The following is a 57671-nucleotide window of genomic DNA, read 5'->3' as shown; positions in this document are numbered from 1 at the left end:
TTAAACCAGATATCAGCGCCCGAAGTTAAAAAGGAGATAGCTGTATAAAAAACTTAATCGCCCTGTTATCTGAAAAACAGCGGGAACCCTTCAACCCCGTCGAAATTCAATCTAAGCTATAAAGGAATTTCATTATTTACGGTCACTTAGGCCAACTGGATCTGTTAATGCTTAAAATATAAAACTTTTCATCAGTTTGTTGATTATAGTATTACGACTCAATAGTCTAAATTTCCTTTATGACCCAATCAGCAGTAGTATTTACCGTTTTAAGCGATGGCCTGTTAGCTGGCCGCGAACTCGGACAAAAAATAATTGATAAATTAGCTGACAATAAACCGCATGTGGTAATAGTTTTTGCTTCATCTGTATATGATTATAGCTTGCTTTTAAAAGCGTTAAAAGAAACCTGCAACCCGGAAATACTGATAGGAAGCTCTTCCGCCGGCGAGTTTACATCCGGCGATTTTGGCACAGACTCTGCATGTGCTGTGGCTATATATTCTGACGAGCTCAAATTTACTGCAGGAGTTGCAGAAGGGATACAGGGAAACCGGGAAAAGGTGGCCGAGAATTTATTTAATGTGCTGTCACCTGTTCATGAGTATCAATACCAATATTATTCGGCAATGATATTTGCTGATGCCCTGTCGGGTTACACCGACGAAATGATTGAACTGCTTACCGAAAAAACGATGGGTAAATACCAGTTTTTTGGCGGAGGTGCCGGCGATAACGCCAATTTTCAAAAAACGCATGTTTTTTTTGGCACTGAAACATATACAGATGCTGTTGTATTGTTAGAAATTTTGTCAAATAAACCTATTGGAGTGGGTGCTGCACATGGCTGGAAACCTGTGGGCGCACGGATGCGCGTAACAGAAACCGATGGCATGAAACTGGTGAGCTTAAATGCACGGCCCGCTGTCGAATTATTTATTGAGCACGCAGCCACTACCGGGCAAACATTTATTCCTGAAGATCCAATTCCTTTTTTCCTTCACAATATATTGGGAATAGAAATAGGTAACGATTATAAATTAAGGGTTCCGCTTAGCGTTTTGCCCGATGGTTCGATTACAATGGCGAGCGACATTCCCATTGGAACATATGTGAGCTTTATGGAGACTGATAATGACTGCTCTAAGAATGCTGCAATGAATGCAGCAATAGGTGCCGTTAAACAGCTGGGCGATCATAAACCCAATGTCGCTCTTTTTTTTGATTGCGTAGCCACCAGGCTAAGGATGGGCAAGGAGTTTAATTACGAGCTTGATAAAGTTAGCGAGACCTTAAACGGCGTTAGTTATGCCGGGTGCAATACTTATGGACAGGTAGCACGTGTTACCGGGCAATTTAGCGGATTTCAAAATTGCACCGCGGTAGTTTGTGTAATTCCGGAGTAATGCTACTAAAGCTGATTGCCGGCTTAAATGACCGGGACAATCGATTTGAGGCAGCTAAAAATTTAGCCGGATACTTTGGCTGTAGTTATCTTTTTGTTTTTATTATCGACCAGGAGATTGGAGTTCTATTGCCGGCCCCCGGGTTTCCGCAAACCTTGCCGGATGGTTGCGCATGGCAGTCTTTTATTAATAATTGTCCGAACGATGGTTGCTATTCGGGTTCATTACCCTTTCCGGAAAAACAAATGGTACTACCGGCAATTGGCATTTCTGGGCCTGAAAATTCTATAATTATATTATTGGGAGGAAATCCATCAGCAGGCGAAGTTGCTCCGCTGAAAACAATTTCGCCAATTTTGATAAGCTTATTTACCCAGGAGTCAATACACTCCGCTGTTAAAACCAAAGTTGCATTTGCAGAAAAGACAGTAGCCAAAGCTGAAAAACTGGCTTCCACAATTGATGTAATGCGCACACATTTAAAAGATGCGCTTATCCAAAAGGAAAAAGATAAAAAAGCTATTGAGGACCTGATGGAAAAAAAGGATGAGTTTATGAATGTGGCGAGTCACGAATTAAAAACTCCAATTACAACACTCAAAGCATATTTGCAAGTACTTCAAAAGATGGTACCGGCTACAGCGCTATCAAGTGCAGGTGATTTTATTAATAAAGCTAACAAGCAAATAAAGAAACTAACCGACCTTGTTGATGACCTGCTTGACGTAAACAAAATACAAGCAGGTAGAATGGTTTACCAATTTTCTGATATTAATTTAGTCACATTAATAGAGGAAATTGTAGAGCAAACACAAATGACAACGTTAACACATCGTATTGTACTTCAAAATAACAGTAGTGTAATTATCAGTGGCGAAAGGAACCGTTTGGAACAGGTGCTTGGTAATTTTTTGTCGAATGCTATAAAGTACTCGCCTAATGCCTCGGAGGTAGTAGTTAAAAGCGAGTTAACAAACAAAGAAGTAAAAGTATCGGTACGGGATTTTGGTATTGGGATTCCGCTTGATGAGCAAGAACATATATTTGATCGCTTTTATCGGGTTAATGAGTCGTCCCGCAAATTCTCCGGCTTAGGGTTGGGGCTATTTATATCGGCAGAAATTATTAAAAAGCATGGCGGCACCATAGGTGTTGAAAGCAATGGTGCCGGTTCTGAATTTTATTTTACTATGCCCCTGGTAAAGGTGGTGGATTGATTTTAGATGATGATTGTAATTCGAATCGGATCTTACTTTTGCTCGCTAAACATTAGCCTTAATAAACACAGGTAGCTAATCCACCTCCACAGTATCTTTCTCACCAATTTGCTGTCTCCACATGGCGTAGTATAACCCTTTCTGATCTAACAGTTCGCTGTGCTTGCCCGATTCGATGATCCTGCCTTTTTCCAAAACATACACCCTATCGGCATGCATAATGGTTGATAAGCGGTGCGCTATCAAAATGGTTATGTGATTATTAAACTCTGATACGTCTTTAATAGTTTCGGTTATTTCCTCTTCGGTTAACGAGTCTAATGACGATGTTGCTTCATCAAACACCAGCAGATCTGGTCTGCGCAATAAGGCGCGTGCTATGGATAAACGCTGCTTCTCGCCACCCGAAACTTTTACACCACCCTCGCCAATTACTGTATTTAATCCATTGCTGGCGCGAGCCATTAAAGTTTGACAAGCGGCGCGTTGTAGTACATCCAAACATTCCTCATCGGTAGCATTGGGGCGAACGAATAATAAATTCTCTCGTATAGTACCAGAAAATAGTTGGGTATCCTGGGTTACAAATCCGATTTTTTCGCGTAGCTGATCTAGATCTATTTCTTTACTTGGTATATCATTATAGGTTATATCACCTTCTAATGGCTGATACAAACCAACCAGCAATTTAACCAATGTAGTTTTACCCGAACCAGACGGACCGACAAAAGCAATGGTTTCACCGGTATTGGTTTCAAAGCTGATATGATTAAGCGCGTTACGATTTGCGGTTAAATGCTTAAAAGTTACATTATCAAAAGTTAGCTTGGTTATTTTCTCTACTAAGACTGGTTTTTCCGGCTTTTTATCAATAGGTGTGCTGGTTATACGCTCAAAATTAGCTAACGAAACCTGAGCCTCGCGCCATGCTACAATAACATTACCCAACTCTTGCAAAGGGTTAAATAAAAAGAATGAATAAAACAGCAAACTAAGGTATTGGCCCGCAGTAATAGTATGATCATGGATAAGCAATAAAAGCACCACAACCATTACACTACGCACAAAGTTTACCGTAGTCCCCTGCACAAAGCTCATGCTGCGTACATATTTAACTTTTTTAAGCTCTAGCCCAAGGATTTTGTATGTGGTACTATTTAAGCGGCTTATTTCCTGCTTTACCAATCCAAGACTTTTTACCAGTTCAATATTTCTTAATGACTCTGTAGTAGAGCCCGCAAGCGCGGTAGTTTCAGACAATATACTTCTCTGTACTGTCTTTATTCGTTTACTTAGTGATGTACTTACAAACGTAATAATGGGTATTGCAGCTAAGTACACCAGGGTAACTTTGTAGCTTACAAATAATGAGTAAACAATAACAAAGCTCATCCCTGTTATACTCACAAATAATATCCCTATAAACGCGGTAATAAATGCTTCACTATCCGTACGCACTTTTTGCAATATCCCCAATGTTTCGCCGCTGCGCTGATCTTCAAAAACCTGGTAAGGCAACTCCAATGAGTGTCTCAGCCCATCAGCATACATTTTCGCGCCTACTTTTTGGGTAATGATATTGGTAAAGTAATCCTGGAAGTTTTTTGCTATACGAGACACCATGGCTACGCCAACGCCGAGGCCTACCAGTTTTAGCGCGCTACCCAGGTATGCGCTTAAATTAAGTTTATCGCTTTGACCGATAACGGTGTCAAGTATACGCCCTGATATATAAGGGTCCATTAAAGAAAATCCAATGTTCATCGCTGCCAGGAATAAGGCAAAAACAACAATACGGCGGTGTTCTTTAAGATATGATAGTAGTATTTTCATTTAGTAATTTGATTTTAGCCAAAAATAAAAAAAGGGAACGGCTAAGTAGCTCATTCCCTTTAATTTGACAATCAGGTTAAATTAAACCGTCATTATATCTTTTTCTTTAGCTTCAGATAGTTGATCTACCTTAACAATATAGGCATCGGTCAGCTTTTGTATCTCGGCTTCGCCGGCTTTCATTTCGTCTTCTGACACACCTTCGGCTTTTAGTTTGCGTATTTTCTCATTAGCATCCTTACGTACGTTACGGATAGCTATTTTACCGTTCTCGGCCTCGCCTTTGGCTTTCTTAGCCAAATCACGTCTGCGCTCTTCCGTTAAAGGCGGTACATTTATGCGGATGATAACACCATCATTTTGAGGATTAACACCGAGGTTAGCCTCCATAATAGCTTTTTCAATAGCGCTTAATAATGATTTTTCCCAGGGCTGTACCACAATCGTACGCGCATCGGGAGTGTTAACCGTACCTACCTGGCTTAGCGGAGTTGCGGTGCCATAGTAATCAACATACACATCATCCAGCATAGATGGGCTTGCCTTGCCAGCACGTATCTTATTTAATTCGCCGTCTGCATGGTCAATTGCCCTGTCCATTGCAGCCTTAGCATCAGTTACTTGTTTCTTAATGAGTTCGCTCATTGCTTTATATTTTTGACAAAAATAGTAAAATCTATGAAATAGCCTTATAGTGGTTTGCCATTATCTTCGGCCCATGGATTAAGCAATTCTAAGCCATCAATGTTTTTAAATTTGCATATTGTACTCGCTACGATAGTCTACTTACCATCCTTATTATCTGTAAACAGTTTTGACTTGTCTACCTTCTCTACCAAATCGCCATCCTTTAGCGTCTTAGATATGGCTGGGTAAGGGGCAGATACTATCTCATCTCCTGCTTTAAGGCCGGTTAATATCTGTATGTACATATCATCCTGTATACCGGTAGTTACCTGTACCTGTTTAACTTTGCCTGCGTTGTACACAAATACGTATTCTTTAGTAGGTGCGTTGTTTGCTGTTTTAACAACTTTAGCATTGTCTTTTTTAGGGCCATTCATGTCAGTCTTCTTCTCATCACGGGTAGTAACCGATTGTATAGGTACCGCCAATGCTTGGGTATGATTGGTATTAATATCAACCGTAGCGGTTAATCCCGGACGAAAAGGTGATGGATTATCCGTAGTTTTTTTAAGCAGATCTACATATGATTTTGGATCTATCCTAACCTTAACTGTAAAGTTGGTAACCTGGTCGGCAGTGGTACCTACCACATTTGCCGAACTGCCTATCTCTGTAACTACACCTTTAAACTTTTTACCTAAAAAGGCATCCACCTCAATTTTTGACGAGTCGCCAACTACTATGCGGTTAATATCGTTTTCATTCACATCAACGTTTACATCCATCTGGCTCAGGTCTGATATGGTCATGATCTCTGTACCTGCAAATTGGGCAGTACCTAAAACACGTTCGCCTTTTTCTATTGATAGTTTAGAAACCACCCCATCAACCGGCGAATAGATGGTTGTCTTATATAAGTTGTCCTGCGCTTCTTTAACCGTTGCTGATGATTGCGCCAAGCCATAAGTAGATCCTATTACATTTTGCTTAGCTGCTTCTAACGATGCTTTTGCACCTTCGTAGCTGGCTTTAGCATTGCCAAACTCAGCAGCGGTAAGTACTTTATTATCATAAAGATCTTTACTGCGTTTGTAAATTGCAGACTGGTTAGTAAAGGTAGCTTCGGCTTGCTTTAGCATTTGGCTTGAATTACCAACACTGGCTTTTTGCGAGTTATATGATGCAACCGCACGCTCATAGCCCGACTTTAAAATGTCAGGACGTATCTTACAAAGCAGCTGACCTTTTTTAACCACATCGCCCTCTTTAATTGGCAGCTCAACCACCTCGCCTGATACTTCTGGGCTTATTTTTACTTCAACATGCGGTTTTATTTTGCCGCTGGCGGATACGGTTTCATTGATATCGCGCACAGCAGATTTTTCTGTGGCAACCTGCGTTTTATCAGATTTACCAATTAGGCCTGTAGCTTTACCTATTATCAGCAGTACAACCAGTACGCCAAGTGCTATAAGGATATATTTTGTAGTTTTTCCCATGATGGTTCAGGATATTAAAGTGTTATGGTGTTACCCAGGTAATAGTCAATTATTTTGCTTCTGAAAACGACGCTGTATTTAGCCTCGATCATGTCGTTTTGTGATTTGTTAAAATTGGTAACCGCGGTATTATAATCCAGCGAGTTTACCAGGCCTACGTCATAGCGCTGTTTGGTTACATTCAAAGCGTCTTTATTAGCCTCGAAGGTTTGCGTAGCCGATTGATATTGTTTTTCGGCAGATTGCAGGTCAAGCACCGCTTGTATAATGGTTTTACTTAAATTGTTTTTAGCAATCTGGGTGCTCAATTGCGCGTTCTTATAGTTCAACTCGGCTTTATGCACTACTGTACGGGTATTAAACCGGTTGAAGATGGGGATCTGCACGCTTAATCCTATTGATTGGTTAAAGTTATCGCTAATCTGGCTAAACGCAGAATATGGCCCATATATCGGCTGATTATAAGCAGTTACAACCGCCTGGTTGGTAGCCTGTACTATACCTATTTGTTGGGTAATAGCTGTTTGGCCAATAACACTTTGATTTAAACGATCTGAATAACTGGATGCTAAACCTCCATACAAACTAACTGTTGGATAAAAATATCCCTTAGCTATCCTGATGGCCTGCTCATAAGTTTTTTGCTGCGTTTCGGCCAAGCGAATATCTGGGTTAACACCTAATGCGGTTTTAACTACCTCGTTAGCATCATATACTGTTTTAATATCGGTAAGCTTGCTAATGTCCGGGCGTTCAACCGTAATCTCGGTATACGGGTTCATTTCCATATACTGTTTCAGTATCAATACAGATAAGTCAAGCTGGTTCTGCGCTGTAGTTAAATTTAGATTGGCGGTTGATACCTGCGCTTTAGCCTGCGACAGATCAGCCAGTGTTTGGTTACCTACTTTAAAGCTAATATTTGATTTATCTAAGTTCTGGCTGGCAATATCAATTTGTTGTTTAGCAGCAGTAACCAAATCCTGGTTAGTTAATATTTGCAGGTAGTCAGTTACAACGCTTAATACTAAGTCGTTTTTAACTTTAGCTGTTTGACTTTTGTTAAGATCAAGCAATAGCCTGTTTTGTATAATTTGGTTACGCAATATACCGCCTTGATAAACAGTAAGCTGTAATTGTGCATTACCATTAATATTTAATGATGTTGATGAAGTATAGGTAAACGAACCCGCTACCTGGCTACGACCAAAGTTATACCCACCCGATGTATTTGCATTTAAACTAGGCAGCATGTTATTTTTAGATTGTTGCAAGTCGGCAGTGCCAATGGCTTCGTTAACCTGGGCTTGTTTAATGGTTAGGTTGTTTGCCAACGCGCGATCTACCGCCATTTGCAGGGTTATTTTCTCCTGCGCTTTTGCGGTGAAGCTTACCAGTATAGTAAGCAGCAGGCTTAACATAGTTAACCGTTTAAATATAAATTGTGTCATAAACTTATTCATCAATTATTTGAGATGTTAGATTTGAGATGTTAGATTTGGTTGTTTACAAATAAAATTATAGTTAATAACTCTTTTCTCATATCTCACGTCTAAAGCTCCTATCCAAAATGTACCTGGTTAAAACTCCCTGGCTGCTTAAAAAGCTATATCCCCAACTAACGTGGGATGTAAACAAGGCTAACCGTTGCATTTATCTCACTTTTGACGACGGACCTATACCTATTGTTACACCATTTATATTAAATATTTTAAAACAGTACCATGCCAAAGCCACCTTTTTTTGTATTGGCGACAATATACGCAAGCATCCTGACATATTTGAACAGGTAAAAGCAGATGGCCATGTTATAGGTAATCATACCTATAACCACCTTAAAGGATGGAAAACTGATGATAAAACCTACCTTGATAATTTTTTACTGGCGGATGAATTAATTGGCGGCAACTTATTCCGCCCACCTTATGGACGGATAAAAAGATCGCAAACAAAATTACTGAAAGAAGCTAAACCCAATCTACAACTCATCATGTGGAACGTTTTAAGCGGCGATTTCGATATCAACCTAAAACCCGAACAGTGCCTGGATAATGTTATAAAAAACACTACCAATGGCGATATTGTCCTTTTCCATGATAGCTTGAAAGCATTTGACCGATTGGAGTATGCCTTACCAAAGGCGATGGAGTATTGGAGTAAAGAGGGGTATGAATTTAAGAGCCTGGCTGCTGAGTTGTTTGAATAGTGTCCTTCTCTGTAGGCTTACCATCATTTTTAATAATGGTATAAACTATAGCCCCAATAACAGTAATAGCCAATACAACTAATCCTATCCATCCCTTGCGTTTGTCCTGGCGCATTAACCAAATTAAAAATGCCACCATCGGCAGTACGAAGATTGTCCAGAATATAATTGAGGGAGCGGTCATTTTAATGAGTGAATTATTGAATGTTATTTTTAATGAGCGAATTATTAATTGTTTTTATTTTTTGAGCGGCGAGGGTCTTGCAATAGTGAGATTAAACATTCACTCATTCAAAACTCACTCATTTCACTCATTATCAAAATGGCATTCTTGCCAACGGTGCTATATTTTGTTTGGCAAACTCGCCTTTTAAATATTTATGGTAACCGACTATGGCTATCATGGCGGCATTATCTGTACAGTATTGCATTTCGGGGATAAAACAGTTCCAGCCGTTTTTATCGCCCATTTGCTGCAGGCCCTGGCGCAAACCGGTGTTGGCTGATACCCCACCTGCCAAAGCTATGTCCTTTATCCCATAAAAATCTGCCGCTTTTTTAAGCTTGTTCAGTAATATGGTAACTATTCGTTTTTCAACCGATGCACAAATATCATTTAAATTTTCGGCAATAAAGTTGGAGTTAAGCGCTACGTTATCCCGAATAAAATAAAGGATAGAAGTTTTTAACCCGCTAAAGCTAAAATCAAAATTGGGTATCTGCGGTTCGGGGAATTTATATGCATCGGGGTTACCCAAACGCGCGTGTTTATCAATTAACGGGCCGCCCGGGTATGGTAAACCTAATATCTTACTGGTTTTATCCATCGCTTCGCCTGCGGCATCATCCAGGGTTTGGCCCACTACTTCCATATCAAAATAGTCTTTCACCATTACAACCTGCGTGTGCCCGCCAGATACGGTAAGGCATAAAAACGGGAACGATGGTTTCCTGTCGCCGATAAAATGTGCCAGTACATGCGCCTGCATGTGGTTAACTTCGATAATTGGAATGTTTTTTGCCAGTGCAAAAGCCTTAGCGAATGATACGCCAACCAGTAAAGATCCTAAAAGTCCGGGGCCGCGTGTAAAAGCTACCGCATCAACAGCATTTTTGCTTACTTTTGCGTTTATTAATGCTTGTTGTACAGCCGGAACTATATTTTGCTGATGAACCCTTGAGGCAAGCTCAGGAACAACACCTCCGTAAGCTTCGTGTATGGATTGGTTGGCAATAACATTGCTTAACATCACACCATCAACACATACCGCGGCAGAGGTGTCATCACATGAAGATTCGATGGCTAAAATTACGAGCGGCATATTGAATTATTGAGTTATTGAGTTATTGAGTTATTGAATTATTGAATTATATGGGTAAACCAACAAAATTTAACAATCAGCAAATCAATATTGAACTAAATGAGTTATTGATTTACCGGTTATTATGAATACATAAAGCATTCAATAATTCTGTAATTCAATAAATCCATAATTAAAGCACAAAGTTATTAAAAAAGTACTAAAAATAGCCCTAAGTATAGTATTGTTCCTGCTACTGGCAGCGAGCATATTGTTGCTGTTGTTTCAGTACAAGCCGGTACAAACCTGGGCGGCAAAAAAGGTTACGGCTTATCTGTCGAAAAAATTAGGTACAGAGGTTAACGTAAAGAGCTTATATATTAAGCCTTTTACATCAGTTGTATTAGAGGATTTTTATGTGCTGGATAAGCAACGTGATACGTTAGTCCGCGCCCCTAAACTTACTGTTGAACTTAATGGATTCTCACTTTTTAGCAGTATCAGCGATCGCAAGATAGATTTTGCTTTAATTCAATTAGATAATGGTTCTATCTATCTTAAAGATTATGTAAATAGAGTTACTAACCTACAGTTTATATTAGATAGTTTAAAGTCAAAAGATACCACCAAAAAAGTAATACCCGGCAAACCCTGGACCTTAAAGTTTGAGAAATCGGTTATCAATAATTTCCATTTCCGCTTTAAGGATCTAAAAAAACACGACAAGGTTAACGGGATAAACTTTGATGATCTGGATGTACATAATTTTAGTGTAGTAGTTAATAATATGGATCTGTACCATCACCTATTTATGGGCAATGTGCAGCATTTAACCTTAAAAGAAAAAGGTGGGTTTTATTTAAAAGACTACACAGCTGTTACTACTATAGACTCGAACCGAATACTGGCACAGCACTTATTTATTGAAACCCCACGGTCTATCATTAAAAACAGTTTGGACATGAAGTTTAAGGCGTTTAAAGATTTTAGCGACTTTACCAGCAAAATATATATGGATGGCAACTTTAGGTCATCGCATATTTCATCAACAGACATTGCGCTTTTTACCAGCGGACTTGAAAAAATAAATTTTGAGTTAGGTATTGATGGCCGTATACAGGGCGTGGTAAATAACTTAAAGGCCACCAACCTTACCATTACTGCAGGGCAGGCCACCTTTGTTAAAGGCAATTTTAATTTAAAAGGATTGCCACATTGGGATAAAACATTCCTCGATTTGAAATTTGACCAGATAGCCACCAATAAAAAAGACCTTGACTATTTATACAGCCACTTTACCGGCGACCCGAAAGCTGTTGCTCCCGTTATTATTGGCAAGTTTGGCAACGTAAACTTCACCGGGAAGTTCAAGGGCCTGCAAAACGATTTCGCTGCATCGGGCACGTTTAAAACACAGCTGGGCAGGTTTGACCCTGACATTAAACTTAAAACAAACAAAGCAGGTACGCCAAGCTATAGCGGTACGGTTGATGCTTATGATTTTAACCTGGGTAGTTTAATAGGCGATACCACAATAGGCCGCACAACATTTAAAGCCAATATTAAAGGCAGCGGCAACGCGATGAAAAATCTTAATGAAAATGTAAGCGCCAACATTGCCTATTTGAATTTTAAAAATTACGACTATAAAAACATAGCCGTAAATGGTACGTATTCCGGCAAAAAAATAGATGCCAAACTAACCATAAACGATAAAAACATAAAGTTTGACGGAAGAGGTAGCCTTGATCTTAACCCAACCCTGCCGGTATATAATTTTTCGGCTAACGTGCAGGATGCCAACCTGCATACTTTAAAATTAATTAAAGACACTATTGTTATAAGCGCGCAGATAAAAACAAAATTCTCTGGCAATAACCTTAAAAACTTTGAAGGTAATATTCTGCTATCGCCTATACGGATAATTGACCCGCGTAATAATTATTTGCTTGACTCGGTGTATTTATCAGCAACAGGTAAAGGCGATTCAAGATTGATAGCCATACAGTCTGATGCTATTGATGGCAGCATTAAAGGCCGTTATGACCTGGCCACTTTGCCATCCTATTTTAAAACGATTGCTAAAAAATACATACCTTCTTTACAGGCAGATATCACCCCACCAAAACCACAGAACTTCGAGTTAAATCTGAAGATAAAAAATCTCGACCCGCTTACGGCTATTTTCCTGCCTGATCTTAAAATACCTGAGCAGGGCACGTTTATAGGCAAATTTAATTCGGTTGATAAAACGGCGAGTATTAACGGCTATATTAAAACCATCGTCTATAAAAAGATTGTTTTCCATGATTTTATTTTGGATGAAAGCACAAGTGATAATTACCTGGGTATCAACTTATCCTTAAAACAGATCGATCTTAGTAAAAATCTGTTCATTAAAAATATAGACATTACCAATTTCATTAATAAGGACAGCTTAAAATTCAACGTTAAGCTGGCTGATAAAGACGCGGCTAACCAGCTGGATCTTTATGGTTTGGTTAAGTTTGGCAGAGATACTACCGCCAAGCTAATGTTACTGCCATCAGATATTATACTGGAACATCAAAAATGGCGCTTGCAGGAACAAGTGAGGATACGTTTGCTCGATGGAAAAACGCAAGTAGAGGGCTTTGAGCTTTCTAACGGTTTACAACTGGCCAGGATAGATGGCTTTATTTCTGATAATCCTGCTGATAAATTAAAATTATCTTTCAGCAAGTTTAGTATGGGTACGCTTGATGAGCTTACCAAAGCTTCGGATATTAAACTAAGTGGTACTATGAATGGCGATGTGCTGTTTAGCTCGATCCTGAAGTCGCCGGGGATTGACGCGCACCTTAATATTGATTCGTTTAAGATGAATAAAACCATGGTGGGTAATATTAAGGTAGTATCAAATTTAGATAACGAGCGCAGCCGGGCCAATGTAAACATCAATATACTTAACCGCGGGCTTGAAACACTTAATATTCGCGGCGCCTATTATCTGGGTAAAGGCACGGATGACAAGCTTGATTTTGATGTTAAAATGACCCAAACCGAGGCCATCATTTTCGAACCTTTTGTAAAAAGCCTGGTAACTAACTTAACGGGCACCGTATCAACCAACCTTAAATTAACAGGGTCGCTGGCAAAACCAGAGTTAAACGGCGACATTGCATTGGTTAATACGGGCGTTACCATAAATTATTTAAAAACGTCTTATACGGCAAATGATAAGTTAAGTGTAAATAATAGTGTTATCAATATCAATAGTTTGGTATTAAAAGACGCGCATGGCGGGGAGGGAACAGCTACTGGAAAAGTTGACCTGAATAACCTATCAAACCCAACACTTGATGTTGACTTGAAAGCTACTAACCTAATGGCATTAAATACGGCATTCAAGGATAATCACCTGTATTTTGGTACCGCCTATGCCACAGGCGATTTTAAATTTGCCGGCCCTGTTGATAACATGAATATCAATATTAAAGCCACTACACAAGCCGGCACCGTGTTTAATATCCCGCTTAATACTTCAACAACAGTTAGCGATTATGATTTCATAAAATTTGTAAGCCATAAAGATACCACGGGCCTTCATGTAGATAAAATCAAGGCATTTAATGGTGTAACTTTAAATTTAGAATTATCGGTTGATGAGAAATCTATTGTTAAGATCACTACTGATTATGGGGTATTGACCGGCTCTGGCCAGGCAAAGAATCTAAATCTGCGCATAAACAGCCTGGGCGATTTTGATATGTTTGGCGATTTCTTAATCACATCTGGTAAGTTTGAGTTTACCGCTAAAAACTTTATCAGTAAAAACTTTAGTGTAACACAGGGTGGTACCATCCGCTGGACGGGTAACCCCAGCAATGCCGAAATTAACCTGCACGCCATTTACGAGGTACGTGCGACCACTAAACCGCTTTACGCGGCGGCGGGCTTTGCTGATGGCAAAAGTGGTAACGCCGGTAATGTTACGGAGTTAGTGCAAGCCGAGTTGATCATTACCAAATCCCTGATACATCCGGACATCAACTTTAATTTAAACTTCCCTACCAACCCATCCATAAAAGATGATTTGGCAACCTACCTTGCTGATGCCAACAACCGCAACCAGCAGGCATTAAGCGTTATTGTGACCCGTAATTTCGCATCGGGTGGAAATAATAATATAACCAACCAGGTATTGGGCACCGCCAGCAGCGCGGTGAGCGAGTTTGCTTTTAATAAGCTCAATAGCATCATAGCGCAATCAAATATCAGTCACTTTGATTTTAACATACGCTCATTTAACGATGCCAGCGCATCATTAAAATTCTTAAATAACAGGCTGTTAATTAACGGAAGTTTATTTAATAATACCGGTAGCAATACATTATTTAATAACAGCACTACCTTATTAAATTCGAACTTTAATGACCTTACCAAGGATTTTGAAACATCATACCTGATACGGCCTGATGGTACGCTTACAGCGCGTTACTCTTACCGGGTACTAAACACTACCTTAAATGTTATTGACCAGTTAGCACCGCAATATGTAAACGGCCTGGGCCTTGTTTACCAACGCGATTTTGACACTTTTGGCGAGTTTATACGGAACATGTTTATGAGCAGGCGCAAACGTGCCCCGGTTACACCACTGGCAACACCAACAGGCACGCCGTTATCGCCGGGCAATACTACAACTACTACCCCGCTTACACCTACGCAACCGGCTAAAAAGGACGAAGACGATAATTAATGATCGCGCATGATGGTATGGTCCATCTTGTCGCGCTTGGTTTTTAGGTAAGCCTCGTTATGTGGGTTTGAAGCTATTTCTATTGGGATGTTCTCAACCACTTCTAATCCGTAACCTATTAGCCCGGCCCGCTTTTTAGGGTTGTTACTCATTAAACGCATTTTTGATATGCCAAGACTGCGCAGTATTTGCGCGCCAATACCGTAGTCGCGTTCGTCCATACCAAAGCCTAGTTTAATATTGGCTTCAACAGTATCAAAGCCATTATCCTGTAGATTATAGGCTTTTAATTTATTTACAAGGCCAATTCCCCGGCCCTCCTGGTTCATGTAAACTATGGCGCCTTTACCCTCTTTAGCTATCATCTCCATTGATTTATGCAGCTGTGGGCCGCAATCGCAACGGCATGATCCAAATATATCACCAGTAACGCACGAGCTGTGTACGCGCACTAAAATAGGCTCATTGGGCTCCCAGGTGCCTTTCACCAAAGCAATATGGTTTTCGCCGGTGTTGAGTTGTGTATAGGCTATCATTTCAAAGTCGCCCCATTCAGTAGGCAGCCTTACAGAAACCTCTTTCTTGATCATGGTTTCGGCATCCAGCCTATAGGCTATAAGGTCTTTTATTGATACTATTTTAAGGTCATATGTCTTGGCTATTTCTAATAGTTCGGGCATGCGGGCCATATCGCCATTCGCGGTCATAATTTCGCATATAACCCCGGCAGGTTCTAACCCAGCCAATACAGCAAAGTCAATGGTCGCCTCGGTATGGCCTGCCCTGCGTAATACACCACCATTTTTTGCTATCAACGGAAATATATGTCCCGGCCTTCCCAAATCCTCAGGCTTTGTAGCTGGGTCAATTAACGCCATTACAGTTTTTGATCGATCAGTAGCCGAAATACCGGTAGTGCAACCCTCCAGCAGATCAACTGAAACTGTAAAATTGGTTTCGTATGATGTTGTGTTATTGCTCACCATAGGCTCCAATTCAAGCTCGGTAGCGCGTTGTTGCGTAATAGGGGCACAAACTAGTCCACGGCCATGATGTACCATAAAGTTTATAGCTTCTGGCGTAGCATAGCGCGCAGCAGTTAAAAAGTCACCTTCATTCTCTCTATCCTCATCGTCAACAACAATTATAATTTTACCCGCTTTTATAGCTTCTATGGCTTCTGGTATGGTGTTTAGCATTTTATCAAATTTGACAGCTTCATATTTATCAATACGCAGCTTATAACTACAAAGTTAACTGATAATAAAAAATATTCGGGTCTGTGCTTTGTAAATAATAATACCGACTCATTATAGCGCTACCTTGCAATTAGAGATCTTGCTGTTAAAGCCTACATAAATATGGTTAGGTATTACTATAGAGAAAACATACCTATACTCGCCTGCAACAGGCGGCGCCTCGAATGTAAAAATTACCCCATAGGGGTTAGTTATATCTAAATATTTATCGTACCTATAATAAAAAGGGGCCTGGGTTTTATTATTAACGAACGTGAGAATCAAATAGGCTCCTTGCGATTTAAGTAGCTTTTCTTCGGCAAGAGGCAATCTATTAAACATGTTAATCAGGATCTTGCTTTCGGCCGATGCTTTAAAATCGGTCGTGCTTAATACATCTATTTTTATATTGTTAAAAGATGAAAAACCGGGAATGGTAGTAAGGAAATATTTGTTTCCGTGTGGTACGCTAACTTCTTCGCTTGATTTATCAATTGGCCCGTCAGAAACATAGCAAACAGTCTTTCCTTCAAATTTTTCTTCCAGTTGAGGCAGATAATTGTATTGTGTTTTTTTAAACCAGATATCATTTACCGCAAAACATTCATCATGGGTATAAAACCTATAGTATGAAGGCTCATTGTACATGTTGCTAAAAACCAAGGGATAACCTTTTGACTTAGCTTTTAGCATAGTTGCCATTAGCTTTGGATTTTTATCATTAAAATTTGATATCGGACGAAAATCAAAGATCAAATTCAGCCTGAAAAGTATAACCACTATCAGGTTGAAGATCAATGCCCCATAGATAAAATTTTTATTAATCTTAATGTTTTCGATATACAAATATGCCAGGCAAAGCATAGCGGGAAATGCTATGGCAGTCCAATGCACATTTACCATTTCTTTAAATGAGGACAGTAAAAAGAAAAGAAAAACCCCTGTCACATTGTATTTTAGCGCCTTTTGAAACTGATTTTTGGGTTTAGATAAAATACTGAATACAAACAAAATTACCGGCCCGGTAACGGCAGCCTGCTCGCCCAGATAACTTAACACATGTTGTATATCAACCGCGTTGGCCCGCTCAAAAAACTGGAAAATAATAGTGGGATAACCATTTTGCGCCTCCCAATAAACATGGGGTATATACAGTAGTACAGTTATTAGGAAAACGAGATAAAACGACCTTTTAAAAACCAGTTGCCTGTTAGATAATATGGTAAAGCCAACTAATAATATACCGTGATATTTAGAGTATAACAATAACGATGTTACTATAGCTAATATAGCTGCATTTAAAAAGCTATCCGCATTTAAATACCTGCGATAGGTGTAAAGAAACAATACTGCAAAAAACAGCATTGGCGTATCCGGAATAGCCAAAAACGAGTATAGATTTAAAAATATTGACGAAAGTAATAAAAGCGATACCAGCTTAAAGTTAACGGGCTTTTCGGCCTCGCCCTCTATAATTTTATAAATGAGGTAAAAAGTTAAACTACCAATTATTGAGCTTAATAACCTAACACCTATTTCATTATTACATATAGAGCTGCCTATTTTTATTAGAAACGCTATCATAGGCGGATGATCAAAATAACCCCAGCTAGGATATTGAGCATAAAGCCAATAATAAGGCTCGTCATTTAGTAAAGGCGAGAATAGTGATTGCGCAAAATTTACAATTAAAACAAATCCAAAAAGCCACCAAGCCTTATCAGCAAAAAAAGATTTTGTCACTGTATTTGATTGCATTTATTTACCATTAAGGTTTAACTAGTCGACATAATAGAACTATGAAGTTCTATTAACTATTTTTCAACATCGTCTTCCTTTTTATTTGATTTGAAAAGGTTATTGAAAAAACGTTTGTATAATTCCATATCAAATAATGCAGAATCGGTAGCTGCTTTATAGGACAAGAATATACCTATCGGGGTTATAACTATGATAGATATCCATGCTCCAAAGATTCCGGAAACATTGCCTTCGTGAGCCGCTTTTTCTCCAATAGTTTTAATGATATAAAACAGCAAAAAGAAAATCACCGATATAACTACCGGCAAACCCAACCCGCCTTTACGGATAATTGCCCCCATTGGCGCGCCAATTAAAAACAGCGCTATACATGATACCGAAAGCGTAAACTTTACCTGATATTGCGCATAAGCGCTGCGTTGATTTTTAATCAATTCGTCCATACGGTCGGCCTTTACCTTCACCAAGTCCTGGATGGACCTGGCCTCACTTATCGCGTTGGTAATATAGCTTGATTTTGCAGAGTTATCGCCATACTCCATAGCACCGTGTTTATAGGCAACATAGGTTTTTACAGCGTCTGATTTTGCGGGAATAGAAAAGTATTTAATATAAGCCCTTATTAACGGATAATTGGCCCTGCCGCTGCTATCAATAAAATGGCCCATGATGGCCATGGTATCTTTTAATAACCTTCTATCCATCATCTGGAAAGCGCCCCTAAAACCGTTGGGGTCGGTACGTTTAAATGCAAGGCCGGCAAGGTCAAGCTTATTTCGAGCTGATTTAAACCTAAAGCGGGTAAACACTTGCCGCGGGTTAGGGTTAAAATTATTCCCTCCAGGTGTTTCCGCATAACGTATGCCATCTTCAAGCTCTATGATCAGGTAACGGTTATCGTTCGACCGGTACATTCTGCCGGTTTTGGCCTTCATTACATATGCAGGGTCATTATCAACCGTTTTTTTATAGATAGTAAGGCCGTGCAGCGTTTGCCCGTCTTCGTCCTTTTTATCTACACGTATGGTAAAGTTGGGGAAGCTGTTGCTAAACACACCCTCGGGCAAAAAATTGGCCGACTTTTGGTTACGGGCATCATACAGCAACGAATAATATTTAAGATTTGCCTTTGGAAGCATGTAATCAGAAAAGAAAAACGCGCTTATGCTTAACAGAAGCACCACCACAAACATGGGATAGACAGCCCGGTTTAATGATATACCGGCAGATTTAATAGCAACCAACTCATAATTTTCTCCCAAACTACCATAGGTCATGATGGAGGAGAGCAATACAGACAGTGGGAGCGCCATAGCCACATTAGTAGCCGAAGCATACAGCATCAACTCTAAAATAACGTACCACTCAAAACCTTTACCTATAAGGTCGTCAATGTATTTCCATAAAAATAGCATCAACAACACAAACATTACTATCAAAAAGGTCACTAAAAATGGCCTGATGAAAGATTTGAGTAATAAAAGGTGCAGCTTCTTCACGTTACAAATTAACGAAATAATTAAAGCTTTATGCGCCCAGTACGCTAATAAGGTACTGTATCTGGTTATCCCAGATCAGTTTGCGTTCGCCAATAGTTTCTTCGGTGGCAAAATCAGTAACACTCAGGGCCACATCATTGGTAAGTTCGTCCTGTATTATTTCCATTTCGAAATAGCACTGCGGCTCGTCATCATCCCATTTAAATTTTACCAGCTTGTTTTCTTTTATAGCCATTAGTTTGGCCTTTTGCTGTTCACCATCCCAGGTAAAGGTATAAATCTGGTCGCGTACGCTTACATCATCAGCAAACCATTGGGTAAGCCCGTTGGGCTCATTTAGGAAAGTATATAATATTCGTGGTGACGATTTTATTTCATACTCAATATTAAATTTTTTCTTCTCAGACATAAGGGGTCTATAATTCAGGGCTTAAGCCACAATATTAACATTTTTTCTAAAGGAAACGAATTTTCCCTATATTTGCAAACCTTTTTAAGGAGGTAAATATTTAAGGCGAATGTAATCAATAGATTAGCTTTAACTTAAATAATGCTTCCAAGAAATAAACGGCGGGGTAGCTCAGATGGTTAGAGCGTAGGATTCATAACCCTAAGGTCGGCAGTTCGATCCTGCTCCCCGCTACATTGACAGTCAGGCTTTTAAGGGTTACCCTTAAAAGCCTTTTTTCATTAAAACACTTATGAAAAACTCCCTTCGCATAGCATTAATATTAACCGTGTTAACCAGCCTTGTAAAAGCACAGGATCATAGTTTTGACCCACCATGGAACACCCCGCCACCCAGTAAAGTAATGTTTACTATACCTGGCATTGATAACGTACCCGATCTGTTTGGCGATATTAATGACCCGCAATTAGTAATATTTTTTGCCGGCAACCAGTTTATGTGTATTGATGATTTGCTGGCGGCATTTAAAAAAGAACATCCGCAATACCAGCGCATTTTTGCAGAAACATTGCCGCCCGGTATTTTAGCAAAGCAGATCGCCGGGGGGTCTGTCACTATCGGCAATATGCGCATTACTTTAAAACCTGATATTTATACCGCAGGCAAAAGCGCTTTTGACGAAATGCCTCAATACTTCGCCGCTACCGAAACCTATGCTTCTAACAACCTGGCCATTATGGTACAAAAGGGTAATCCAAAAAAGATAAAAGGGTTGAAGGACCTGGCCCGGCCCGATGTACGCGTAAGTATGCCCAACCCCGAGTGGGAAGGTATAGGCAAACAAATAGAAAAAGCCTACGTAATAGCCGGCACCGAAACCTTGCGCAAAACCATAATGGAGGACAAAATAAAAGATAGCACCACTTATTTAACCCAGATCCATCACCGCCAAACACCCATGCGGATAATGTACAATCAATCCGACGCGGCACCGGTATGGTATAGCGAAGCTTATTATCAAATGATGCTTAAACACCCGGTTGATATGGTAGAGATACCCGCAAATGAAAACATTAATGCCGCTTACATAGCCGGATTATTAAAAGACGCGCCACACGCAGAAGCCGCAAAGCTATTTATGGATTTTTTAATAAGCCCTACAGCTAAAGCCATTTACCGTAAATATGGATTTGCAAGTAAATAGGTTATAAACAGCTAATTTTTACTTAACCTCATTTGTAATTGGGTCCGGCGCAGCCGGATGCGTTGGGTCATAAACAGCTACGCCAACCCGTGAGTCGGCACAGCCATAATACAAATACCATTTATGTTTAAACCAGGCCATGCCTTCAATAAACACGGTGCCGTTTACGTATTGTCCGCTTTTTTCAAATGGCTCCATGGGGCGAAGAAAAGGCACATCTAAACGGGCCATCAGTTTAGTTGGATCGGCTTTATCAAACAGCATTTGCCCGGCGCAGTACGAGTTACCGTTAAAGCGCTTATCGCCGCCATTACCGAGATGATTTTTGCCATTGTAGAAAAGGATGATGCCCTTTTTAGTCAGTATGGCGGGCGGACCGCACTCGGTTAGGTCGCTGTCAAAAAAACCTTTGCGTGGCGATGCCAGTATTAACAGATCACCCTTATCATCAACCAATGGCGACCAATCTACCAGATTAGTTGACGTTGCCGCGTAAACATGCTGCTCGCCCCAGTATATAAAATATTTGCCGTTCACTTTGGCAATTACCTGTTTATCTCCTTTTAGTTGTGTTAGAATAGAAGCCGATTTACTGGCGATATTAAAAAATTTGCCATCATAAGCTGTTTTAAATATCGGCCCGTGTTTGTCCCAATGGATCAGGTCCTTTGATGTTGCTACGCCTAAGCGCGGCACTTTGCGGTTCCATTGGGTATAGAGTACTACATAAGTACCGTCTTCTGTTACGGCTACACGCGGATCCTCGCAACCGCCGGGCCATTCGTATTCTTTCTGGCTATCATCTGCCGGGTAAAAAACAGGTTCGGTTTTACGGGTAAAGTGCCGGCCATCGGTACTGCTGGCATAACCTAACCGCGAGGTACGGGTACCAATATTTACCCCGCTTTTATCTTCGGACCGGTAAAGCACAACAATTCGCCCGTTCTTTACCGTTGCCGCTGGATTAAACGTATCGTTAGCTTCCCAATGTATAGTCGACTTGCTCATCGGGTCCAGGAACGTTGCATCAATATCAGGCGAAATGATCGGGTTGATCCCGGCGGGCCGCGTAAAACCACCAAATGCCCAATCAGGCAATATATTTTTATCTTGCGCAGTAGAAATTTGTGCGAAAAATATTAGGAAAAAAAGTGTTATTATTTGGCGCAGTTGTTTATTCATTACTTCTTTATTTCAGTAATCATCAATACGATATCTCCGTTAGCAGGCAATGTTAGGTTGGGTGTAAGTTTACCCAATTTCACTTTCGGCATTACCATTTTTTTAACGTTGCCGGTCTCACAATCAAACAGCTCGGCCTTAACCGGCTTGCCTTTAAAGTTAAAAGCCACGCTAATATTTTTTTCGGCCGATGTTGAATTATAGGCGTAAATAAAGGTAGTGCTTCCACATTTAGCGCCGTAAGTTGTTGTACCTTCTGCGGCTACAGTTACCGGTTCAAACTTACCTTTACCTGCTGCTAACATTTTATCAGAAATTGTACGGATCTTTTTTAGATACTCGTCTGTTTTGCGGTTATCAAAATACTCCCACCACCAGCTCATAGGCAGTATTGGGGTCGATGCAAATAAGCCGTACCATAAGCCGCGTTTATAATCGCTATCCATATCGGGCGCAAAATCATCAAAGTTTTTAGACCAATCCCATTCATAACTATACTCGCCAATTACGTAAGGTTTATTAAAGTTCTTTTCGTATTGATCAATGTTTTGAGGGATAGATGCCGTGTTTTTGTAGATATGTTTCTGGTTAAAATCCAGGTGCGGCAAATCATTCATTCCTTTCAGGTCGCGGTGCGATATGCTTGTTGTTACCAGGTGATTATATGGATCTATAGATTTAAGATAGGTGCTCATTTCGCCATGCCAGTTAACAATAGAATCTGCACTGATAGCTTTGTTTTTATTACCAAACTGTACATTATCTACTTCGTTAAAAAACTCCCACGCTCCCACGCTGGTGCTGTATCCCCATCGGGCCACAAAATAGCGCAGGCGGTTTTTATAGCGCTCCATAGATTTTGGGTTCACAAAAAAATCAGCAGCCGTTGGCGAAAAGCCACCATCGCGTGGACTGTAATTACCCGGACCAAGCGTTAGCATTACACATAAACCCAACGAGTCGCAAAGGTTAAATAGGCGGTCGATCTTTTTAATGGCGCTGGGGTTATAATAAGCGTCCGATGGTTCATAACGGTTACTGTTAAAGTTACGGTGCCAATCCAACGGTAAATTAAAATTGCATACCCAGGTACGGAAAAAGTTACCGCCATGCGCTGCTAACGATGGTAGCATATATTCATAATCATACTTAGGTTTCTGTTGCAGTTCTCTAAAAAATTTAGAGTCGTCACTCTTTCGCGATTCCCAGCCAATGTTCTCACCAATACCACGGAACGGTTTGCCATTATCAAACTGGAACTCCCAATTATTTTGGGGATGCAGGAAACCATTTTTACCCGACGGCGAAGAAATAAACGATTCATCTTTAGAATGCGTAACCACACTACCAGCTTTACTAAACTCAAAAGCATACGTATATTTCCCTTTCTCCTGCGGTGCGAACCGAGCTTTCCACAAGGATGCGGCACCGCTCTCGCCCGACTCATAATAACAAGGCAATACCAATTTTTTACCTGACGGGGTATGCAGCACCATATTTAACGCAACATCTTCCTGCAAATAGGGATTTTGCCAATCGGCAGTTAGTGTGATGTCAAATTCGGTTTTTTCATAAAGCATCGGTTTTAACGTAACCAGTTTTACACTGTTGATGCTTTGTGCAAAAAGTGTAAGCGTCAAAATGCATAGCGACAAAATAGTAAGGTATATTTTCTTAGTCATTTGCTTATCGTAAATGCGGCATCTGTTACTTATTAAAAAAAGTATCTAACAACACATAGCGCTTGGCGTTCTTCTCCGCTTCAGAATGTGCATTTTCATCCAATATCATCACTTTAGGGTTGTTGCTTTGCATACTATACCATTTAGCTAGGCCAGGCCCGTTAGGGTCGCCGGTTTTTATAAAGTTGGCAAAGTAGTTCTCCATAATTTCTGATGTTTTGTAATCTTCTGACGTCCAGGTATAAACTTTATTGTATGGAAGATTACCCAACGCGTATTCAATTTCAGATGCATGGTTTGCGCCATATCTCTTTTCCTTACTTGGCTTGGCACCAATCGCATCGGGGCGCATACGAGTAAACAGGTAACTATATACCGGCTTGCTATGAGTTTTGCTTTGCATATCAATAAACTTCCAGGTAGCAAATGATATAAAACGATCAGATGCCAGGTCGGTAGCTGCCTGCTCTACATCAGCATCCGTAGCTGCCGGGTAGGCATTAAATACTTCATCTGCCTTATCACCATAATTCTTTGTAAGATTTGCTTTATAATTTTCTACCGTAGCGGCATCCCGTCCTAAAAACGAATGGAAATTAACCTCTGCCGAGTTCCATCCTGCCAACAAAGGGATATCCATTTGGCGGCCGCTAGCAAATATGGCCTGCGGCGTTTCAGGTAAAAAGTAACCATCAATAGTAGTTGGGAAACGTGAGTTTTGTGATAATTTCAATAGCGAGTCGGCAGGTATTTTACGCAGATCGGCCAACGATTGCGCATTTACTTTGGCAGCAAATTTAACGCCGCTTTGTTCGGCATCGGCCAGCGATGACGGTGACAGGTTGCCCAAAACCGAACCGCTTTCGCCAATGGCTCCCGCAAATAATCTTTTTGACAACGGCGATGCCATCTGTGCGCAGACCGACATAGAGCCCGCCGATTCACCGCCTATAGTAACTTTATTCGGGTCGCCGCCAAAAGCCGCTATATTTTTCTTCACCCATACCAGTGCAGCATGCTGATCCATAAAACCGTAATTGCCTGATGCGTGATGGGCTGATTCTTTCGTCAGATCGGGATGTGCCATAAAGCCAAACACGCCTAAACGATAGTTTAGTGTAACCGTAACTATCCCCTTGGTTGCCAGGCTTTCGCCATCATACCGGTACTCTGAGCCGTCACCGGCATTAAAGCCGCCTCCGTAAAAATATACCATTACGGGTAATTTGTCAGTCGCGGTTTTTGCTGGAGTCCACACATTTAAGTATAAACAATCTTCCTTTGTTCCCGCGCTGCGGAAAATCATATCAGAGTACATATAACGTTGCATGGCCTGGGGACCAAATTTGTCGGCAGCCCGTACGCCTGCCCAGTTCTTTGGAGCCTGCGGTTCTTTCCAGCGCAGATCACCAATAGGTGGCTGTGCATACGGAATGCCTTTAAATGAGTGCACACCGCTTTTCTCGGTAGCGCCTTGTAATACGCCATTGGCTACTTTAACCTTTGGCATATCGCCTGAAATGGTTTGCGCTTGTACCGATAATACGGCACCACTCAGCAGTAGTAAAAATATTTTTTTCATGTAAACCTAATTGGCTAAGTATATTATAATAAGCGATATTTTATTTGAGCATCCTGCTCCCAAACAAAAAGGTTGTTTTTATCCGTTACTCCGGCTGATTTTATAAAATTGCCTATACCTATCGCCGTAACCTTTTTACCGGGCATAGTAACCAATTTAAGGGTATCGTTATTTTGATAAGCGATAATAGTTTGTTTGGCATTGCCTGATATACTACAGGTCTTTCCTTTACCGATATACACTTCTGGTTCGCCCGGCTTAGCAAAGTAGATCTCTCCCTTACGCTGCCAAACGGTTTCGATGATGTTTGATGAGTTTATCCTGATGCCACCACCATCCATGGGGCAGCCATTTAATTTCCAGGTATCCAGTCCCATTTTTTCGGCAGCAGCAAAAGTTTGCCCGCCATTAATAGACTTCATCACATACAGATCCCTTGAGCCATTTAGCCAGTTCCTGAACATGATAGCAATTGTACTCCCATTTATAGCGATGCTGGGTTTGCAACATTCGCATACATGCAGATCGGGCGATTGATAGGCCAGGTGATTTGTTGACCACTTATTGGATTTGCCTGATAATGACGAAAACCAAATCTGATTTCTTTTCCCCAATCTTATATCTAACCATACGGCATAAAAGTTGTCGTTTTTGTCTGATCCGATTGCCATTAAACCTTCGGGAGCCGAGCCTTTTAAATCGTTAACAACACCCATAGGCACCCAATTGGGACTTTTATGATCTTGTTTAAACCAATGGATATTTCCGGCTTTATCCATGGCGGTAATTACAGAATAATTAGCCGAGCTACTTAACTGCGGTCCACGGCTCATACCCAAATGCATTTCGGGAACATCTGCCACTAAAACCGGTTTTGAAAACGATTGCCCATGATTAACTGATGTCGCGCAAAATATCTTGTCCGCCTGCCCATAAACTACCCTTACCGTTCCGCCGTTGTCAACGCTTACTTGTGGCTGTGTCCCCTCTCCAATGACGCTTGCATCAGAGATTACCGGACGGGTCGATGCTCCGTAGCCGATGGCTATCAGCATTAAACAAAAAATATACTTCATGACTAATTAAGTTTAGTGCTAATTAAAGCATTATCCATCAATATTTTACTACTGAAATACTTACCGGCCCCAACAATCCTGATGATACCACACCTTTACCATAGTTTGGCGCTGTATTTACAACTGCTTGTCGTTGATCGGCGGGTAGTTTGCTGTCACCAATTAAGCGGTTAACCCAGGTATTTACTACTTTAACTTCAATTTTATTTTCGCCGGGTTTCAGGGCTTTGGTGATATCCAATTGGTAAGGTGGGGTCCACGCGCCGCCCACATCAATACCGTTTATCTTCACTTTAGCTATTGCCCTTGCCAAACCCAGGTTAAGGATATAGTTTTTACCCTTTACAACGCTGCCCATATTAAAGGTATTGTTGTAAAATGCGGTACCCGAGTAATATTTTATGCTGTCGTTTGTACTTTTAGACCAATCGGTTAAGGTTTCAAATACAACAGGTTTAGCAGGCCCGCGCATTTTACTGTCGAATTGAACTGTCCACGGTTTATTTATAGCGATAGTTTCGCTGGCCGTTGGATAATTTGACCGGGTAGTATCTTTCTGCACACCGTCTTTTCTAAAAACTATAAAGGCACTTTCATAAGGCACCAGTTTTAAAGGTACTGTAGTTGTACCGCCGCTTTGATAAACCGAGGGCAGGGTGCGAACATCACCCGTAACAGCATCCCATAGTTCGGCCTGTTTGCCGGTTATCCTGAATTTAGGTGATATATTTACCGTTTTAGCTTTTTGATTAGATACAAAATAGATGGAACCGCCATCTAAAGCGCGATGGATAAACAGGATAGAATCACTTTGCGTTACTTTAGCGTCAGGCAAAACTTTAACCAGGTTTAGCGCCTGCTGCATATCCATGCCGGATAGTACCATGCCTTTGCCATAATGGTTTACTTTAACCGTACTACCGTCTATCTTTCCCCAAAGTTCATCAGCAATGCTTTGCACTTGTTTGTCTGCCGTTGGGAAACCTTGTAAGCTAGGCGAGCGGGTAGGTTTTGGACCTAAGATTACGGCGCCTTGGGCTACTAATTCTTTCAGTTTCGCCAGCAGTTCCGGGCGGATGGTTTGCAATTTGGGTAATACCAGTATGCTGTAATTTATTCCGTTTGGTAAAGTTAACTTGCCGTTGTTTACGGTTAAGCGGGTTTTAATTACTTCGCCATTGATGTAGTCAAAAGAATATCCCTGCGGTAATGCCGGGTCAATAACGCCTGTCATTTTTGGCGCGTCCTCGCCAATAAAATAAGCAACATCGGCTACATAACGCCCTTGTTGCAGCATCATATTGCAGCGTTTAGAGTATTTTAAAAATACATCCATATCAAAGAACCAGGTATTTAACCGGTTAAATTCTACACCAAACCAAGTGTTAAAACCCGGCCCTTTATCATTAGCCTGCTGGATGTAAACGTGCAGTAATGTATTGTTAATGCCCTCGGTAAAAAAGCGGTCGCCGCGTTTTTTAAAGTTGGCGGGGTAGCGCGAGAATGCATCCCCGGCGGCGGTAAATGATTCGGCTGATACCTTAGTTTTACCATAAATATGCGCCGATGATGAGGCCGCTTTATTTTCTATATCGCCCAGATCGCCCTCGCTCCAAAACTCGCCACCTATCTCGTCCGATTGACCGCCATATTGCAAAAACTCGCCGGGGTAACCCCAGTGACCATAATTTTCAAGCCAGGTAGTCAGTCCATATTTATGGCTGATCTCGCGCAGGCCGCCCACATATTTATAAGAAACGTCATCGGCAATTAAGCGGCGCAAATCCCATAAAAATCGATCAGATTGGTCGGCACTGCCTACTACCTTGCCTTGCATAACCGGCAGGTAAGGCACCGGATCATATTTATAAGTTGCTTTAAATTCGTTTATCAAATCATCGGTCCAGTTTTGGCCGCCGGTTTCGTAGCTATCCTCAACGGTTACTTTCCAGGTTTTGCGGTCTTCGGCCGGGATGCGTTTCATGATCTGGCCCAGGAAAGCGTTAAAGTGTTCGGCTATGTGGGCTTTGCTCATTTTATCAGCTTCCAACCCGGTTCCTTCGGGTGTAGCGGGTGAGTTTTTGACATTGGTTGGTGTCATGCCCGTACGTTCAATAATCCAGTTGCCGGCAGGTACGGTCCAGTTCAAGGTACCATCAGCGGCCATGAATTTTGAAATATCAATTACTTTCTGCGGATCAATAACATATTTATTATTGTCAATAATCGGTTGCGGCGCCCATTGGTATGCCTCCCAAAATGGATGAGGTGTTGGCCACATTTTGGCCTCGGTTTTTTCTACATAGTTCTCTATAATCGGCGTAGCCGATAACTTTAACTCGGCAATACGACAATTAGCTGATACACGGATAAACACCACCCTAAAATCAGTTGAAGAAGTAGCCGGGATAGCGATAGCAGCCGGAGCGAATGGTAAGAACCCAACATTTAAAGCCGGATTACCTCTATCAACAGAAAAATGTTTGATGCTGGTAAATGTGCCGTTAACCTTAGCCTGTATCTCGCCCTCGAAGGTCATCGCTTCATGGGCTGGGGTAATTAATAAACTACGTGCTATAAAGGTTTGACCAGCATTTATATTTAAAGTAAATGGCTGGCCTCTTGGTATTTTTACATTAGTGGCTTCATCATTATCCATCAAACTATTTAACGACTCGACCTTCGGTGTAGAAGATAGTGTTGGTTTAAAATCACTTATTGCCGCATCAAAATCAGCAGCAACGGGGTAAGCAATAACCTTTACATCCTGGAACTCTTTAATAGGTTGTTCCAGTTTTTGGTTAATGGTCGTTCCTCCCTTCACCCTGATTTGTGATGAAGTTAAATAGCGCATAGCCTGGCTCGGTTTAACCCACGGTCCGCCCGATTGGCTCCAACCGGGGCTGTTAAACAGGCCTATCTCAATATTTAAACGGGTAGCTGTTTTAAGCGCGGTATGCAAAATATCCCACCACTCATCCGAAAAAATCTTAACCTTACCAAAAGGCATATCATCAATACCAATATTGCCTATAAAAGCGCGATTGATGCCAACTTTCTTCATGGCCTCCAGGTCTTTTATAACGCCTTCTTTTGATATGTTATCAGATATCCAATACCAGTAAACACTCGTCTGGATATCATCAGGCACGGTTATAAAACCAGTCTCGACCGATTTAAAATTTGGCATAGCCGCATTAGCGACAGGTTTAACCTGGGCATTACCATCAGCAATAAAAAATCCTGAAAATAACAGACAGACAGCAAAGTACTTCGATATTATGGCCTTGTTTAAGCTCATGAGGTTATCAATTAAATAAGAATTAATTGGTTTATAATTAACTATAATTTTGGTACATTATAGTTTACCAAACATAAGCTTATGCTAACGATTATCCATCCTGTACTGTCCTCCACCTCTAAATGTTAGGCTAAAGCCTTTCCTTATTGTTTGCTATTCCGTTGGCTGAAGCCAACGGCAATGAAATATAACACGATTAATAAATTTATTACCGTCCCTTTTAAGGGATGGATGGATAACAAAGGAATAAAAGGCTTTAGCCAAACTAATAAACACGCTCCGACATCAGATTCTTACCGTTCCGACGTCAACTTCTTGATCAAATCCGTCTCCTCAGCTTTGTAAACCGTTCCATCCTTACGGAAAATATCATGGAACCATAAAGCAGGCTCGGCACCACTTGGGATAGGGGTATCCCACGCGTAAATAGTATTGGTTTTGCCGGATACAAAGCCCCAGTTAATAGCGCCTACGTTTTCGCGTTTTAACATCGGCATAACCGTACCGAAGGTACTTTTACGCGGGCGTGCCATGTACTCGGTACAGATCAACGGTTTGCCATGTGTTTTAAGCAGGCGCACTACATTAAGGTGTGCAGGCTCTTCATCATAATTATGGTAGGTGATAATATCAGAGTTTAACGCTTGGAAAGCGTTTAATTTTTCAAATGTCCAATCCCATAAACCGGCAGATAATGGCTGATCAGGATTTACATCGCGTCCCCAGCTAAATACGCTGGCTAGCAATGGCATTGATGCTTCTTTTTTACCGCTGTTGCCTGGCTCATTAAATAGGTCCCATAATAAAATGCGTTTATCATGCGCGAAAGTGGTCAGCACATCTTTTACATAATGTTGCAGCAGGGCCATTTCTTTTGGATCTTTTAAAGCCGGTACACCAGGGTCCTGCACCCAGCCCGAGTTATGAATACCCGGTTTTGGCTCGGGCTGTATACCGGCTTTTGGCGCGGGGTTCCAGCAATCATCAAAAAACACAAATATGGTTTGGATATGGTGCTTATCAGCAAGGGCTAAATATTGGTTTACGCGCGATTTAAAACCTTTCGGGTCCTCGGTATAAGCAACGCTGTGTAGGAAAACCCGCATGGCGTTAAAGCCAATGCCTTCGGCATAGCCCAGTTCTCTATCAATAGTTTTAGGATCAAAAGTATCGGCCTGCCACATTTCAAGCTGGTTAATGGCGGTGCTTGGGGTGAAATTCGCACCTGCTATCCAAGGGTGTTGTTTTGACCATTGATTAGCTTTTTCTACCGACCATACTTTACCTTTTACGGCTTTAGTTTGTGCGTTTGCTGTACCCATACCCAACATAAGCAGGGTGCCTAATACCAATTGAGTTATATTTTTCATTTAGTTTGTATTGTTATTCGATGGTTTATTTGGTTTGATCGCCGTTAAGGCCAGCGATCTAAAATTTGTTAATATTACGCACTTTTATTCAAAAAACGGATAGTTTTACTATTAAGACAGTACAGGACGGATTATTATGATCCTAACCCTATGTTTGATAAACTATTATAAACAACCGGCAATCCATTGCTATAAATATATGATCTCAAAAAAAATTAACATCAGCCCTAAGCCGATAATGTGTCTTGCAGTCTGCCTGTTTTGCTTGAACACTAAAGCACAAAGCGTTAAAGTTATGCAGTCCGGGCCCAAAATTGTGAACATTGTAAACTTTATACGCCTGCTTGAACCACGCGATGCCAAAATAACCCAGGATGTGCTATATCAAACTGTTGTAAAACAGGTGGAGATCATGAAAAAGTACCACTTGGGCGGCACTTTTTTGTTACAGTATGATGCTTTGATGGATAAACGCTACCAAACCCTATTAGCCGGATTACCCAAAGGAACTATCGAGATAGGTGCCTGGTGGGAAATACCACAACCTTTGGTTGAAAATGCAGGCATGAAATGGCGCGGCCGCTACCCGTGGGATTGGCGCGCAAATATTGGTTTCTCTACCGGCTACACGCCTGTCGAGCGCGAAAAGATAATCGATGTTTACTTTACAGATTTTAAAAAGATATTTGGCTATTACCCTAAAACGGTTGCCTCTTGGTTTATTGATGCCTACAGTTTGAATTACATGTACGAAAAGTATCACATAGTCGCATCGGCTAATTGTAAGGACCAGTACGGTACTGATGGCTATACCCTTTGGGGCGGCTACTGGAACCAGGCTTATTATCCAAGCAAGATCAACTCGTATATGCCAGCGCAGCATGCAGATAAACAAATACCGGTACCTATCTTTAGATTATTGAGCAGTGACCCGGTGCGCCAGTATGATACCGGCTTAGGTTCGACTCGTCAGGGTGTAATTACTTTGGAGCCGGTTTACAAATTTGGCGGCGGCGACTCTACCTGGGTAAACTGGTTCTTTAAATCGTTTACGGATGAGAAGTCATTAGGCTTCAACTACACACAGGCAGGGCAGGAAAATTCCTTTACATGGGATGCCATGAAAAAAGGTTTTGAGCTGCAAATGCCGTTAATTGCCAAGCTGCGCGATGAGCATAAAGTAAGGGTTGAAACCATGGAGCAATCCGGCACCTGGTTTAAAAAGAATTATAAAGTTACCCCAGCTACCTCATTTACCGTTACTAAAGATATTGAAGGGAGCGACTTAAAAACAGCTTGGTTTAACAGCCGTTTCTACCGCATAAATATTTTGTGGGAACACCATACTTTGCGTATACGCGATATCCATTTGTTTGATGAGGCTTTCCCATCCATATATGAAACCCAGGCGGCAACATCAAACGAGTGCATATTTTATACCCTGCCGATTGTTGATGGCTACATCTGGAGCAGGCGCAACCAGATAGCGGGTTTACGTATAAAAGCAATGATTGATGGTAAGGATGTATCGGTAGAGGGCGGCGACCCGAAGTTCACCAATACCACGGCGGGGACCCTGCATGTCTCCTGGCCGTTAACTACCGTTGATGGGTCGTTGGAAATGGAGATGACCGAAGGTAAGCTTAAAATGAATTTATTAAGTAAGGCTAAACTCGACTGGTATTTTGACCTGAATATAGCGACCACCGCTGCGGCCAAACTACCTTTTCAAAACATCAATGCAACCAATGTGGAATGTAAGTTTGAAAACACTAGCTACCAACTGAAAGCTGTTAAAGGTGCGTTCTCGAAACCCGATAACGGCGCGGTATTAAGGTTAAGACCACAGGCCAATAGCATTGTTTTAGACCTGGCAGATGTAGTGAAATAGCGCGCTTATTTTATCATGCATCGCCTTTTTAACTAATCTCTTACTTCACACTCTTTTTCTGTACAATAAAGAATCCTGCTACAAACACTACTGCGAATACTGCAAGGCTTACAAATACATCATGAGTAAAAATATCTATCACAATTTGTGTTGGCGGGGTGCCGCGTTTGTGTACGCCCATCATGCTTTTTAGAGCAAGCATTGGGTGTGCGTAGGGTATAATATAAGCATAGTCCCAATTTACGCCAACGCTTATCACACCTGCTATAAAACATACAAAACCAATACCCATCGGCTTTAAAAAATCGGTCCAAAGCAGGCTTAATAAGAACTGGATGGAAAGTATGCCTAATGCTGACAAGAACAGCTTAAAATAGATCTGTAACAATACCCACTCCGTGTGGTATTCCAAAAATTTCAACCCTGGTTTTAGTAAGCCTAACAGATCGCCAAAGCCTATGGTAAATAGCGCGAATAGTAATAGTGTTAAGAAAACTAATATAACTGCATATAAAAACTTGGCAGAGTAAACTGACCACTTGGCTATAGGCAGGCTAAACAATGTTTTCCAGGTATCAGCCTTATGCTCAATACTGTTTACAGAGTAAGCAATAAATATGGCATACATCGGCAGCAATAAAGCGCCCATTATGTTTAATACCGCGCCCGCAAACTGTAGCCAAAGCAGCATGGCTGGTATATGTGTGAATTTATCGGCATGCGTATAAAATCCTATCGATATCAGTAGTATCAATATAAAAGGTAATAGTATAGATGCCCAAAAACCTAATGTTTTACGGCTCTTATAAAATTCTGAATGGAGCGATAGTAAGAAGCCTTTCATTTTGCCGGTGTTTGGGTAATGTCTAAAAATAATTTTTCAAGGTCCTTCTGTACTTTGTGTATGCTGTAAACCGTGTAACCGTTTTTGTTAAGCAAGGCATTGATTTGCCCGGTTTTTTCTTTTGATTGATAAGTGACAGATAAATAATGGTCGTTAATCTCAATTACGGTATAGCTGTTTTTGGTAAGCAGGTTTGCGGCATCAACGGTATTGGTAGTTTCAATATGTACCAATGGTTGACTTATGGCTTCCAAATCTTTCATTTCGCCTTGGAACAACAACTCGCCATTATTAATAATGCCAACGTGGGTTGCCATGCGTTCAATTTCGCCTAGTAAGTGGCTTGATATAAAAACAGTTTTGTTATGCTCGGATACTAATGTCTTTAACAGTTCACGTATCTCTATAATACCATTGGGGTCAAGGCCGTTAGTCGGCTCGTCCAGTATTAATAGTTTGGGATCAGACAATAGCGCCAGCGCAATACCCAACCGTTGTTTCATACCCAACGAATACTTGCTCGCTTTTTTATCAGCCGCTTGCGATAAACGCACAAGGCTAAGCATTTCGTCAACCCGTTTTTTAGAAGCTTGTAGTAGGATGGCCCGGTTCTGTAAATTTTCGCGGCCGGTAAGATGTCCGTAAATGGCGGGTTGCTCAATGAGTGATCCAACCTGTGATAATATTTCCTGGCGATTTGCGTGGAAATCAAGGTCGAATAACTTGATATTGCCTTCCTGCGATTGCAGCAAGTTAAGCAGTAGTTTTATCGTAGTGGTTTTCCCGGCACCGTTAGGGCCAAGAAAACCATATATACTTCCTTCCGGAACTTGTAGTGATAATGATTTAACAACCGTTTGGCTGCCAAAATTAAAGGTTAACCCTTCGGTTTGTATTACCATACATCTTGCTTGCTTACTGAGCAAACAGCTTTTATAAGGTTAACTCCTTTAAAAAATAAAGAAGTTGCATGTACTGTAGAAGCAGTACTGTTTTCTAAGTTTTGTTTCTTTTGTTCAAACTGATAACTTATGCCCATAATTAATGCAAACATTACCGGAGCAAGTAACAGTATAAATGGATTTGTGTTGGTAAACAGCTTTTTCATTGTGTGTGATTTTGATAGAACAAAGAAATATTAAATTATCGGCCTGCTAAAAACATTTATACCAACTCCCTTAATTTCTATATCAACGCCAGTTTATATTCAACGGCTGGTTTGTCGAACAAAAATGCCCGTTCATCGATGAAATAGATAGCTCTATATAAATAATGTATTGCTGCAGATCAAAACATTAATTTTGATGCGATGAAACCATCATGAGCTCCAAATAAAAAACATAACTCATGATAGCTTCATTGCCTTTAAAAGACAAATAATTTTAATGAAAAAGGGTTGGCAAATTTTCTGGCACATATTTATTTGGATAGGCATTATTGTGTTTTTCCTTTTTATTGTGCACAATAATACCAAAATGACCACCGAGCGTCTGCTGGTTATTTTTGTGCTTTACGGTAGCATTAATATTAGCCTTTTCTACATTAATTATCTGCTCTTTATACCACGTTTTTTAAACCGAAAGCATTACGGCGTATACATAGTAGCCATATTAATAACTATGGTTTTATATGGCGTAGCTAAATATGGTGTAGGGCTTATATTTAGAGAGGATGTGTTAATGCACATGCGGGGGGCGAAAGATCTACGACAAGAAGCCATAGGTTTTTGGTCGTATTTTACAAGTACGCTATTCACCAGTATTATATTTATATGTTTGAGTATTTTATTAAAGTTTAGTGTTGATTGGTTCCTGAATGAACGGATCCAGCGCGACTTGGAAAATCAACGTTTAAGCGCCGAGTTAGCCTTTTTAAAATCGCAGATAAACCCGCACTTTTTATTTAACTCATTAAACAGTATTTATTCGCTGGCTTACCTGCAATCAGAAAATACGCCGGGCGCTATCCTTAAATTATCAGAGATTATGCGCTACATGCTGTATGAGTGTAATGATAATAAGGTTGATCTGTCTAAAGAGTTACAGTACCTGCAAAACTACATCGACCTGCAAAAAATACGTTTTGGCAACAATGCTTATATTGATTTTAAAATAGATGGCCAGGTAACCGATCAGCAAATAGTGCCTCTGCTGTTAATAGCCTTTATTGAAAATGCTTTTAAACACGGCATAGCTAATGATTCGCTTACGCCTATCCGATTGCTAATAAGTGTTGATCAGCAGCATTTACAGTTTTACATACAGAACAAAAAACACACTAATAACCGTGATGCCATGGGCGGTATCGGCTTAAATAATGTTAAACGCAGATTAGATTTATTATACCCCGGCAAATATAATTTAGACATCCGCGATGAAATAGATACCTACACTTGCGAATTATCCTTAGTTTTATAGCATGATACGTTGCCTGATAGTTGATGATGAGCCTTTGGCATTACATATACTGGAAGACTATATATCCAAAGTGCCTTTTATGGAGTTGGTTAAAGCTACAACTAATCCTATTGAGGCATTAACGCTGGTACAGGATGACAACATCGACCTGGTTTTTCTGGATGTACAAATGCCAGAACTTACCGGCATACAATTTCTGCGTATCGCCAATGGCAAAACCAAAGTGATCTTAACTACAGCCTATCCGCAATACGCGTTGGAAGGTTATGAGCTTGATGTTGTTGATTATTTGTTAAAGCCGATAGCATTCGACAGGTTTTTTAAAGCGGCGCAGAAAGCGCAGGGAATTATTCAGCCATCAAAAGTTGTCGCGCCCGAGCCGGTACAACAGATCCAACAGCAACAAAATGATTTTTTAAGCGATTTTATTTTTGTTAAAAGCGAGCATAAAATACAAAAGGTGTACCTACACCAGATATTATTTATTGAAGGATTGAAAGATTATATATCCATTTTCACCACTACCGAGCGTATCATCACCCTACAAAACATGAAGAAGATGGAGGATACCTTGCCCGAGAAGCATTTTATCCGTGTACATAAATCATACATAGTAGCCCTTAACAAGATCGACAGTATAGAACGCAGCCGTATCCGTATAGGCGATAAAATTATCCCGGTAGGGGATACCTATCGTGATGAGTTTTTTAAGATAATTGACGGGAAGAATGGGTAACCGTCCAGCCCCCTGAAGGGGGAGTTTTTTGACTAGCTAATTGGCTAATCAATTGCTTATTGTTCCCCTTTCAAGGGGTTAAGAGATTTGCCCTAATGCTTTCTTTATCTTGTCTTCAGCTTCTTTTACCATTTCTTCTACAGTACCTGTTCCCGGTTCAATAGGCTCCAACACCTCCCAAGTCATACTTGTAAAAGTATTCAACGGATATAAACCGTACTGAATCATTTTCCAAGAATTATTTATGGCGATGGGCACAAGTAATGCGTCAGGACATTTTTTAAGGATGATAGCAATACCTCCAGCCTGGAAAGGTTTAACCTTGCCGGTTTTAGAGCGTGTGCCTTCCGGAAAAATAATAGCCGACCATTTGTTTTCTTTCATCCGGGTACCCAATTTACCCATTTCCATTAATGATTGGCGCGGATCATTACGATCAATATTTGCCCCGCCACCATATTTTAAGTTAAATGATATAGAAGGAACGCCCTTGGTAAGTTCAATTTTTGAAATAAACTTTGCATGGTATTTACGCAGATACCAAATTAGTGGGGGGATATCTAACAGGCTTTGATGATTAGATAAAAAAATCATTGGCCGGCCTACCGGTAAGTTTTGGTTGTTAATAAACTTAACAGTATTGCCAAGTAGGTAAACCGTATGGGTAAGCAGCAGGTTTAAAAAATCAACGACACTTTTATGTGCCGTATAACCAAACAGTTTATAACTTATCCATTGTATAGGCTGAAATATAACCAGTTCCAATAAAAAAACCAGTATGGCAATTGGCGATAAAATGTAGCCCAGAAATTTTTTCATGCGTTAATTAAGCCGCGAAATTAAAAATAATTTAACAATTACGCAGGCAACCTGTTTTCCAACAAAAGTAATTTAACCTTTAAAACGGCTGCTACAGTAACCGAGTCTTTAATTTCGCCGGCACAAACCATGCGGTAAACTTCTTCAAAAGGTACTTTGTTTACTATCAACTGTTCGGTGTCTTCGGGTTCGGCTTCAAATTGTTTCAAACCGGTTGCCAGGTAAATTATGCATAACTCGTCAGTTACAGAATTGCTTAAATGCATACGTTGTATCTCTGTCCAGTTTGCGGCAGTTAGGCCGGTCTCTTCCAGTAGTTCGCGTTTTGCGGCATCTAAAGGGTTATCAGCCAAGGGGCCGCCGCCTTCGGGTATTTCCCAGCTATATTCGCTTAACGCAAATCGATACTGGCCAACCAAATAGGTGTTCATATCGGCATCCAGAGGAACAATACCTATGGCCCGGTTTTTAAAATGCACCTTACCGTAAATACCCGGATTGCCTGACGGATTAATAACCTGGTATTCGGTTAAATTTATCCATGCATTATCATAAACCTCCGTTTCTGATCGTATCTGCCACGGGTTTTCTTCCGGATGACGCATAGTGATATATAATTAAGTGGGTTTGTTTATTTTTTCGGTGCAGGTGGTAAAACTTCTCTTGTCACACCTTGCTTAACGCCTTGTTTTTCGGTAATACCGTAGTATGGATTTTTTATGACCGGGCTATCATTTAACCAATAGCTGTCATTGCTGGCGCAATATTGCTTATATATCGTGAAGCTGTTTAGTTTTAAAGTTTTTAAAGCAGCATATAAAGCGTTTGACAGCGCCGAAAAGTATTTGCGTTGGTATGATAAAGAATTACTCTCGCTTATTTCGCGGCAGGTAGATTGTATCCTGCTTAGATAATCAAACCAAGCACTGTGTTGCTCGTTACTCATATCTTTTGTAGGCACCGTATTTAAGTCCCAGATCAGTTTACCTGCTTTGTTTTGGGCCAGCCCTGCTTTGTTAACTACCAGGGCGTTTTTAATTTCTAAATAGTCTTTAAAAACAGTGGTAACCGCAAAGTTTAATCCGCGTTGTTGGGCGTTCACTGTATTTATCCCGGTTAAAATTAGGGTTAAAAATAAGAGCATCTTTAGTAATTTCATGCTTAATAAATATTAGGAGCAATAAAAAAGAGCGATAGTTTATCTACCGCTCTAAGTTAAAAAATCAAATTAAAATTTTATTACAATCCGAAGGCTGTTTTTACCTTGTCAACGTAATCCAGTTTTTCCCAGGTAAATAATTCTACTTCTTTTGTTATTACTGTACCGTCATGGTGCGTAAAGCTTTTAGTTACAATTTGGCTTGGTTTGCCAAAGTGACCGTAAGCAGCGGTTTCGCTATAAATAGGGTTACGCAATTTAAAGCGTGTTTCTATAGCGTATGGGGTCATGTTAAATATGGCCTCCACTTTTTTAGCTATCTCGCCGTCGTTTAGGTTTACTTTACCTGTACCGTAAGTGTTAATGTAAATACCCATTGGCTGTGCCACACCAATCGCGTATGATACTTGTACCAAAACTTCGGTACAAACACCGGCAGCAACCAGGTTTTTAGCAACGTGGCGGGTAGCATAAGCCGCAGAACGGTCAACTTTTGATGGATCTTTTCCAGAAAATGCGCCACCACCGTGTGCGCCTTTACCACCATAAGTGTCCACAATGATTTTACGGCCGGTTAAGCCGGTATCACCATGCGGGCCACCAATAACAAATTTACCGGTTGGGTTAATATGGTATTTAATATCGCTGTTAAAGAAGTGAGCGTATTTTGGATATTTAGCTTTTACACGTGGTATTAAAATACCGATGATGTCTTTGCTGATCTTAGCCAGCATTGTTTTCTCCTCGTCAAAGTCATCATGTTGGGTTGATATTACGATAGCATCTATACGCGTTGGCTCGTTGTTATCATTATACTCCAAGGTTACTTGCGATTTTGCATCAGGGCGCAGGTATTTAATATCCGTGTTTTCCCTGCGGATAGCTGCCAGCTCAATTAATAAGGCATGAGCAATATCCAAAGCCAATGGCATATAGTTATCAGTTTCGATAGTTGCATAACCAAACATCATACCCTGATCGCCGGCACCTTGCTCTTCTTTTGATTGGCGATCAACACCTTGATTAATATCAGGTGATTGCTCATGTATGGCTGACAGTACGCTGCAAGAGCTGCCATCAAACATGTATTCGCCTTTGGTATAGCCAATTTTATTAATAACCTCGCGGGCTATTTTTTGCACATCAAGATAGGCTTGCGATTTTACTTCGCCGGCCAAAAAAACCTGCCCGGTTGTTACTAATGTTTCGCAGGCAACTTTTGATTCAGGATCATGAGCCAAAAAATTGTCGATTAACGCATCCGATATTTGATCGGCAACTTTGTCCGGGTGTCCTTCTGATACGGACTCTGATGTAAATAAGTATGGCATTTTTTTTAATGTATTACGTAAAAATATAAAAGAAGAATTTTAACTGAACTTTGTAAAGAAGCAGGGTTTTAGCACTTTTTTACGTGGTTGCAATCCGGTCGCGACAGGTCGAGACAACTAAATCAGTCCACTATTGTGCGGTAAAAATAAAACAATTTTTACAAAGCCGAAAATACATTTACTTTTGACAGCTAAAAATATTTTATTGAAACGAAAAGCGTTATTTATTATAAACCCAATATCAGGTGGGAAGAAGAAGGACGGCGTACCCAAACTAATTGATAAACAGTTTGATGGTGAGGCGACTATCGTATTTACCCACGGTGTATCGCATGCTAGTGAGGTAGCTTCAGAAGCTATTGACAAATATGACATTATAGTAGCAGTAGGAGGTGATGGTACTGTAAACGAAATAGCATCGGCATTGGTAGGCAGTAATGCTGTATTGGGTATATTGCCATTTGGGTCTGGTAATGGGCTGTCACGCTTTTTAGGTATCCCTATGAATATTGAAAAAGCAATTGCAAATCTTAATACCGGCAATATTGCCGTCATCGACTCGGCTCAAGCAAATGGAAAGGCCTTTTTTAATATGGCCGGTATGGGGTTTGACGCGCACATAAGCGAAGCATTCTCGCACGGAGAAAAACGCGGATTTATTACGTATATTAAAACGTCTTTACAGGAAGTAATTAAATATAAATCACAAACCTATAATATTGAAATTGATGATGCCGTATATAATCGAAAAGCTTTTATGTTAAGTTTCGCTAATTCATCACAATACGGTAATAATGCACACGTTTCGCCGCAAGCATCGGTACAGGATGGTTTATTGGATGTTTGTGTTATAAAACCCTTCCCTTTATATCGTTTTCCGGAGATGTGTATACGTATGTTTACAAAAACAGCAAACAAATCTAGCTTTGTCGAAATTATTCGTGGTAAGCATATAATAGTTAAGCGTGATAACCCTGCGCCAATGCATCTGGATGGTGAGCCTGAAATTGCAGGAAAAGAAATTGAAATTAATATTATCCCGTGTTCATTAAAAGTTATTGTGGGTAAAGATTTTTAAGTTATGTCAAAAAAAAACAAAAACTTTACCGGCATCATGTACTCTACAAACCCCGGTTTTGAATATAAAGAAACTAATAATTTAAATGCCGTAACCCTGCCGCAGCAACAGCAAAATTTAAGGATATTTTTAGATAGAAAGGGTGGGGGCAAACTGGTTACAGCCATAGCGGGCTTTGTTGGCACTACTGCCGATTTGGAAGAGATAGGCAAAACCCTAAAAACCAAATGCGGCGTTGGCGGTACGGTAAAAGATGGCGAGATAAAAATTCAGGGCGATTTTCGGGATAAAATTTTAACATTATTACTGGCAAATGGCTATAAGGCCAAAAAAGCAGGCGGATAGTATGCTTCTTATCAAACATATCAGCCAATAGCCTGCACTATGTTCAATCAACACTAAGTTATATTCCAAATCCAAACTCATTCATTGTTAATACAATATTAAATAATTAGACACACATATTGACTAATTATTTAGTTATTATTGTAATTATAAAAATAAATGTGGCCAATTACTTGCAATAGTGTATAAACCTGCTAATATTGCGGCACAAATTATATTTTTTTACAATAATAGTTATTGCAATAGCGTTGCATTTGTGTACATTAGATGCGCCATTGCATAGTAGATTACTTTTTAACGTTTATAACGATTAACGATGAGGTAACTTATATAGGCTAATTTACACCCGTGATAAAGAATATTCATAACAAGATAATTACAGAAGTATAACAGTATAATTACATAACTTTTATAACGTATTGCTTGCTATTATAAAAAATAATAAGTTTTATTGTAAAAAATTGTTGTAACAAGTATTAATTTTTAATTAACACAATATTAAAAATGATATCTACCAGAACTGAATGTTAAATAATTATTAAAGAATAACAAAAAACTTTTTTTATTTCATTAAAAGTCTATTTTTGTTATCCGTTTAAAACACACACAATTAACTAACTAAAAATAAATAAAAACTAAAAACTAAAATTTAAAGTAATGGCAAACGCACCAACAAAACCAACTACCGTTAAAAAAGAAAGCTCAAGTGCATCTGGCATGTTTGCGACCTTGACTATCCCACTTTGTATTGTAACTACAATCTTAATTTACTTATTTATATTGGGAGATCCCAGCCACTACAAAGGTGGTGACGTTAAAGCTGGTGAAACAGTTGACGTATTTGGTATCATCCACAGAGGTGGTGTCCTGGTACCGTTGGTAATGGGCTACGTATTAATGGTAATTGTATTCTCTATAGAACGTTTTATTGTTATTGGTAAAGCATCTGGTACTGCAAGTGTTGACTCTTTTGTTAGAAAAGTACAAGGTTTTTTAACAGCAGGTAACATTGACGCTGCTTCTGCCGAGTGCGATAAACAAAAAGGCTCTGTAGCTAACGTTATTAAATCAGGTTTGAAAAAATACCGTGAAATGGAATCAGAAGCAACATTAGATGTTGATCAAAAAACATTAGCTATCCAAAAAGATATCGAAGAAGCAACCGCTTTAGAGATGCCTATGTTAGAGCAAAACTTAACCATCATAGCTACATTGGTATCAATCGGTACATTAACCGGTTTGTTAGGTACGGTAATCGGTATGATCAAGGCGTTCGCCGAGTTAGCAGGTTCTGGTGCTAACACAGCAGCGTTATCATCAGCTATCTCTGAAGCATTGGTTAACACCGCTTTGGGTATCAGTACTTCAGCTTTATCAATTGTAATGTACAACGTATTTACATCAAAAATTGACGGCTTAACTTACGCTATTGACGAAACAGGTTTCAGCATTGTGTCTACATTTGCTGCTACTCATAAAAATAAATAAATTTTAGTGTTAATATTTCGGCCCTGATAAGGTTTAGGGCCGAAAATTAATTATTTAATAACACTATATATTTAAACTAAGATTATGGCAAGAGCAAAAGTTGCAAGAAAAAGTACAGCAATTGACATGACCGCGATGTGCGATGTTGCGTTCCTGCTGCTAACTTTCTTTATATTATCAGCAAAACCAAAAGTTCAGGATCCGGTACATGCCGATATTCCTGCTTCAACTACGATACAGGCCCTGCCCGAGAATGATTTTTCAAGCCTTTTAGTGGCCCAGGGAAAGGTGTTCTTTAGCGTAGAAGGTGCCGAGGTGCGTGTGGAGACTTTAAAAGGTATGGGCGATCAGTATAAAATTGCATTTACACCCGAAGAGATCAAAGCATTTAGTAATTTGGATAACGTAGGCGTATCAATACAGTATTTAAAACAATATTTAAATCTGACTACCAAGGAGCGAGCCTCTGTGGCGCAAACGGGTGTACCTGTAGATACTACTGACACCAATGAATTGTACTGGTGGGTTAAAAATGCCCGTAAAGCTGATAAGCTAGTTCATAACAAAGAGTTAAGAATAGCTATAAAAGGCGATAGCAAAGAGGAGTACCCTACAATTGCAAAAATTATTAAAACACTGCAAAAGCAGAAAGTTAACAAGTTTGGTTTAATCACATCGTTAAGAACGGTAGCAAAATAAAAAATTATGGCAGAATTAGATACCTCCGGCGGGGGTAAAAAAGGCGGCGGTAAAGTAAGGAGTAAAAAAGCGTCAACCCGCGTGGATTTAACCGCGATGGTGGATTTGGCTTTCTTACTGATCACTTTCTTTATCCTTACCACCACATTGCAAAAACCAAAAGCAATGGATTTGACTATGCCGGATAAGGACGAGAAAAACGACCAATTGCCCGTTCCAGCGTCAAGAACAATGACCGTATTGTTAGGGTCAGGAAATAAACTGGAATGGTATATTGGCGAGCCCGGTAAAAGCGCACCCACAAAAGAGAGCTTTGGTAAAAGTGGTATACGTAAAACATTGCTGGAAAAAGGCGCCGAAATTTTGGCAAAATCCGGTAAAACGATGATCGTGTTGATAAAACCAAGCGATAAATCTACTTACGCTGACATGGTAACTATGATGGATGAACTAAACATAGTTAATAACCAGCAACGCGCCATTGTTGACATTACGCCAATGGAAATTGATCTCTTGAAAAGAGACGGGATATATTAATTAATAAAAATTAACGTTAAAATTTAAAGCTTCAAATAATGCTGGGATCTAAATTAGACATATTAAAGCAGGAATGGATCGACGTTGTTTTTAGCGGCAGAAACAAAGCTTATGGTGCATACGAGTTAAGACAGAAAAACGGCGGAAGAACCAGCCGTGCTTTCATCTACGGTGCTGCATTCTTTATATTTGTTATATCGTTACCAACAATAATCAATAAGCTGGAAGGATTTATCCCAAAAGCACCTGTTAAGGTAAAGATCACTGACGTGGTGCTTACACCGCCGCCGGTTGATCAGAAAAAATTACCACCACCACCACCACCAGAGCCGGCTAAACCAAAAACGGATCAGGTTAAATTCCCTCCTCCGATTGTAAAACCGGATAACGAGGTAAAAGAAGAACCGCCTACACAAAAGGACTTGAAAACTGCTGACCCTGGTCAGAAAGATCAAAAAGGTGATCCTAACGCTGATGTTAGAATTGACGAACCTGTAGGTAACTCTGATGTTAAACAAGTTACAGAGGATGAGAATAAAATTTTTAGCCAGGTAGAAAAACAACCCGAGTTTCCGGGTGGTTTGGAAGCATTTGGTAAATACTTGTCAAATAATATCAAATTTCCCGCTGTTGACAGGGAAAATGGTGTTAGCGGTAGGGTTATTTGTACATTTGTTGTTGAAAGAGACGGCAGCTTAACTGATATTAAAGCTGTACGTGGCCCTAGCCAAACAACAATGGACGAAGCCATCCGTGTTTTAAAGAAATCACCTCACTGGAAACCAGGTATTCAAAATGCTCGCCCGGTTCGTGTATCTTACACAGTACCAATTAACTTTACGTTAGGCGAAGAAAATTAAAGTATGCCATCCAGGTTTAGTAATAAGCAGAAATCGCCCGCAAAGCGATTTCTGCCTATTTTAAGAGCAATAGTATTCTTTGCTGCAGGTACTGCCGTAATTTTTTGGGATGAAGTATTGCCCGATTACGGTTACAAAAAAACATTATTTGGGTGTTTATTAATTCTCTATTCTATTGTGAGACTTGCACTTTTATTAAGAAAAGAGAAAATAGAGAATGATGAAGAATAAAACTGCTTGTGTAATAATGTGTTTTATTGCTTTTGTAGGCATTCAGGCTTGTAAGCAAAAAACAGCTACAACTGTACCCGAAGAAACAGTTAATACAGGCAGTGTAAAAATCGCAGCTGACGAATCGTGTCAGCCGATAGTTGACGAGGAAGCTTATGTTTTTAAACAGTTAAATACTCAAGCTAAGCCTGATATTTTATATCGATCAGAAAATAGTGTTTTGCGGCTATTGTTAAACGATAGCGTTAGGTTTGCAATCCTATCGCGTGAGCTAAGACCGGATGAGGTTAAGCTATTAAAAGATAAAACGTTGCCGCCTGTTATTAACCGTTTTGCTATTGATGCGGTTACATTTATTGTAAACCAGGCGTCAAAAGATACGCTTACATCGGTTAACGAAATAAAAAAAATGCTGAATGGGAAGACTAAAATGGGTATAGATATCGTTTTTGATAATGCAAACTCAAGTTTGGTAAGATACTTGAGGGATCTTTCTGGAAATAAAGATTTTAAACTAAAAAATATTTTTGCGGTCAAAAACAATAAAGAAGTAATAAAGTATATTAGCCAACATCCGCAAGCCATAGGCATAACCGGATTTAGCTGGCTTAATGACCCCGATGCTGATTATGCAGAGTCGGTAAAAAAAGTTAAAATAGTAGCCGTGAAAGATGAGAACAGTAAAGATGCCCCTAATCAATACTTTAAGCCATCACAAACTACTTTAGCGTTAAAACAATATCCATTTACAAGAGGTTTGTATTTGGTGAATTGTACCGGGAAATTAGGTTTAGGCTCAGGTTTTGCTTACTTTGTGCTTGGAGACCGTGGACAAAGAATTATTTTAAGATCGGGCATATTGCCTAATTCAATACCACAACGAGAGATTGTTATTAAACATAATTATTAAATATATATCTAACTAAAATTAAAACAAGTGATGAAAATGATCAGTAAAATAGCTAAAGTGGCATTAGCGCTGGTATTTATAGGATCAGCAGTTTTTGGGCAAAGTCTTGCTGACGCCAAGAAAGCTATTGATGCAGAGCAATATCAAAAAGCAAAGGGAATGCTTAAAAACCTTACGGTTACACAGCCAACTAATGACGAAAATATTTTTTACCTGGGATGGGTGTATTTGATTCAGGATTATATAGATTCTGCAAAAACAACGTTTACAAAAGGTATAGCAGTTAATCCCAAATCGGCTTTAAATTATGTCGGTTTAGGTGCAGTGGCGCTATCAGGTAATGATAATACAGGTGCTACGTCTAACTTTAACCAGGCAATTACAAATACCGGTAAAAAAGAAAGCACACCATATTTATATATAGGCAAAGCATATTTGCTGGATGCTAAGGACGGAAAATTCCCGCCTGCAAAAGCAAATGCTGCTATTGATGCCTTAACAAAAGGTAAAGCAGTAAACCCTAAAGATGCTGAAGTATTGGTAGCATTAGGCAATGCTTACCGTTCACAACTAAAAAGTAATGATGCTTATGATGCCTATCAGGCAGCATTAGCGCTTGATCCAAAATCGCCAGCTGCAAATGTGGCTACAGGTGTATTATGGAGATATGCTGATAACTTCTCTGATTCAGAAAAACAATTTCAGGCAGCTATCGCTATAGATCCTAACTACGGCCCTGCTTACCGCGAATTGGCCGAAACTGATCTTACAGAGGCGCAAACAAACATTAAAGTGGCATCTGCCAAAATAAAAGAAGGTGTAGAAAACTATAAAAAGTTTTTAAGCCTGACAGATCAATCGCCAGAGTCATTAATGCGCTACGCGGATTTCCTTGTAAATGCTGGTGACTATGTAACTTTGCAGGAAGTGGCAACAAACTTATCAAAATCTGGTACTACCAACCCACGTATATACCGTTACTTAGGATATGCGGCCTACGAGAATAAAGATTACCCGGCTGGTTTAACTGCTATGAATACCTGGTTTGCAAAAGCACAACCTAATCGTATTTTACCACGTGATTACGGTTATTTAGGCCGTTTACAAATTGCAAGCGGGCAGGATACAGCAAAAGGAATAGAAACCTTAAAAAAGTATGCTGACTTAGATACAACCCAAGTACAAGATGCGTATACTGAAATAGTCAATGTATATAAAAAGAGAAAAGACTATTTAAACACAGCTAAAACTTACGAGGAGATGACTACTAAGGTTCATAAACCACTGGTTACTGAACATATTTATGAGGGAATTTATTATTACTTCTCTTTCAGCTCTAAAAATCCGGATTCTACATTGTTAATTAAGGCAGATTCGGCGCTGAGTTACGTTCAAAGAGTAATGGTTGAAAAACCCGTTCCTACAGAATATGTGTATCGTGCACGTGTAGCTTCAGTAAGAGATGGAGATCTTACCAATATGAAAGGCTTGCCTAAACCATACTATGAAAAGGTTATCGAGTTATATACAGCTACAGCACCATCTACCGAAACAAACAAAAAAGATTTTGCCGAGGCCTATGCTTATTTAGGTACTTATGCGCAATATCATGATAAGGATGATGCTAAGGCAATGGAATACTTTACCAAAGCCAAAGAGATAGATCCAAATAACAAACAAGCGGCCTATTATTTTGACAGCAAAAATGCACCGGCGGCATCAACGCCTGCGGCCAGGCCCAAAAAGGCTGGTACTAAATAAATTTAATAAAAAAGGCCTCGATTGAGGCCTTTTTTATTAACACACCATTTGTATATTTGCACCCATGGAAGTACAAAGTTTGCCGGTTAATTATTTGCCTATCATTTTCCAAATGATAGTTGCTGTAGGTTTTGTGGTGGGTACTATGTTTGTAACACATAAAATAGGCCCTAAGCGTGTAACTAAAGATAAGTTAACCCCGTTCGAGTCGGGTATTGAGGTTATAGGTAATGCCCGTACACCTATATCTATTAAATACTTTTTGGTGGCTATCTTGTTTGTATTGTTTGATGTCGAGGTAATATTTATGTACCCATGGGCAGTAAACTTTAAAGAACTTGGCGCTACCGGTATGTATGAGATGTTTATTTTTATGGGCACTTTATTGGCTGGTTTTATCTATGTCATAAAAAAAGGCGCTTTAAACTGGGATTAGAGCCCACCCAACCCTCCCCGGAAGGGAGGGTCTTAAATATTGGCGCTTTAATAAAGTCTCCCCTACCGGGGACGATTTAGAGGGAGCCGGGCTGTTTAGAATTGTTCTAAATATATTTCCTATCGTTAATAGTGTATCAGATACAAGGTTTTTTATCATAAATTTGCGCTTTCTATCCACCCTTTTTTGGATAGGAAATTGTAGTAATAGATTTCATGAGTGATATTCAAATAGTTGGTGCTCCTGCCGGTGTAGAGGGTTCAGGATTTTTTGCTACTTCGCTGGACAAGGCGGTAGGTTTAGCCCGCGCAAATTCTTTATGGCCATTACCTTTCGCAACATCATGCTGCGGTATCGAGTTTATGGCTACCATGGCCTCACATTATGACTTGTCTCGTTTTGGCGCAGAGCGTTTAAGCTTTTCGCCACGCCAGGCCGATCTGTTAATGGTTATGGGTACCATCGCCAAAAAAATGGGTCCGGTTTTGCGCCAGGTTTACCTGCAAATGGCCGAGCCCCGTTGGGTGATGGCAGTAGGCGCTTGCGCGTCAAGCGGCGGTATATTTGATAGCTATTCGGTTTTGCAAGGGATAGATGAAATTATACCGGTTGATGTTTATGTACCGGGATGCCCACCTCGTCCTGAAGCTATTATTGATGGCTTTATGTGTATCCAGGAACTGGTTAAAACAGAGTCAACGCGCAGAAGAAATGAACCTCAGTACCAAAAATTATTAGCTTCATACGGGATACAGTAATGGGTAAGATAACTAACGAAGAGCTTTTACAAAGCATCAATAGTAAATTTGAAGGACAAGTAACCGTAATTGGCGAGCCTTATGGTTTGCTAACCTTAGAGACCAACCCCGAAAGTATTATTGCATTACTAGGTTTTATAAAAACCGACCCGGCTTTACAATTTATTTATTTAACAGATATTACCGCGATACATTATCCTGAACAGGAAAAAACTATCGGCGTAATTTATCATATACATAGCCTGGTAAATAATGTACGTGTACGTATAAAAGTATTTATTGATGGCGATAACTGCCACATACCTACAGCTACAACTGTTTGGGAGGGTGCAAACTGGATGGAACGCGAAACGTATGACCTTTTTGGGGTAATATTTGATGGCCATCCCGATTTACGCAGAATATTAAATGTTGACGACATGACGGCTTTCCCGATGAGGAAAGAGTTTCCATTAGAGGATCCTAACCGTGTTGATAAAAAAGATTATTTTTTCGGAAGATAGCAAATGCAGAACCACCCGGTATATACAGATAACGATCCGCAAAACGAGCCCTCAACACTCAACTTGGGGCCTACACACCCGGCGACGCATGGCGTGTTCCAGAATGTGCTGCAAATGGATGGCGAAAGAATTATAAGCGGCGTATCCACCATTGGATACATACACCGAGCTTTCGAGAAAATTGCTGAGCACCGCCCATTTTACCAGATAACCCCATTAACAGACCGTTTAAATTATTGCTCATCGCCCATAAACAATATGGGCTGGCACATGACGGTTGAAAAAATGTTGGGCATTGCCATGCCAAAACGTGTTGATTACCTGCGTGTAATTATAATGGAACTGGCCCGTATATCAGACCACATTATCTGTAACGGTGTATTAGGGGTTGATACTGGCGCTTTCACGGGTTTCCTATACATGATGGAGCATCGCGAAGCTATTTATGAAATTTACGAAGAAGTTTGCGGCTCGCGTCTTACCACCAATATTGGGCGTATAGGCGGTTTCGAGCGTAACTTTAACACTATCGCTTTTAATAAGCTGCGCAAGTTTTTAGTGGACTTCCCGCCGGTATTAAAAGAGTTCGAATCATTATTTAACCGTAACCGCATATTTGTTGATCGTACCAGGGATGTAGCCGCGGTTACTGCTGAAGACGCGATAGCTTATAGCTGGAGCGGCCCGTTATTGCGCGCTGCCGGTGTTGATTATGATGTTAGGGCCATGAATCCTTATTCATCATACGAAGATTTTGATTTTGAAATACCCGTTGGCGACAATGGCGATGTTTATAGCCGCTTTTTAGTGCGTAACGAAGAAATGAAACAAAGCTTGCGCATTATTGAGCAAGCTTTAGTGAAGCTGGAAAAAGAACCGACAGATATTTTCCATGCGGACGTACCTGAATTTTATTTGCCTCCAAAAGAGGAAGTTTACAATAATATGGAAGCCCTGATCTATCACTTTAAAATTGTGATGGGCGAGATACCTACCCCAAATACCGAAGTATATCACTCGGTAGAGGGCGCTAACGGCGAGTTAGGATTTTACCTGGTAAACGATGGAGGGCGTTCGCCTTACCGTTTGCATTTCCGCAGGCCAAGTTTTATAAATTACCAGATGTATGCCCCAATGAGTAAAGGCATGTTACTGTCTGACGCGATTATTAACATGAGTAGTTTAAACGTTATAGCCGGAGAATTAGATGCTTAGAGTTGAAGATACCGTACAAGCTCCGGTTGAATTTTCACCCGCGCTAACAGCTCAGTTTGCTGATATAGTAAGCCGTTATCCCGAAGGGAAACAAAAATCGGCCCTGTTGCCTATACTGCATTTGGTGCAAGCCGAGTTTGGGTGGACAAGCCCGCAGGCAATGGATAAAGTTGCAGAGTATTTAAAATTGCAGCCTATTGAAGTTTATGAGGTAGCCTCATTTTACAGCATGTACTTTTTGCGTCCGCAGGGTAAATATGTTTTAGAGGTTTGCCGCACTGGGCCATGCTGCCTGGTAGGTGCCGAAAAAATAATGGACCATATTGAGCAACAATTAGGCGTTAAAGAAGGCGAAGTTACTGCTGATGGCTTATTTAGCTGGCGCGGGGTGGAGTGTTTGGCAGCGTGCGGTTTTGCGCCTGTTTTACAAATCGGCCCCGAATATACTTTTTATGAAAAGTTAACCAATGAGTCTGTAGATACATTGATAGCAGATTTAAAGGCTAAAGGAAAATAATTTACAAATGGAATGGACAATGCAAATTTGATAATTGGAGATTCATTATTTGCATTAGGTTTGATTTTAGTATTTGTAACAGGCGGATTAAAAGAGAATAGCATTATACTGGTACCGCTGCTTGTAGTAGCATTTGCTAGTTGTATAGTCAGACATATTAATTATTATAACGAAACTGGTAGATATTTTTAAAGCGAATGACAGTTAGAGGAATGATGATATTGAGGGATGTACTGTATGCAGTACTGGTAGTAATACTATTATTACCATCAAACCCCATTGGAGTAGCGTCTACACTTAGGGTAGTTTTAATAGTTCTGGCCATTGGCACGCGTGTTTGGCAGCATGTAAACTATTACAAGCAAACAGGCAAAATATATTAACGAAATGGGACGCAAATTACTTTTAGAACATATAAATGTACCCGGCATCAATACTTTTGATGTTTATCGCTCAAAGGGCGGGTATGCGTCTGTTGAGAAGGCTTTGAAAAAAATGACACCCGATGAAGTGGTGGAAGAAGTTAAAAAATCAGGCTTGCGTGGTCGTGGTGGCGCGGGTTTCCCTACCGGGATGAAATGGGGCTTTTTGGCTAAGCCAGAAGGTGTTGCCCGTTACTTGGTTTGTAATGCGGATGAGTCTGAACCCGGAACTTTCAAAGACCGTTTCCTGATGACTTATATCCCTCACTTATTAATTGAGGGGATGATAGTAGGCAGCTATGCCTTAGGTGCAAAAACATCATATATATATGTTCGCGGCGAAATGATGCCGCAGATCCGTATCCTTGAAAAAGCCATTGCCGAAGCAAAAGCGGCAGGTTTCCTCGGAAAAAATATATTAGGCACCGGTTATGACCTGGAGCTGTATGTACAACCCGGTGGTGGTGCTTACATCTGCGGCGAAGAAACCGCGTTGCTGGAATCATTAGAAGGCAAACGTGGTAACCCGCGTATTAAACCACCATTCCCGGCAATCGCGGGTTTGTATGGCTGCCCAACTGTGGTAAATAATGTTGAATCAATTGCTGCTGTAGTACCTATCATTAATGAGGGTGGCGATGAGTATGCTAAATTAGGTATAGGCCGTAGTACCGGTACTAAACTAATATCAGCAGGTGGTAACTTGGTAAAACCGGGTGTTTATGAGATAGACCTAGGTTTACCTGTTGAAGAATTTTTATACAGCGATGAATATTGCGGTGGTATCGCCAACGGCAAACGTTTAAAAGCGGTTGTTGCGGGTGGATCATCTGTGCCGATTTTACCGGCTAACCTGTTCTTAAAAACTATTAATGGCGAAGGCCGCCTGATGAGCTATGAGTCTTTATCAGACGGTGGTTTTGTTAGTGGCAGTATGATGGGATCAGGCGGTTTTATCGCTTTTGATGAAGATCAATGTATCGTTAGAAATACCTGGAACTTCGCTCGTTTCTATCACCATGAAAGCTGCGGACAATGTTCGCCTTGCCGTGAGGGTACCGGCTGGATGGAGAAAGTATTGCACCGTTTAGAGAATGGTCATGGCAGCATGAGCGATATGGACCTGTTGGTTGATGTAGCTAAAAAGATAGAAGGAAACACCATTTGCCCGCTGGGTGACGCGGCAGCATGGCCGGTGGCCAGCGCGATACGCCACTTTAGGGATGAGTTTGAATGGCATGTAACGCATGCAAGCGAAGCTACCACAAGAAATTACGGGATAGCTCATTATGCTGATCCGTTGCCTGCGCCGGTGGCCGGCTAAGTCAAAATTAAAAAGTAAAAATTCAAAATTTGAATGATAAGCCATATGATATTAAGCACAGGTGCTACCAATTCTCCAAAGAGATTGTGCTTTTTATCTCATCAAGCAAATACGAAAGAATATACTTTTCAATATTTGACCAGCTTTTAAGGAGTGCAACTTCGATAGGAGCAAATATAGTTGAAGCGAAATCAGGAAGTTCGCAAAAAGATTTTAGGAATTTTTATACGATAGCTCTAAAATCAGGAAACGAAACCAAGTATTGGCTTTGTTTAATAAGAGATACAATACTGATCGAAGAAAAAGATCAGATAAATAAATTAATAAATGAAGCAGATGAGCTTTCAAAGATCATCGCATCAATAATAATTAGTTTAAAAAGTAATTTAAGTTAGTCACTTCAATAATCAGTTTTGACTTTTGACTTTTTAATTTTGACTTAATAATGAAGGTTACAATAGACGGAATATCAGTAGAAGTACCGGACGGAACATCCATCCTAAACGCCGCGAGGATAATAGGTGGTGATATTGTGCCGCCTGCTATGTGCTATTATTCTAAACTGGCCGGCAGCGGTGGTAAATGCCGGACTTGTTTGGTAAAGGTGAGTAAAGGTTCTGAGAAAGACCCACGCCCTATGCCTAAGCTGGTAGCATCATGCCGTACCAATGTAATGGACGGTATGGAAGTGCAAAACATTACTTCGCCCGAAGTTATTGAGGCGCGTAAAGGTGTGGTAGAGATGTTGTTGATTAATCACCCGCTGGATTGCCCGATATGTGACCAGGCCGGCGAGTGCCAGTTACAAGACTTAGGTTTTGAGCATGGCGCTGTTAAAACCCGTTATGAGTTTGACCGCCGCACTTTTAACCGTATAGATATTGGCGATAAAATACAACTGCACATGACGCGTTGCATCCTTTGCTACCGTTGTGTTTATGTTGCTGACCAGATAACCGATCATCGTATACATGGTATCCTGAACAGGGGAGACCACTCTGAAATATCAACCTACATACAAGCAGCAGTTGATAATGATTTCTCGGGCAACGTTATTGATGTTTGCCCGGTAGGTGCGTTAACCGATAAAACTTTCCGCTTTAAAAACCGTGTTTGGTTTACCAAGCCGGTTGAAGCACACCGCGACTGCGATCACGAAAAATGTAAAGGCGAAGTAACCCTTTGGTACAAAGGTGATGATGTTTTACGTGTAACCGCGCGTAAAGATGTTTATGGCGAGGTAGAAGATTTTATTTGCAATACCTGCCGTTTTGACAAGAAGAAAACAGCCGATTGGGTAATTGAAGGTCCGCGTAAAGTATCGCATCAATCGGTTATCAGCTCTAATCATTATGATTTTACGCCATTGCCGGTTGTTAAAACCAACCTGGTATTGCAAGAGGCCAATAAAGAACAATTTGAACGCGAAACACGCTTATAATGGAATTAGCAGACATCATAGTTAAATTTATACTGGTAGTTATCATTTTTGCCATAAGCCTGGTTATAGCAATGTACTCTACCTATGCCGAGCGTAAAATAGCGGCATTTTTTCAGGACAGGATTGGCCCTAACCGTGCCGGTCCGTGGGGTTTACTACAACCACTTGCCGATGGTGGTAAAATGTTTTTGAAAGAAGAGATCATCCCAACCAATGCCAGCAGCTTCCTGTTCATCGTAGGCCCTTCGTTGGCTATCATGACGGCTTGTATAGGTTCGGCAGTTATACCGTGGGGGCAAAAATTAACCATTGGCGCACATGTTATTGACCTACAGGTGGCAGATATTAACGTGGGTATCCTTTATGTATTCGGCGTAGTATCATTAGGTGTTTATGGTGTAATGATAGGTGGCTGGGCATCAAACAATAAATACTCTTTATTGGGCGCTATCCGCGCGGCATCACAAAACATCAGCTATGAAATTTCGATGGGTTTATCCATCATCGCTTTATTACTGATAACGGGTACTTTAAGCCTACGTCAAATTGCCGAGCAACAACATAGCTGGCATTGGAACGTATTGTCTCAGCCGGTAGGCTTTATACTGTTCCTGATCTGCGCATTTGCCGAAACTAACCGTACACCATTTGATTTACCAGAGTGCGAAACTGAGCTGGTTGGTGGTTATCATACAGAATACTCATCCATGAAACTGGGCTTTTACCTATTTGCCGAGTATATCAACATGTTCATATCATCGGCAGTAATGGTTACGCTTTATTGGGGTGCATACAATTATCCGTTTATGGATTGGATGGCCGCTCATATCGGTACAAATGGCGCGGTAATATTGGGTGTCACTTTAATGTTTGCCAAGATATTTTTATTCATATTCTTTTTCATGTGGGTACGCTGGACAATCCCGCGTTTCCGTTATGACCAATTGATGGACCTGGGCTGGAAAATTTTAATACCGATAGCCATTGCAAATATTGTTGTAACCGGTATTGTTATTACTTTAATTAACAGATAAGATGGAACCGCTAAGTAATAAAAGAAAAGTAGTTGATAATAAGCCGTTAAACTTTTGGGAACGTGCTTACCTGCCTGCAATTGCGCAAGGTTTGGCAATTACCATGAAACACTTTTTTAGAAAGCCGGTTACGATCAGCTATCCGGAAGAGAAACGTGAGTTTTCTGAAAACTTCCGTGGTATGCATTCGCTTAAACGTGATGAGAATGGTAAAGAGCGTTGCACAGCCTGCGGCTTATGCGCGCTATCATGCCCCGCCGAAGCCATAACCATGACCGCTGCAGAGCGCCAACCGGGAGAGGAGAACTTATATCGCGAAGAAAAATATGCAGCTGTTTATGAAATTAATATGCTGCGCTGTATTTTTTGCGGTCTTTGCGAAGAAGCCTGCCCTAAAGAAGCTATCTATTTAGATGGCGACATAGTACCGTCTGATTATTTAAGGAAAGATTTTATTTACGGCAAAGACAAATTAGTTGAGGCCCCGTTAAATCCATAAAGAAGTTTTATACCTTTGCCCATCCAATTTTTGGTGGTCGAAAGTGTTTTGTAATATATAGCAAATGAATACATTTTACTTCATCGCGTTTTTGTCCATTTTCTTCTCCATCTTGGTGATCACGGCTAAAAATCCCGTGCATAGCATCCTTTATTTGATACTAACGTTTTTTACGTTCACTATCCACTACATTTTATTAAATGCCCAGTTTTTGGCTATAGTAAACTTTATTGTGTACATGGGTGCCATACTGGTGCTGTTTCTGTACACACTGATGTTGATGAACCTTAATAAGGAGTCTGAACAACCAAAATCAAACCTGATAAAATTTGCCGCGGTTATTGGCGGAGGTTGTTTTCTGGTGACTATTGTGGCAGCGTTAAAAGCATTTGGTGCATCAAACCCTGTAATTTTAAAAGACCCAAACCTGGGCCTGGTTAAAAACTTAGGGAAAGTATTATTTAACGAATATTTATTGCCTTTTGAGATATCGTCAGTATTGCTGTTATCGGCAATGGTAGGTGCTGTATTATTGGCTACTAAAGATCCTAAAACTGCTGCATAATGGAAAACTTAACACATACATTACAAGCTGTACCGCTTAACCATTACATTATATTAAGCACCATTATATTTTCAATAGGGGTTATGGGTGTATTAGTTCGCCGTAACGCCATCGTAATATTTATGTCGGTCGAATTGATGTTGAATGCGGTAAACTTATTATTAGCCGCCTTCTCTGTTTATAATGGCGATGCAAGCGGGCAGGTTTTTGTATTTTTTATTATGGCCCTGGCCGCTGCAGAAGTAGCCGTAGGCCTGGCAATAATTGTAATGATATACCGCAACACAAATTCGATAGATATTAATGTGTTGAACAGGTTAAAATGGTAGCTTAATTTCGGATTTGAATTAATTTAATAATAAAGAAAAACGTAATACGTACAACGTCAAACGTACAATATAACAACATGGATAAATACATCTGGCTTATTCCTTTATTACCGTTAGCCGGTTTCGTTATTAACGGCCTTGGCCGCAATGTACTTTCAAAAGGCGCTATCGGCTTTATCGGCAGCCTGTTGGTTTTAATATCATTCGGGCTAAGTATCGGCGCTTTTTTTCAGATCAAATCATCAGGCCAACCTATTTTTGTTGATCTGTTTACCTGGTTCTCTGTAGGATCGTTACACATCAATTTTGCTTTCCTGGTTGATCAGTTGAGTTCTATCATGCTGCTGATCATTACCGGCGTTGGCTTCCTGATCCACCTCTATTCAAT

Annotated in this window: 54 protein-coding genes, 1 tRNA gene and 1 pseudogene (1 of these 56 running past the window's edge); 33 read left to right on the top strand and 23 right to left on the bottom strand. The window is 40.4% G+C overall.

Features of this window, described 5'->3' with window-relative positions; translation table 11 throughout:
• The 3 genes from JWQ34_RS17660 to JWQ34_RS17650 all read left to right on the top strand — a co-directional run.
• Positions 1–48, top strand: partial view of an MFS transporter gene (locus tag JWQ34_RS17660; RefSeq protein WP_299359537.1) — the end only. The gene continues 1251 nt to the left of window position 1, outside the view; 48 of the gene's 1299 nt are visible here — the last part of the coding sequence; its start codon lies beyond the left edge, outside the window; its stop codon occupies positions 46–48.
• A gap of 191 nt (positions 49–239) precedes the next feature.
• Complete coding sequence (locus tag JWQ34_RS17655) at positions 240–1406, top strand: FIST signal transduction protein (RefSeq protein WP_299359534.1); 1167 nt, start codon at positions 240–242, stop codon at positions 1404–1406.
• Positions 1406–2623: a cell wall metabolism sensor histidine kinase WalK gene (locus JWQ34_RS17650; RefSeq protein ID WP_299359531.1), complete on the top strand. Its 1218-nt coding sequence runs from the start codon at positions 1406–1408 to the stop codon at positions 2621–2623. Before JWQ34_RS17655 ends, JWQ34_RS17650 begins: the two co-directional genes overlap by 1 nt.
• A 75-nt stretch (positions 2624–2698) precedes the next feature.
• Here JWQ34_RS17650 and JWQ34_RS17645 read toward each other — a convergent pair whose 3' ends face one another.
• The 4 genes from JWQ34_RS17645 to JWQ34_RS17630 all read right to left on the bottom strand — a co-directional run bounded on the left by JWQ34_RS17645 (position 2699) and on the right by JWQ34_RS17630 (position 8033).
• Positions 2699–4456 carry an ABC transporter ATP-binding protein gene (locus JWQ34_RS17645; RefSeq protein ID WP_299359528.1) on the bottom strand — a complete coding sequence of 586 codons (1758 nt, stop codon included), beginning with the start codon at positions 4454–4456 and terminating at the stop codon, positions 2699–2701.
• 81 nt (positions 4457–4537) lie between these two features.
• Complete coding sequence (gene frr, locus JWQ34_RS17640) at positions 4538–5101, bottom strand: ribosome recycling factor (RefSeq protein ID WP_299359526.1); 564 nt, start codon at positions 5099–5101, stop codon at positions 4538–4540.
• 137 nt (positions 5102–5238) lie between these two features.
• The gene (locus tag JWQ34_RS17635; protein WP_299359523.1) at positions 5239–6582 is read right to left on the bottom strand and encodes an efflux RND transporter periplasmic adaptor subunit; all 1344 of its coding nucleotides are present in this window, start codon (positions 6580–6582) and stop codon (positions 5239–5241) included.
• A 14-nt stretch (positions 6583–6596) separates the two neighbouring features.
• Positions 6597–8033, bottom strand: a complete 1437-nt coding sequence (locus tag JWQ34_RS17630) for a TolC family protein (protein WP_299359520.1) — start codon at positions 8031–8033, stop codon at positions 6597–6599.
• A gap of 119 nt (positions 8034–8152) precedes the next feature.
• Here JWQ34_RS17630 and JWQ34_RS17625 point away from each other — a divergent pair, with 119 nt between their 5' ends.
• A complete protein-coding gene (locus tag JWQ34_RS17625) occupies positions 8153–8788 on the top strand; it encodes a polysaccharide deacetylase family protein (RefSeq protein WP_299359517.1) in 636 nt (211 codons plus the stop codon).
• On the opposite strand, the gene JWQ34_RS17620 is transcribed toward JWQ34_RS17625, so the two are convergent.
• Together JWQ34_RS17620 and tsaD are read right to left on the bottom strand one after the other, a co-directional pair.
• The gene (locus tag JWQ34_RS17620) at positions 8757–8972 is read right to left on the bottom strand and encodes a hypothetical protein (RefSeq protein WP_299359514.1); all 216 of its coding nucleotides are present in this window, start codon (positions 8970–8972) and stop codon (positions 8757–8759) included. The two genes, JWQ34_RS17625 and JWQ34_RS17620, sit on opposite strands and share 32 nt — an antisense overlap.
• A 133-nt stretch (positions 8973–9105) precedes the next feature.
• Positions 9106–10110, bottom strand: a complete 1005-nt coding sequence (tsaD, locus tag JWQ34_RS17615; RefSeq protein ID WP_299359511.1) for a tRNA (adenosine(37)-N6)-threonylcarbamoyltransferase complex transferase subunit TsaD — start codon at positions 10108–10110, stop codon at positions 9106–9108.
• A gap of 223 nt (positions 10111–10333) precedes the next feature.
• Between tsaD and JWQ34_RS17610 the strand changes: the two genes are divergently transcribed.
• Positions 10334–14830: a translocation/assembly module TamB domain-containing protein gene (locus JWQ34_RS17610; protein ID WP_299359509.1), complete on the top strand. Its 4497-nt coding sequence runs from the start codon at positions 10334–10336 to the stop codon at positions 14828–14830.
• Here JWQ34_RS17610 and JWQ34_RS17605 read toward each other — a convergent pair.
• From JWQ34_RS17605 to JWQ34_RS17590, 4 genes are all read right to left on the bottom strand, one after another.
• On the bottom strand, positions 14827–16029 hold the full coding sequence (locus JWQ34_RS17605; protein ID WP_299359507.1) for a bifunctional 3,4-dihydroxy-2-butanone-4-phosphate synthase/GTP cyclohydrolase II: 1203 nt from the start codon (positions 16027–16029) through the stop codon (positions 14827–14829). The two genes, JWQ34_RS17610 and JWQ34_RS17605, sit on opposite strands and share 4 nt — an antisense overlap.
• A gap of 111 nt (positions 16030–16140) precedes the next feature.
• Positions 16141–17811, bottom strand: coding sequence for a glycosyltransferase family 39 protein (locus tag JWQ34_RS17600; protein WP_299359504.1), 1671 nt, complete (start codon positions 17809–17811; stop codon positions 16141–16143).
• A gap of 71 nt (positions 17812–17882) precedes the next feature.
• Positions 17883–19328: an LptF/LptG family permease gene (locus JWQ34_RS17595; protein ID WP_299359502.1), complete on the bottom strand. Its 1446-nt coding sequence runs from the start codon at positions 19326–19328 to the stop codon at positions 17883–17885.
• Positions 19329–19356: 28 nt separating this feature from the next.
• Positions 19357–19737 carry an START-like domain-containing protein gene (locus JWQ34_RS17590; RefSeq protein ID WP_299359499.1) on the bottom strand — a complete coding sequence of 127 codons (381 nt, stop codon included), beginning with the start codon at positions 19735–19737 and terminating at the stop codon, positions 19357–19359.
• Between the two features lie 160 nt (positions 19738–19897).
• On the opposite strand from JWQ34_RS17590, the gene JWQ34_RS17585 reads away from it, so the two are divergent.
• Together JWQ34_RS17585 and JWQ34_RS17580 are read left to right on the top strand one after the other, a co-directional pair.
• Positions 19898–19971, top strand: a tRNA-Met gene (locus tag JWQ34_RS17585).
• Between the two features lie 58 nt (positions 19972–20029).
• Positions 20030–20941 carry a substrate-binding domain-containing protein gene (locus tag JWQ34_RS17580; protein ID WP_299359497.1) on the top strand — a complete coding sequence of 304 codons (912 nt, stop codon included), beginning with the start codon at positions 20030–20032 and terminating at the stop codon, positions 20939–20941.
• A gap of 18 nt (positions 20942–20959) precedes the next feature.
• Here the strand turns inward: JWQ34_RS17580 and JWQ34_RS17575 are convergent, their stop codons facing one another.
• The 6 genes from JWQ34_RS17575 to JWQ34_RS17550 all read right to left on the bottom strand — a co-directional run bounded on the left by JWQ34_RS17575 (position 20960) and on the right by JWQ34_RS17550 (position 31134).
• On the bottom strand, positions 20960–22123 hold the full coding sequence (locus JWQ34_RS17575; protein ID WP_299359494.1) for a glycoside hydrolase family 130 protein: 1164 nt from the start codon (positions 22121–22123) through the stop codon (positions 20960–20962).
• Positions 22123–23805 (bottom strand): DUF5060 domain-containing protein, encoded by a 1683-nt coding sequence (locus JWQ34_RS17570; protein ID WP_299359491.1) that lies wholly within the window; start codon positions 23803–23805, stop codon positions 22123–22125. The genes JWQ34_RS17575 and JWQ34_RS17570 overlap by 1 nt, the downstream gene beginning before the upstream one ends.
• Before the next feature lie 25 nt (positions 23806–23830).
• On the bottom strand, positions 23831–25387 hold the full coding sequence (locus JWQ34_RS17565) for a carboxylesterase family protein (protein WP_299359488.1): 1557 nt from the start codon (positions 25385–25387) through the stop codon (positions 23831–23833).
• Positions 25388–25410: 23 nt separating this feature from the next.
• Positions 25411–26463 (bottom strand): hypothetical protein, encoded by a 1053-nt coding sequence (locus JWQ34_RS17560; protein WP_299359485.1) that lies wholly within the window; start codon positions 26461–26463, stop codon positions 25411–25413.
• Between the two features lie 37 nt (positions 26464–26500).
• Entirely contained in the window at positions 26501–29764 is a 3264-nt protein-coding gene (locus tag JWQ34_RS17555) for a glycosyl hydrolase (protein ID WP_299359482.1), read from the bottom strand.
• Between the two features lie 293 nt (positions 29765–30057).
• On the bottom strand, positions 30058–31134 hold the full coding sequence (locus JWQ34_RS17550; RefSeq protein ID WP_299359480.1) for a 1,4-beta-xylanase: 1077 nt from the start codon (positions 31132–31134) through the stop codon (positions 30058–30060).
• Between the two features lie 199 nt (positions 31135–31333).
• Between JWQ34_RS17550 and JWQ34_RS17545 the strand changes: the two genes are divergently transcribed.
• Positions 31334–33025, top strand: a complete 1692-nt coding sequence (locus JWQ34_RS17545) for a hypothetical protein (RefSeq protein WP_299359477.1) — start codon at positions 31334–31336, stop codon at positions 33023–33025.
• A 40-nt stretch (positions 33026–33065) separates the two neighbouring features.
• On the opposite strand, the gene JWQ34_RS17540 is transcribed toward JWQ34_RS17545, so the two are convergent.
• From JWQ34_RS17540 to JWQ34_RS17530, 3 genes are read right to left on the bottom strand one after another with little or no spacing between them, the layout of a single operon-like run.
• Positions 33066–33869: an ABC transporter permease gene (locus tag JWQ34_RS17540; protein ID WP_299359475.1), complete on the bottom strand. Its 804-nt coding sequence runs from the start codon at positions 33867–33869 to the stop codon at positions 33066–33068.
• On the bottom strand, positions 33866–34771 hold the full coding sequence (locus tag JWQ34_RS17535; RefSeq protein ID WP_299359473.1) for an ABC transporter ATP-binding protein: 906 nt from the start codon (positions 34769–34771) through the stop codon (positions 33866–33868). The genes JWQ34_RS17540 and JWQ34_RS17535 overlap by 4 nt, the downstream gene beginning before the upstream one ends.
• On the bottom strand, positions 34765–34977 hold the full coding sequence (locus tag JWQ34_RS17530) for a hypothetical protein (RefSeq protein WP_299359471.1): 213 nt from the start codon (positions 34975–34977) through the stop codon (positions 34765–34767). The genes JWQ34_RS17535 and JWQ34_RS17530 overlap by 7 nt, the downstream gene beginning before the upstream one ends.
• 277 nt (positions 34978–35254) lie before the next feature.
• On the opposite strand from JWQ34_RS17530, the gene JWQ34_RS17525 reads away from it, so the two are divergent.
• Both JWQ34_RS17525 and JWQ34_RS17520 read left to right on the top strand, forming a co-directional pair.
• Positions 35255–36286, top strand: a complete 1032-nt coding sequence (locus JWQ34_RS17525) for a sensor histidine kinase (protein ID WP_299359468.1) — start codon at positions 35255–35257, stop codon at positions 36284–36286.
• Between the two features lies 1 nt (position 36287).
• A complete protein-coding gene (locus JWQ34_RS17520) occupies positions 36288–37022 on the top strand; it encodes a LytTR family DNA-binding domain-containing protein (RefSeq protein WP_299359465.1) in 735 nt (244 codons plus the stop codon).
• A 78-nt stretch (positions 37023–37100) separates the two neighbouring features.
• On the opposite strand, the gene JWQ34_RS17515 is transcribed toward JWQ34_RS17520, so the two are convergent.
• From JWQ34_RS17515 to metK, 4 genes are all read right to left on the bottom strand, one after another.
• A complete protein-coding gene (locus JWQ34_RS17515; RefSeq protein ID WP_299359463.1) occupies positions 37101–37841 on the bottom strand; it encodes a 1-acyl-sn-glycerol-3-phosphate acyltransferase in 741 nt (246 codons plus the stop codon).
• A gap of 38 nt (positions 37842–37879) precedes the next feature.
• Positions 37880–38446: an NUDIX hydrolase gene (locus JWQ34_RS17510; RefSeq protein WP_299359461.1), complete on the bottom strand. Its 567-nt coding sequence runs from the start codon at positions 38444–38446 to the stop codon at positions 37880–37882.
• Between the two features lie 26 nt (positions 38447–38472).
• On the bottom strand, positions 38473–39000 hold the full coding sequence (locus JWQ34_RS17505; RefSeq protein WP_299359458.1) for a DUF3347 domain-containing protein: 528 nt from the start codon (positions 38998–39000) through the stop codon (positions 38473–38475).
• A gap of 80 nt (positions 39001–39080) precedes the next feature.
• On the bottom strand, positions 39081–40331 hold the full coding sequence (gene metK / locus JWQ34_RS17500; RefSeq protein ID WP_299359456.1) for a methionine adenosyltransferase: 1251 nt from the start codon (positions 40329–40331) through the stop codon (positions 39081–39083).
• 205 nt (positions 40332–40536) lie between these two features.
• Between metK and JWQ34_RS17495 the strand changes: the two genes are divergently transcribed.
• From JWQ34_RS17495 to JWQ34_RS17385, 23 genes and pseudogenes are all read left to right on the top strand, one after another.
• Positions 40537–41409, top strand: coding sequence for a diacylglycerol kinase family protein (locus JWQ34_RS17495; protein WP_299359454.1), 873 nt, complete (start codon positions 40537–40539; stop codon positions 41407–41409).
• Positions 41410–41412: 3 nt separating this feature from the next.
• Positions 41413–41754 carry a translation initiation factor gene (locus JWQ34_RS17490; protein WP_299359451.1) on the top strand — a complete coding sequence of 114 codons (342 nt, stop codon included), beginning with the start codon at positions 41413–41415 and terminating at the stop codon, positions 41752–41754.
• Between the two features lie 657 nt (positions 41755–42411).
• Entirely contained in the window at positions 42412–43242 is an 831-nt protein-coding gene (locus JWQ34_RS17485; RefSeq protein WP_299359448.1) for a MotA/TolQ/ExbB proton channel family protein, read from the top strand.
• 84 nt (positions 43243–43326) lie between these two features.
• A complete protein-coding gene (locus JWQ34_RS17480; RefSeq protein WP_299359445.1) occupies positions 43327–43941 on the top strand; it encodes a biopolymer transporter ExbD in 615 nt (204 codons plus the stop codon).
• Positions 43942–43947: 6 nt separating this feature from the next.
• Entirely contained in the window at positions 43948–44478 is a 531-nt protein-coding gene (locus JWQ34_RS17475; protein ID WP_299359443.1) for a biopolymer transporter ExbD, read from the top strand.
• 38 nt (positions 44479–44516) lie between these two features.
• Complete coding sequence (locus JWQ34_RS17470; protein ID WP_299359441.1) at positions 44517–45338, top strand: energy transducer TonB; 822 nt, start codon at positions 44517–44519, stop codon at positions 45336–45338.
• Between the two features lie 3 nt (positions 45339–45341).
• Positions 45342–45569, top strand: a complete 228-nt coding sequence (locus JWQ34_RS17465; RefSeq protein WP_299359439.1) for a hypothetical protein — start codon at positions 45342–45344, stop codon at positions 45567–45569.
• Positions 45556–46479, top strand: a complete 924-nt coding sequence (locus tag JWQ34_RS17460; RefSeq protein WP_299359436.1) for a PstS family phosphate ABC transporter substrate-binding protein — start codon at positions 45556–45558, stop codon at positions 46477–46479. The genes JWQ34_RS17465 and JWQ34_RS17460 overlap by 14 nt, the downstream gene beginning before the upstream one ends.
• 36 nt (positions 46480–46515) lie before the next feature.
• The gene (locus JWQ34_RS17455) at positions 46516–48240 is read left to right on the top strand and encodes a tetratricopeptide repeat protein (RefSeq protein WP_299359433.1); all 1725 of its coding nucleotides are present in this window, start codon (positions 46516–46518) and stop codon (positions 48238–48240) included.
• A gap of 64 nt (positions 48241–48304) precedes the next feature.
• On the top strand, positions 48305–48676 hold the full coding sequence (locus JWQ34_RS17450) for an NADH-quinone oxidoreductase subunit A (protein ID WP_299359431.1): 372 nt from the start codon (positions 48305–48307) through the stop codon (positions 48674–48676).
• A 215-nt stretch (positions 48677–48891) separates the two neighbouring features.
• Positions 48892–49434, top strand: coding sequence for an NADH-quinone oxidoreductase subunit B (locus tag JWQ34_RS17445; protein ID WP_299359428.1), 543 nt, complete (start codon positions 48892–48894; stop codon positions 49432–49434).
• A complete protein-coding gene (locus JWQ34_RS17440) occupies positions 49434–49937 on the top strand; it encodes an NADH-quinone oxidoreductase subunit C (protein ID WP_299359426.1) in 504 nt (167 codons plus the stop codon). The genes JWQ34_RS17445 and JWQ34_RS17440 overlap by 1 nt, the downstream gene beginning before the upstream one ends.
• A 3-nt stretch (positions 49938–49940) precedes the next feature.
• Positions 49941–51152: an NADH-quinone oxidoreductase subunit D gene (locus JWQ34_RS17435; protein WP_299359424.1), complete on the top strand. Its 1212-nt coding sequence runs from the start codon at positions 49941–49943 to the stop codon at positions 51150–51152.
• Positions 51145–51669: an NAD(P)H-dependent oxidoreductase subunit E gene (gene nuoE / locus JWQ34_RS17430; protein WP_299359422.1), complete on the top strand. Its 525-nt coding sequence runs from the start codon at positions 51145–51147 to the stop codon at positions 51667–51669. The genes JWQ34_RS17435 and nuoE overlap by 8 nt, the downstream gene beginning before the upstream one ends.
• A 197-nt stretch (positions 51670–51866) precedes the next feature.
• Positions 51867–52052 carry a hypothetical protein gene (locus JWQ34_RS17425; protein WP_299359420.1) on the top strand — a complete coding sequence of 62 codons (186 nt, stop codon included), beginning with the start codon at positions 51867–51869 and terminating at the stop codon, positions 52050–52052.
• Between the two features lie 4 nt (positions 52053–52056).
• Positions 52057–53415 (top strand): NADH-quinone oxidoreductase subunit NuoF, encoded by a 1359-nt coding sequence (nuoF, locus tag JWQ34_RS17420; RefSeq protein ID WP_299359418.1) that lies wholly within the window; start codon positions 52057–52059, stop codon positions 53413–53415.
• Between the two features lie 29 nt (positions 53416–53444).
• Positions 53445–53810: a four helix bundle protein gene (locus JWQ34_RS17415; RefSeq protein WP_299359415.1), complete on the top strand. Its 366-nt coding sequence runs from the start codon at positions 53445–53447 to the stop codon at positions 53808–53810.
• A 50-nt stretch (positions 53811–53860) separates the two neighbouring features.
• Positions 53861–54856: a 2Fe-2S iron-sulfur cluster-binding protein gene (locus JWQ34_RS17410; RefSeq protein WP_299359412.1), complete on the top strand. Its 996-nt coding sequence runs from the start codon at positions 53861–53863 to the stop codon at positions 54854–54856.
• Positions 54856–55890, top strand: a complete 1035-nt coding sequence (gene nuoH / locus JWQ34_RS17405; RefSeq protein WP_299359409.1) for an NADH-quinone oxidoreductase subunit NuoH — start codon at positions 54856–54858, stop codon at positions 55888–55890. Before JWQ34_RS17410 ends, nuoH begins: the two co-directional genes overlap by 1 nt.
• A gap of 1 nt (position 55891) precedes the next feature.
• Positions 55892–56389 (top strand): NADH-quinone oxidoreductase subunit I, encoded by a 498-nt coding sequence (locus JWQ34_RS17400; RefSeq protein ID WP_299359407.1) that lies wholly within the window; start codon positions 55892–55894, stop codon positions 56387–56389.
• 64 nt (positions 56390–56453) lie between these two features.
• Positions 56454–56954 carry an NADH-quinone oxidoreductase subunit J gene (locus JWQ34_RS17395; protein ID WP_299359405.1) on the top strand — a complete coding sequence of 167 codons (501 nt, stop codon included), beginning with the start codon at positions 56454–56456 and terminating at the stop codon, positions 56952–56954.
• A complete protein-coding gene (gene nuoK, locus JWQ34_RS17390) occupies positions 56954–57283 on the top strand; it encodes an NADH-quinone oxidoreductase subunit NuoK (protein ID WP_299359403.1) in 330 nt (109 codons plus the stop codon). The genes JWQ34_RS17395 and nuoK overlap by 1 nt, the downstream gene beginning before the upstream one ends.
• A 77-nt stretch (positions 57284–57360) precedes the next feature.
• A pseudogene (locus JWQ34_RS17385) lies at positions 57361–57671 on the top strand (NADH-quinone oxidoreductase subunit L); the annotation flags it as partial.

It is taken from the genome of Mucilaginibacter sp., assembly GCF_028288185.1.
GTDB lineage: Bacteria > Bacteroidota > Bacteroidia > Sphingobacteriales > Sphingobacteriaceae > Mucilaginibacter.
The sequence above is the reverse complement of the archived record's forward strand: the minus strand, read 5'-3'. Positions and strand labels throughout refer to the sequence as shown.

Excerpts from the sequence above, each read along its gene's own strand:
- JWQ34_RS17655 (WP_299359534.1), top strand. The coding sequence starts at position 240 with ATGACCCAATCAGCAGTAGTATTTACCGTTTTAAGCGATGGCCTGTTA.
- JWQ34_RS17650 (WP_299359531.1), top strand. The coding sequence starts at position 1,406 with ATGCTACTAAAGCTGATTGCCGGCTTAAATGACCGGGACAATCGATTT.
- JWQ34_RS17645 (WP_299359528.1), bottom strand. The coding sequence starts at position 4,456 with ATGAAAATACTACTATCATATCTTAAAGAACACCGCCGTATTGTTGTT.
- frr (WP_299359526.1), bottom strand. The coding sequence starts at position 5,101 with ATGAGCGAACTCATTAAGAAACAAGTAACTGATGCTAAGGCTGCAATG.
- JWQ34_RS17635 (WP_299359523.1), bottom strand. The coding sequence starts at position 6,582 with ATGGGAAAAACTACAAAATATATCCTTATAGCACTTGGCGTACTGGTT.
- JWQ34_RS17630 (WP_299359520.1), bottom strand. The coding sequence starts at position 8,033 with ATGACACAATTTATATTTAAACGGTTAACTATGTTAAGCCTGCTGCTT.
- JWQ34_RS17625 (WP_299359517.1), top strand. The coding sequence starts at position 8,153 with ATGTACCTGGTTAAAACTCCCTGGCTGCTTAAAAAGCTATATCCCCAA.
- JWQ34_RS17620 (WP_299359514.1), bottom strand. The coding sequence starts at position 8,972 with ATGACCGCTCCCTCAATTATATTCTGGACAATCTTCGTACTGCCGATG.
- tsaD (WP_299359511.1), bottom strand. The coding sequence starts at position 10,110 with ATGCCGCTCGTAATTTTAGCCATCGAATCTTCATGTGATGACACCTCT.
- JWQ34_RS17605 (WP_299359507.1), bottom strand. The coding sequence starts at position 16,029 with ATGCTAAACACCATACCAGAAGCCATAGAAGCTATAAAAGCGGGTAAA.
- JWQ34_RS17590 (WP_299359499.1), bottom strand. The coding sequence starts at position 19,737 with ATGTCTGAGAAGAAAAAATTTAATATTGAGTATGAAATAAAATCGTCA.
- JWQ34_RS17580 (WP_299359497.1), top strand. The coding sequence starts at position 20,030 with ATGAAAAACTCCCTTCGCATAGCATTAATATTAACCGTGTTAACCAGC.
- JWQ34_RS17575 (WP_299359494.1), bottom strand. The coding sequence starts at position 22,123 with ATGAATAAACAACTGCGCCAAATAATAACACTTTTTTTCCTAATATTT.
- JWQ34_RS17570 (WP_299359491.1), bottom strand. The coding sequence starts at position 23,805 with ATGACTAAGAAAATATACCTTACTATTTTGTCGCTATGCATTTTGACG.
- JWQ34_RS17565 (WP_299359488.1), bottom strand. The coding sequence starts at position 25,387 with ATGAAAAAAATATTTTTACTACTGCTGAGTGGTGCCGTATTATCGGTA.
- JWQ34_RS17560 (WP_299359485.1), bottom strand. The coding sequence starts at position 26,463 with ATGAAGTATATTTTTTGTTTAATGCTGATAGCCATCGGCTACGGAGCA.
- JWQ34_RS17555 (WP_299359482.1), bottom strand. The coding sequence starts at position 29,764 with ATGAGCTTAAACAAGGCCATAATATCGAAGTACTTTGCTGTCTGTCTG.
- JWQ34_RS17550 (WP_299359480.1), bottom strand. The coding sequence starts at position 31,134 with ATGAAAAATATAACTCAATTGGTATTAGGCACCCTGCTTATGTTGGGT.
- JWQ34_RS17545 (WP_299359477.1), top strand. The coding sequence starts at position 31,334 with ATGATCTCAAAAAAAATTAACATCAGCCCTAAGCCGATAATGTGTCTT.
- JWQ34_RS17540 (WP_299359475.1), bottom strand. The coding sequence starts at position 33,869 with ATGAAAGGCTTCTTACTATCGCTCCATTCAGAATTTTATAAGAGCCGT.
- JWQ34_RS17535 (WP_299359473.1), bottom strand. The coding sequence starts at position 34,771 with ATGGTAATACAAACCGAAGGGTTAACCTTTAATTTTGGCAGCCAAACG.
- JWQ34_RS17530 (WP_299359471.1), bottom strand. The coding sequence starts at position 34,977 with ATGAAAAAGCTGTTTACCAACACAAATCCATTTATACTGTTACTTGCT.
- JWQ34_RS17525 (WP_299359468.1), top strand. The coding sequence starts at position 35,255 with ATGAAAAAGGGTTGGCAAATTTTCTGGCACATATTTATTTGGATAGGC.
- JWQ34_RS17520 (WP_299359465.1), top strand. The coding sequence starts at position 36,288 with ATGATACGTTGCCTGATAGTTGATGATGAGCCTTTGGCATTACATATA.
- JWQ34_RS17515 (WP_299359463.1), bottom strand. The coding sequence starts at position 37,841 with ATGAAAAAATTTCTGGGCTACATTTTATCGCCAATTGCCATACTGGTT.
- JWQ34_RS17510 (WP_299359461.1), bottom strand. The coding sequence starts at position 38,446 with ATGCGTCATCCGGAAGAAAACCCGTGGCAGATACGATCAGAAACGGAG.
- JWQ34_RS17505 (WP_299359458.1), bottom strand. The coding sequence starts at position 39,000 with ATGAAATTACTAAAGATGCTCTTATTTTTAACCCTAATTTTAACCGGG.
- metK (WP_299359456.1), bottom strand. The coding sequence starts at position 40,331 with ATGCCATACTTATTTACATCAGAGTCCGTATCAGAAGGACACCCGGAC.
- JWQ34_RS17490 (WP_299359451.1), top strand. The coding sequence starts at position 41,413 with ATGTCAAAAAAAAACAAAAACTTTACCGGCATCATGTACTCTACAAAC.
- JWQ34_RS17485 (WP_299359448.1), top strand. The coding sequence starts at position 42,412 with ATGGCAAACGCACCAACAAAACCAACTACCGTTAAAAAAGAAAGCTCA.
- JWQ34_RS17480 (WP_299359445.1), top strand. The coding sequence starts at position 43,327 with ATGGCAAGAGCAAAAGTTGCAAGAAAAAGTACAGCAATTGACATGACC.
- JWQ34_RS17475 (WP_299359443.1), top strand. The coding sequence starts at position 43,948 with ATGGCAGAATTAGATACCTCCGGCGGGGGTAAAAAAGGCGGCGGTAAA.
- JWQ34_RS17470 (WP_299359441.1), top strand. The coding sequence starts at position 44,517 with ATGCTGGGATCTAAATTAGACATATTAAAGCAGGAATGGATCGACGTT.
- JWQ34_RS17465 (WP_299359439.1), top strand. The coding sequence starts at position 45,342 with ATGCCATCCAGGTTTAGTAATAAGCAGAAATCGCCCGCAAAGCGATTT.
- JWQ34_RS17460 (WP_299359436.1), top strand. The coding sequence starts at position 45,556 with ATGATGAAGAATAAAACTGCTTGTGTAATAATGTGTTTTATTGCTTTT.
- JWQ34_RS17455 (WP_299359433.1), top strand. The coding sequence starts at position 46,516 with ATGATCAGTAAAATAGCTAAAGTGGCATTAGCGCTGGTATTTATAGGA.
- JWQ34_RS17450 (WP_299359431.1), top strand. The coding sequence starts at position 48,305 with ATGGAAGTACAAAGTTTGCCGGTTAATTATTTGCCTATCATTTTCCAA.
- JWQ34_RS17445 (WP_299359428.1), top strand. The coding sequence starts at position 48,892 with ATGAGTGATATTCAAATAGTTGGTGCTCCTGCCGGTGTAGAGGGTTCA.
- JWQ34_RS17440 (WP_299359426.1), top strand. The coding sequence starts at position 49,434 with ATGGGTAAGATAACTAACGAAGAGCTTTTACAAAGCATCAATAGTAAA.
- JWQ34_RS17435 (WP_299359424.1), top strand. The coding sequence starts at position 49,941 with ATGCAGAACCACCCGGTATATACAGATAACGATCCGCAAAACGAGCCC.
- nuoE (WP_299359422.1), top strand. The coding sequence starts at position 51,145 with ATGCTTAGAGTTGAAGATACCGTACAAGCTCCGGTTGAATTTTCACCC.
- JWQ34_RS17425 (WP_299359420.1), top strand. The coding sequence starts at position 51,867 with ATGACAGTTAGAGGAATGATGATATTGAGGGATGTACTGTATGCAGTA.
- nuoF (WP_299359418.1), top strand. The coding sequence starts at position 52,057 with ATGGGACGCAAATTACTTTTAGAACATATAAATGTACCCGGCATCAAT.
- JWQ34_RS17410 (WP_299359412.1), top strand. The coding sequence starts at position 53,861 with ATGAAGGTTACAATAGACGGAATATCAGTAGAAGTACCGGACGGAACA.
- nuoH (WP_299359409.1), top strand. The coding sequence starts at position 54,856 with ATGGAATTAGCAGACATCATAGTTAAATTTATACTGGTAGTTATCATT.
- JWQ34_RS17400 (WP_299359407.1), top strand. The coding sequence starts at position 55,892 with ATGGAACCGCTAAGTAATAAAAGAAAAGTAGTTGATAATAAGCCGTTA.
- JWQ34_RS17395 (WP_299359405.1), top strand. The coding sequence starts at position 56,454 with ATGAATACATTTTACTTCATCGCGTTTTTGTCCATTTTCTTCTCCATC.
- nuoK (WP_299359403.1), top strand. The coding sequence starts at position 56,954 with ATGGAAAACTTAACACATACATTACAAGCTGTACCGCTTAACCATTAC.